This is a genomic window from Sphingomonas melonis (assembly GCF_013409985.1).
Lineage (GTDB): Bacteria > Pseudomonadota > Alphaproteobacteria > Sphingomonadales > Sphingomonadaceae > Sphingomonas > Sphingomonas melonis_A.
The window spans coordinates 1-56,663 of sequence record NZ_JACCBY010000006.1 but is presented as its reverse complement, the minus strand read 5'-3'; the positions used below and the strand labels follow the sequence as shown (position 1 = coordinate 56,663).

Genomic DNA, 56,663 nt, shown 5'->3' with positions numbered 1-56,663 from the left:
CACCGGATCAGCGTTCGGCAAGCCCGACTGAACAAAGCGGTGAGCGAACTCATCATATCGGACCGTGACACCGAGAAGGTCGAGCGACAAACGCGCGTTGCCGGACGACTTATAGGGATTGCCGTCCTCGTCTCGCTCGAACGGTTGCCAAGGCGGCGTCTCCTCAACGATCTTGAGCAGCGCCTCTTTCGAGTTGCCCGCCTCTATCCAGTCAGTGACGTCGCCTTTGGGCGGGAGGTCCGGCAGGCGAATAACCTTGATCGACTTGGCGTATCGCCAGAGCCGGACAGGAAGCAGTTCGCCCCGCTGTTCTCCATTCTTATCGTTGTCGATCAGTAGGACGATGTGGCGGTAGCGTAGATGCTCGCCGTAATCATCGCTCCATTTCTTCCACCCGTCCGGGTTGGTTGTGGCGATGAAGCCCAAAGCGCGAAGCGTATCCACGTCCTTCTCGCCTTCGGGGATGTACACCGGGGCTTCTCGATCCGCTTCGGTATCGCGGACAAGCTCATCCAGCCGATACAGAAGGTCGGCGGTTTCGCCTTTGCCCTTCAAGACGTGCCGCAGCCCTTCCAGATCGAAGAAAGCGCGAGGGTCATCAGCGACGGCCATCGCATACGCGCTGCTGCCGCTCTCGAAAGGGCGACCAGTGGCGAACACCTTCTCTCCGTCAGCACAACGGCCCTTGTATTTAACGAAGGCGATGGTCCCGTTGAGCCGCCGATAGGGATATTCGGCTTCATAGGATGTAGTCGCATCCCACCGTCGCCGGTTCGGATCGTCGGGCGACCACGAACCGCGATCGGCTTTCTTTTGCCGTGCATCGACGGCATCGTGATCGGGCTTCAAAGTAACCTCCGGGGTGGCGCGCGTCGTTTGGTCGGCGCGCGCCGCTTCGTTTTCAGGGTCGAGCATCGCGGCCCTCCGGCAATCGCGCGCGGTCGAGGGCGGCGAGACTCACCGCCAGCCCGACCGTCGCGAACAACATGGCGAGCGCGTTCATTCGTCGGTGCCGACAACGGAGGCCGCTTCCGCGATTGCTCGCGCGACCTTTTCCCGCAGACCCCGCACCTCGATCATCAGCGCCGTCTCGACGCAGCCGCCGGATACGAAGCCGGTGGAGAGGTCGAGGTCGGCGGTCGGGTGGATCGAGGTTGAGCCGTTGGCGAGCGTGACGACGGTGAACTGGTCGGCGGTCGGGTGACCCTGCATCGCCCGATGCAGCCGGGTCGCCAATCGGCCCGCCATTTCGCGCTTGTGGCCCTTATCGCGCTGGCCGAGGTAGAACTCTGCCGCCGCGATCTGGTCGAATGACCAGCGCGGGTAGTCGGCGGTAGGGGCGAAGCCCAGCGCCTTGGTGGACTTGTCATCCTGCGCCTGCTTGCGATCCCAGTCGCGATTCAGAGCGGGAATGATCTTCTTGTGGACGTAAGGGCTGGTGAACTGGGTCTGCATATATACCTCCTCGTTTCGAGGCTTATTTTTCGAGCGCGCTCGTTTCAGTCGAAAGTATTAATTCGACCGATTACTTGAGAGCGGCGTTCCGATTGCCCGTGGCGGGGTTGGCGTCGTCGCGAAAACCGAACCGATGTTCGGCGCAACGGGTCATCGCTTCGCCCCAAGCGGTATTCTTGTCTGCGAACGTGACGCGGCGCTCCCCGTCCGGCATGGGCGGATCGAAGAAAACGGCCCACGTGTCGGCGGCGCGGTCGAGCACGACGACCGGCCCCGGCGGGCCGAAGTCGAAATCATCGTCCATCTTCTGCGCTCAGGCGCAGGGGCGGGCGGGATTGTCGCTGGCGTCGCGCAGAGCAGCGCGGGAGGCTAGGAAAGCCTCCACGTCCTCAACTAGAAATGCCTTGCGGCGAGGACTCAGTAGAATAGGCGCTTTTATTTCGCCACGTTCCACCAAGCCATCCAAGGCGTTGCGAGAAAGGCCGAAGCCCTCGCGTAGATCAGCGTATGAATAGACAAGTCTCTTGCTCATCGTCGTCCCTTCCTTCGGGGGTGCCGAAGCACCAGGAGGGCGCTCTAAAAGCGCCGGGACACGCCAAGAGGAACATACTTATTCCCATAGATAGAGGGAAAATGCGCTCTCACCCCTCAACTCGTCGCATTTACGTAGCTCGGATCGGCACGACCTTGTCGGCCCCCGCACCCCGGCCCGAGCAATACGCAGCCCAATCGGCCATCAGCCGCTTCCGCTTCTCGAACAGGTCGCCACGGCGGTATGCCGCCTCCACCGCGCTGCTGATCGCGTGGGCCAGCGCCATTTCGACCACGGTATCGGGGTATGCGGTCGTCTCCGCCGCCCAATCCCGAAAGGTCGAGCGGAAGCCGTGGGCGGTCAGGTCGGTGCGTTCCATGCGCTTGAGCGTGGCGAGCAGGGCCATGTTGCTGAGTGGCTTGCCCTTCGCCATCGGACTGATGAACACATAGTCGCTGCTTTCATCGCGCGGCATCGAGCGCAGGAGCGCAACCGCCGCGTCGCTTAACGGCACCCGGTGATCGCGGCGGGCCTTCATACGGTCGGCGGGGATCGTCCACACGGCGGCGTCGAGGTCGATTTCGCTCCACGTCGCGCCCAGCGCCTCGTTCGTGCGGGCAGCGGTCAGGATGGCGAACTCAAACGCGCGGGCGGCGACACCCTCCCGCTTCCGCACCTCGGCCATGAAGCTCGACACCTCGGCATAGGGGAGCGCGGAGTGCGACTTTACCCGCTTCACCTTCGACTGCTTCGCTAGCAGGTGATCGAGGTTGCCCTTTAGGCGTGCAGGGTTGTCACCTGTCCGGAGCTTCCGGGCAGTGGCGCGATCCAGCACCTTCTCGATACGGGCGCGCACCCGGCCCGCCGTCTCCGGTTTGGTGGCCCAGATCGGCTCAAGCACCCGATACACTTCGTCGGTGGTGATCGCGGCCACGTCCATATCGCCCATGACGGGATAGGCGTAGGTGGTCAGCGATTGGCGCCACTGGCCTTCGCTCTTGCCATTCGTCCACCCCGGTACGAGCGACGCGATGCAATCCTCAGCGACCTCGCGGAAGGTAACGACAGTCGGCGCTGCCTTCGCGCGCTCCGCTTGCTTCTCGGCCAGCGGATCGACGCCACGGCGGATCATCCGGCGGAGTTCAGCGGCGCGGTCGCGCGCTTCGACAAGTCCAAAGGCGTCATCGAGCGGGCCAAGACCCATCTGACGGTTCTGCCCGGCAATCGTGTAGAGCAACGCCCAAGACTTGCGCCCACCCCGCCCAACACAGAGATACAAGTTGTCCCCGTCTCCGTACCGCCCCTTCTCGGTCAGACCTTTGATCCGCCTAGCGCTGAGCTTTCCCATTGCTGTTCGCCACCCTTGTTCATGCTTTGTTCGACCCCTGTTTTAACCCCTGATTTGGCTCAAAGTCGACAAATATGACGAAGGTTCTCGAAGGCGCTAGAAAGCGGATCGAGTTGGCTAACATTCTGAAATGCTGTGGAAAGCAGCGCGTAGAAGGCGCTTAGGGGCTCTCGAAAAAAGAACGCCTGGCGGAGACGGAGGGATTCGAACTACTTTGGGGAAGCGCACTCATTTTCTGCTGGATACCCCCACCGATACCCCCATCCGGGATCGGCTTAGCCTTTGCTACCGACGTTGGTGGCGGCGGGACCATTCAGCGCCACTGTGATCAGGCGCCCTCGTTCGCTATGATCCAGGTCGAAGGCTTGCGCACATTCAGCGATGAGGGCGGCAACCTGGTCGTTGTCGACCGATGAACGTCCGATCTCACCGCCGGTGAAGATGATGTCCGTGGACGTGACGTCGGTGCGGCTGGGCATCAACTTGTAATCCACCGTATAGGTCAGCCAATCCTCGTTGTCGTCCTCTGGGTCGAAGAGCGCTCGAGCCTGATCGACCTTATCGTCCAAGTCGTAATACGAGGATACGGATCGAGCGACTGGAGCATAGGGTTCGGGGAAGTCGTCAGGGACGGCCGAGTCCTCGATGGCGTGGGCGAGTTCGTAATTGTAGCCGTCCTCATCATCTTGATAGTGGATACCCCGCCGAGCGAGCTCCTCCGACAGCTCCTTGAGGCGCTCACGGAACATCCTCGTCGCGGGGCGAACGGGTTCAGGCGTAGTGCCGGTGTGTAAGTCGAGCCAGCGCATCAATCCATCGGCGAGGACACCGTAGCGAAACTTGGGACGTGCTCGCCGCCAGTCGGCTGCGAGAGCTCTCGCCTGATCTCCACGTCCTGATCCATTGGCGACCGCGAGCGCCTCTAGGTCATCGTCGTCGCGCTCAGCGCGAAACGGCGCAATAAGTAGCGATTCGCCATCCGGATCAAGCATTGCCTGACGCTCGCCTTCCTGAGCAGGCGGATAGACCAACGTGAAGGCCGCATCGCCATGCAGGGGCATTCCGAGGAACAGCTCGCCGGCCCTTGGCAGATCGAGGCTGCGCCACGCGATCGTCAGTTCCGAGCGCGAGAGCGCCGACACGTTCCGCAACGCCGCCCAACAATGCGCCGAGTGCTGCACGCCGATAAACCAGATGCCGTCACTCGGAAGGGACAACTGCTGCCCGAGGAGCGCGGTGGGAAGCGTCAGTATGTTGTCTTCGGGCGCGTCGACGACGTCGTGACCGGCGAGGAGGACGCATTGGTCCGGGCTCAAGCCCCAGACCTCATCTATGTCCTCACCGCTGAGCAGCGCGTCAGCGTCGAGCGCGGTTGCCGCCGGGTTTTCGAGCCGCGCCAGCGCCGGCGGATCAATGCGCCGCCACCGCAAGCGGGTGAACTCGCCGTAGAGGATTGCGCCCATGTGCCGCCACCCTACCCTGATGCCGCGAGGGTGGGGCGGGCGGGTGGGAGGAGGGATTGGAGGGTGAGGCTTTCGGTTATTTGCTGGTCCCCCAGGAGGACATAGTGCCAAGGCTTGCCGTCGCCATCGGCGGCGAAGGCGTTGGCATTGTCGACCCAAGCGCGGGCTGCGCGGGCTTTCTCCTGCACGACGGCATCGGACAGTTCGTTCTGCGCCTTGACCTCGACGATCAGCTTGGCGTCGGTGCATTCGACGACGAAGTCGGGCTCGTAGCGGCGGCCCCGGTCATACTCGATGTCGAACTGGCCCGGCGCCGGGCGCAACCAGCGAACCACGCCCGACCATCGATCGCTGTCGATCGCGGCGGCGAAGCGGCGCTCGGGGTCGCTGTCGAACTTGTGGAACTGATACGGTGACTTCCGCGAGCCGATAAAGACGAAGGACGGTGTCGCTGAGAGCGGGTGCGCCGCTTGCCCGAGCGGCAGCACGCGGGTCGGGTCATAGCCGAACTGTTGTGGCCGGAGCGTCTTGAACGAGCGGACGCGCCGTGCACGATACTCGGCCGGCGTCTCGCGATAGTGGCCGCGCATCTGCGCGAAAACGAGGTCGGCGAGCCGCTTGCCATGCTCCAGCGCTACCGCCTCGACCTGCGCCTCATCGTCGAGGTAGCTGCGCAGGTAGGCAATCACCTGGCCGGCGAGCTTGTAGAGCAGGTCCGCCTGGCTGTCGTAATCGACCTCGGGCAGCGCGAGCAGGTGGCGGACGATGTAGTTCTCCGGCCGTGCCTCCTTCGGCCCCTCGACGCCCCGGGCGAGCTCGCGCTGCGCGTCGGTGCGCAGGTTGCGGACGAGGATGGTGTCGGAGCTGGGCCGGTAGCGGATTGTGTCGAGCCCGGACAGGTCGAAGTCGTCGAACCAGAAGTTGACTTCGCGGCTAGGCAGCACGACGATTTCGGGGATCTCGATCGCATTATTGGCAAGGTCGACCGCGATCTCGGCCACCAGCGCCTCGACGGCGGGCTGCGGCATCACCGCGTCGAAGCTGCCCTGCGCCGCAGCAGTCGCGCGCCGGACGTCGGCGGCGATGGCGGCCTGAACCTCCGGCTTCTTCAGGTCGGCAAGGCCGCCGGGCAGGGTCCGCTCGCGTTCGCGAATAAAGGTGAGCGTCGCGTCGGCGATGGCGACCTGCTCGGGCGTCGGCGGGACGTAGGGCGTGGCCGCCGGCTCGGCGACGCGGCCCGCAAGGTCGGGCAGCGCCGGTTGCCAGCCGATGAACCGCGCCTCGGTCGTGGACGGCACCGACAGCACCTCGCGCGCGGCGGGACGCACGTCGCCATTCTCACCGATCGTCAGCGTCTTCATCGCGACAAGCGAGTCGGGCTTGCGCGCTTCCTGGATCACCGCGTCGAACCGGTCGTGGGCGATGACGGTCAATGTATCGACCATCTCCACGCCCGTGCGCTGGCCATAGGGCAGGCGCAGGCCGCGCCCCAGCGTCTGCTCAGTCAGGATCTCGGAGGCAGAGGCACGCAGGGGCACGATGGTGAAGAGGTTGGTGACGTCCCATCCCTCCTTCAACTTGTTGACGTGGATGACGATGTCGGTTTGCGCGTCGTGCTCCAGCCCGACCAGACGCGCCATCGCCTCGTTCGACTCCTCGCCCGTCTGGTTCGAGTGGACCTCGGCGACGCGGCCGCAATAGGCGCCGCGGAAGAAGTCGTCGCTCTCGATATACGCCCGCAGCTCGGCGGCGTGGCTCGTGTCCTTGGCGACGACGAGCATGAACGGATGGACCACCGGGCGGGCGGACTGCTTGGCGTAGATCTCCAGTTCGACGCGGACCTGCTCGTGATAGGTGACGCCGTCCTCCAGCATGATGCGCTCGAGCTGGGCGCCGTCGTAGTCGGCGCGGCGGAAGTTCTCGCGCGTCGCTACCGCCGGTTCCTTGACGAAGCCATCGGCCATCGCCTGCCCCAGGCCATAGCGATAGATGACGTTGCGGAAGTCCTTGGGACTCGTTCCAACCGTCTTGGGCGTTGCGGTCAGCTCCAGCCCCAGCTTGGGCGCCAGTTCATAGACCGCGTTGGCCGCCGCCTTGGCGCGGTAGCGGTGCGCCTCGTCCATCAGCATGACGAGGTCGTCGAGCCCGGCCAAATAATCGAAGTAGCTTTCGCCCAGCGTCTCGCGGAACGAGCGGATGCGGCCCTTTTCCTTGTTGATCTTGTCGACGTTGAAGATGTTGATGATGGCGTCGCCGATCAGCTGGGTTCCGCGAATGCCGCGTCCCTCGTCCCAGGTGTCGCCGGTAACGATGATCGGTGGCGCCTGGGCGAACTCGGCGATGCCTTTGAACACATATTTGGGCGAGGACTGGCGCGCGAAGTCCTCGACCAGCTTGTCGTAGATGGTGGTGTTGGGAGCGAGCAGGAAGAAGTTCTTCGACCGGCCGGTGAGATACAGATAGGCGATGAACGCGCCCATCAACCGCGTCTTGCCGACCCCGGTCGCCAGCGCGAAGGCGAGACTGGGGAACTCGCGCTCGAAGCTCTCGACCGACGGGTAGGAAGCGCGAATGTCGGTGAGCAGCGCTTTCACGTCGACCGTGCCCGTCCAGTCGATCCGGTCGGCAACGTCAGCAAGGATCGCGAGCGCCGCCTCCTGCGGGGGGCGCAGCGACAGCCGCTGGTTCACCTGGCGGCGGATGCGCTGGTGCGGGGTCAGCATGCCCCGATCGGCGTCAGCCATCGACGTGCTCCCCCGCCGCCGCGAACAGTGGGCCACTATCGGGCGGGTCGTTCGCCGCGGTCGATAGGGCTGCGACGTTGAGCGAATAGTCGTCGCGGCCCCATTCGCATTTAGTCAGGATGGTCGACGGAATCTTGCGGCAGGTGAGGTTCGGAAAGGCGTCGACCGAGCCCGAGAAGGCGCGCGCGCAGATCATCAGCGTGCGGCCCGGCCCGACCTCGTCGGACAGGAGCTTGAGCGCGTCGTGGGTCAGGCTTTGGGTGGTGACGTAGAGGAAGTCGGTCTCACTTGACTGGCCGTGGCGCCAGTATTCAGCCTCGTCCTGGGCTGGCGCATAGGTGAAGCCGAGATGCTTGCACATCGCCTCGGCCAGCATCGCGGCGTTGTATTCGCGCGCGATGACCCAATTGCCCCAGTGGTCACGCTCGAGCAGCGACGGGGCAAGCGTGAAGTATCGAAAGCCGCCACCGCCCTCCCAATCGACCGCCTTCGTCACGCCTCCCGCGTCCTCGCCATCGATCACTTTGGTGAGGCGCGGGACGATGTGCGTGTCGGCATGGTTACCCTTCTCTATGAGGATCCACCGTCGTCGCATCTTGTGCGCCACCGCACCGGTCGTGCCTGACCCCGCGAACGAGTCCAGCACTAGGTCGCCAGGTCGCGTGCACATCGCGATGACCCGCTTGATCAAGGCCTCCGGCTTCTTGCCGTTAGGGAATACTGACCCACCTTCCTGACCCACGCCGCCCGTCGTCTTAATGTCGGTCCAAAAATCGCCTGGATTTCGCATAAGGTTTTCATCCGCGAAGATGACCTGGATACGTGGTTGCTTTGCAGAAGGGTCAAAGTCGGTCTTGTAGAGGTAGATCAATCCACGCGCTGATAAGGCTGCTGCGATCTCCTGCCGCAGTTGTGGCTGCGCCTTCGCCAGCGCAAGAACGCTGGACGACCCGACAGCCTGAATAATCCGCCAAGCATTATCGAACTTGAAACGCTCCTGCTCCTTCTTGTCAGAAATACCTGCTCGCTGAAAATATGATGAAAGGCTTTCCGTCGTGGCACCCTTGAGTATCTCGTTGCAGCGATTAACGCCATCCTGTGATCGAATATCGGCGCTAATTATGCCTTTCAATTCCTCTAGGGCGTCCCTTTCCACGCCGACCATCAGCGTTTTATATTCATCGTTCCACGCGCCGATTGGCACCAAATCAATCGTAAGCTGCGGTGTTGTTTGATTGCGATAGATAAGAAGGTATTCTTTGAGCTTCGGCAGTCGACGTTCGGTATGCGACATCTTTACGCCAGATGCCTCGCTCATCTTGACTGCAACGATGTTCACGCGATTTGCGCGACCGAAGATCTCGTCCATCATTACGCAAAGATATGGCATCTCCTGATCATCGATCTGAACGACAATCAGGCCATCGGTCGCCAGCAGGTGCCTCAAGAGCACGAGCCGTTGATGCATCAGGCTAAGCCACAGCGAGTGCTCCAGTCCATCGTCATAGAAGGGCGTAGCCGCATTGATATTATATGGCGGATCGATGTAGATGCATTTGATCCGCCCCGCGTATTCTGCCTCCAGCGCCTTCAGCGCGAGAAGGTTGTCTCCCTTGATCAGCAGGTTATCGAACAGGTCGCCATGGCAGCGCATAGCGGCGTGGTGCGCGCGATCGGGGTGTTCGATCAGGATGCGCGGCTCCAGCGCGGGCTGTTCGTCCTTGCCCGGCCAAGTCAGTTCGAGCTTCGTCTTCTTCACAAGATTTCCTCATTCGGGTCGCGCGGACCCATCAAGCCGCCAGCTTCCGGCCCCTCGATGGCGAGCTTCGGCGGGGCCGCCTTCACGCGCTTCTCGACCAATTTGATATGCTCGTCGGCGGGAATATCCTCTGGCATCGTCCCACCAATCTTGCCGATAGCGGCGCGAACCTCGCGCCCGACAGTATGGTGAGCGTCGATCGCGCGCTGCTCGCCACGGATGCCCTCGCGCGCCAGCTTGTCGCGCGCCTGGGTCATGCGGAACTGGTTGGCGGCCAGCTCGGTCGAGTTCATCCGGTCCATCAGATTGTCGCGAGCGCCGATGCCCTTCTTAGCCTTGATCGCGTCGACCCCGCGCCCGTCATACATGCCCTTGTAACCAGCGTCGTGGAAGATGCCGAAGCGCCGGTCGGCGACACCCGCGGTCCGAGCGGCCCCGGACAGGTTCTTGAACTCCTCGCTGATCTGCTTGCGCATCTCCAGTCGCTCGACGTCCGCAGCATATTCGTCGGACAGCTCCTGCCGCCGGGTCTGCACAGCGAAATACTTCTGCGCCTGGGCGATGGCCGGCTTTCGGGGGTCGCCATTCTGGGCGATCAGGTAGCAGGCAAAGCGGGACAGGTGGAAATCGTCCACCTCCCGCTCGGCCCCCTTGCCGGTAGGGATCATTTTGCCGGCGCCGGCAAAATGATAATCGCAGGTATTCCCCGACTGCTCGCACGAGGTCATCGCGCGCCGGATGGCATCCTCGAACCGGCGCCACTGGCTGTAGCCAAGCAGCACCTGCAGGTCGCGGGCGCTCCAGTAATCCGCTCCGTATGCGTTGGTGCGGCGAAGCTCCTCGAAGGTCGGCGGGTGAGCTGGAACAGGCGAATCGGTCACGTAATGATCCTGGGCTAAGATGATGCCGAGCAGAACATGCTAGCAACCGCGGCTGATAGCGCAAAGCACATCATCGGTTCGAAGGCAGATCACGGTAGAGAGCCCCTCGGCGTGTCTTGAGTTCGCGCACGCGGTCGCGCTGGTCCCGGATTGCGTTGCGAGCCCCTTCGACAGACCCGGCCCCCACCCGCTTGTTCTGCGCCGCCTTCAAGCGGGTTTGCAGGAATTCCAGTGCGACCTCCGCCGCGCGGAGATCAGCCGATGCCTGATCGTAGCGGGTCTTGCGGTCGGCCACGACCTCCTCGCTCTGAAGGAACTCGGCGTAGCGCCAAGCTGCTCGGGTGGGCGGCTGCGCATAGCCGAAGCCCACTCCGCCGGCGCGTTTCGTCGAAGCCCCCGATGTTGGCGCGGAAGAGGCGCACCACTGGACGCACCAGAGCGGTTCGATCTCAAACAGGATATCGCCCCGTTGCCACAGCATCTCCTCCGCCGCCTCTGCGTCGCGACGCAGGCGAGCGCGCTCGGCGCTCATCGCCGCGACCGCCTCGTCATTCTCCCTTTCGATATCGGCGATCACCGCCAGCAGCGCGGCGCGCGCCTCCGGGCCGGTGTCGGGCAAGCGACGGCGGCGGTTAAGTTCGGCGATCTGCCGCTCGGCTTCGCGGGTCGCCGCCGCCGTCCGCGCCTCAAGCGCCGCGATCCGCGCTGCCGCCCGGTCGGCGAGCCCGGCGAGGTCGGCGTTCATCTCGCGCTGCCAACGTGCGTAGAGCGCGCCCTCCTCCTCGCACAACAGGTCGTCGAGCAGCTCGGGCGGTTGTTCGCGGCAATGCTCCAGCGCCTGCCAGCGGCACTCGGTCAGATGCACCGCCCGCCAAGAGGGGATTGGGTTCTCCTGATCATCGCAGCCGGCGATCAGAATTTGGCGCAGGAGGTCGTGCGCGCTCTGCACCGTGGCGCGGGCGGCCATCAGCCAGCCCGAGCGGCCGCGAAATGCTGCGACGTGCTGCCACGGCCCCTCATAGCTATCGAGGTCGAGCTCGAGGCACAGCGGGGCCTGACCAAACTCGGGGAACATGGAGGTTAGGCGGCCTGAGCCAGACCAGCGCTTAACGCGCCGGTCGATACGGTCCAGCGCACGGTGAACAGCGGCTCCATCCGCGGTTCCTGTCCAAGAAGGGCAGCCATGTCGTCCAGCCGCTCGCCCACCTGCCGGCGGACAGCCTTTTTCTGCTCATGCTGGCTGAACACCAGGTTGTCGCGCTCCGCGTTCAGGTTGCGGACGTCGCGCATGATCTTCAGCTTTTCGTCCATTGACAGGTGCGGCGACAGCTTGGCGCGCTCCAGCTCCTTGATGTCGCTTTCGAGCTCGGCGACGCGGGCCTGCGTCTCGATCTCCATGTCGCGGGCGTAGCGGGACAGCCGCTCCTCCTCCTCGAGCAGCCATTTGTAGTTTTCCTCCTTCACGCGGGTCGTGAAGGCGTCGAACGCGGCTCCCCCGAGCGCGGCGATCTGCGCCTCTGGCACAACATCGGTAGCTCGGCCCGACGAGATCGCGGGCGCCATCAGCAGCCGGTCACCGATCTCAGAGGGGATCAACTCGCCCGCATCGGTTTCAGCGACGACGATGATCTGCTCGCGCGGCGCGTCGGCGACCGGCATGACCGCGCGAAACACACGCATCCAGCCCGACTGGCCGGCGAGGTCGGGAACGCCGCTCAGTTTGCCGGCATAGGGGTAGGCGGCGGGGTCGAAGGTGATCGCCTCAACCGTGTCGGCATGGGGCCGTTCCTTGGCGCGGGCGACGATCTCCTCGCCCAGGCCGTCATTGACCCGCAGGAACTGCCAGTCCTCGGCGTCCGCCTCTTGCCAGCGGGTCGACCAGCGCCTTCCGTCATGATCGAAGACGCGGGCGTCGGGCGTTGGGAAGTGCGCGTCGGCCAGCTCGGCATGCGCCACCATCAATAACCGCCGCTCGAACTCGGGAACGATCTCGGCGATGTCCTGCTGGCGGCGATGGAGCTTGGCGACGACGTCGGAGTCCATGTTTTCCAGCACCTTGCCGCGCGCGACTTCCATGTCGGCGTCGATCGAGTCCTGGATGCGGGCGGTCAGCTCGTCGAACTCGCGGTCGGCCTCGTCGGCGCTGCGGCAGGACTGGACGATGCGCAGCACCTCGCGCTCGAAATCGATACCGTCGGTGAGGATGCCGAGTACGTCGTCGGACGCGCCGAACACGCCGTCGAATAAGTGGAGCTTCTGCTCCAGCAGCTCTTGGATGCGCGCCTCGGCCCGGTTCTTCAAGTTGAGCATGTTAACGACCGTCACGTCGACGAGCTGGCCATAGCGGTGGCAGCGGCCGATGCGCTGCTCCACGCGCTGCGGGTTCCAGGGCAGGTCGTAGTTGATCAGCAGCGAGCAGAACTGGAGGTTGATTCCCTCCGCGCCGCTCTCGGTCGCGAGCAGGATGGTCTTGTCGTCGCTCCGGAAGGCTTCGACGATCGCCGCCTTCATGTCGGCGGTGCGTGACCCGGAGACGCGGTCTGTGCCGGCATGGCGCTGCAGCCAGTCGGCGTAGATCGCGCGGCTCTCCTCGTCGGCATTCTGGCCGTTCATCACGGCGATCCGGCCCTCATAGCCGTGCTCGGACAGGAGCGCGTGCAGATAGCGCTGGGTTCGGCGGCTCTCGGTAAAGATCACCGCCTTGCGCTGCCCGCCTTTGCCCTGGATCTCGTCGAGCACGATCGGCAGGTTCTGGACGAGCTTCTCGCCCTTGGCGTTGATGCCGATCGACAGCGCCAGGTCGCGCATGCCCTCGACCAGCGCGATCTCCGCGGCCAGCCGGGCAGGGTCGACCGGGGGCGTCGCGTCGCCGTCCGACTCGTCGAGCGCCTCCTGCTCGTCGGCGAGGCTGTCCTCTAGGTCGTCGGTCATATCGACCGACGCCGCCTGCTGACGCCGCAGGCGTTCCAATAGGGTGCCGAGATACTGCGCCGCCGCGAAGGTGGAGGAGCCGAGCTGCTTTCTCGCCTGCAGGATAACGAGCGCGTTGTTCCTCCCGCCATAGGCGACGGTGTTGGGGTCCTGCAGATACTCGGACAGCATCTCGTAGAGCCGCGTCTCCTCGTCATATGGCTCGAAGGTGAAGGTGACGGCGTGGCGGCGGCGGAAGTTGATGTGTCCCGCCTCCTGAACCTGCCGGCGCAGCGTGCGATGGCAGATCGGCTGGAGCCGGTCGCGGAGCAGTTGCTGGCTGGCCGGGGTGGCCGAGGCACCGAGATACTGAGCCTTGAACGCGGCTGCACCGCCGAAGTGGGTCTCGTCGATCATCGACACGAGGCCGTAGAGCTCCATCAGCGAGTTCTGGAGCGGGGTCGCGGTCAGCAGAATCTTGAAACGGTCGCCGATGGCATCCTTCAGCGCCTTGGCGCCCTTGGCGGTGTTCTTGGCGTGGACGTTACGCAGGCGATGAGCTTCGTCGAACACGACCAGGTCCCACTTCGCGGCGCGGATCGCGTCGGCCTTGCGGGCAGCGAACTCGTAGGAAGTGATGATGATCTGACCGGGCAGCTCGAATGGCCGCCGCTGCCCAGCCTTGACCAGCTCATTGAACGTCTTCGCCTCCAAGATCCGGCTCCGGAGCGAAAACTTCTCGAACAGCTCCTGCGACCATTGCTTGCGCAGCGAAGCGGGCACGATCAGCAGGATACGCTGGCGCTGCTCGGCCCAGCGTTGCGACATTACCAGCCCGGCTTCGATGGTCTTGCCCAAGCCGACCTCGTCGGCGAGCAGGACCCCTTTTGACAGGGGCGATCCGAGCGCGAATAGTGCGGCATCGACCTGATGCGGGTTCATCTCAACCCGAGCCGACGTCAGCGACCGAGTGAACGCATCCTCGGCGGTGCCCGCCACGGTGAGCCGGTGCGCGTGGTAATGGGCCTGAAGGGGAAGATACGATGCCACCCTGTTTCCTCTCTTATTGTCGGCTTATTCTTCGTTGAACAATTTAAGGCCGCATGAACTATCGACCGCGTAATGGAGCGTCGATTGCCAATCATGCTCAGTCGTCATCATCTCGCCTGTTCTGCTTGAGCGGAATCTCGACATAGCTGGCGGCCCAGCACGATCATCGCTCCGGTGTCGCGCCCGCAATAGGCGCGCAGCGCGGCATCCAGCGCCAGCCGGCGCTCATCCGTGCAGCCAGTGGCGGTCGCTTCGGCATAGGCATCCTGCGCGCTGCCGCCGTCTTTTACCTCCAATCCGGCATAATCCAATTCGGCGGCGATGGTGGGCAGCACGGCCTTGATCGACCAGCTGCCGCGCTGGTCGCGATGATACCAGTTGGCGCGGGTGACCGGCAGCAGATCGACGATGCGCGCGGCCATTGCCGTCAGCGCGTCGGCGAGGTCCGGAAAGGCAGCAGCGAGTTCAAGGATGCGCGCTTTCTCGAAGCTGGCGTTGTAGCCGATGACCGCGCCGGTCGCCGGCACCATCGCGACCAGCGCTTCGGCACAGGCGCGGCGGGGATCGCTCCCGTTCAGGCTCAGGAACTCGCGGTGGGTGATGGCACCGTCTGCTGTCTCGACGTGGGCCGAGAACTGGAACGGCACCTGCTGGTAGGGGCGTGTGCCGATCCAGCGCGGGACGGCGAAGCCGATCGTCTCGAAATCGAGCCAAGTGCGCGGGAATGTCCAGCCGGCCATCGCGGCGCGGGCACCCTCCACATCGTGATAGACCTCGCCTGACACCGTGGCACGATGGACGCGAGCGTGGGTGGCGTTGGTCAGCGCTGCGGAATCGACGGCCAGCAGGTCGACGATGCCCTGCTCGACCCATCGTTTGCCGCCGCCGTGCGGCAGCACCGTCACCGGCCATTCCGGCCCGGCCGGCAAGGCCGCGTGGCAATAGCCGGCAAACTCGCACGGGAATGGCGCATCACAATGGGCGCCCGGCGCGGTGTCCGGTTCGAGACCGGCCAGCGTCGCCCGCGCGACGGCGACGGTTTCGCCACGGCGCGCGATGACCGGCTCGGCCGCTGCCATCAGATCGGTGTCGGCGAACAGGCCGTCGAACTCGCCCTCGCGTTCGAGCACGAAGCTGCTGTCGATATGCCGGATCGCCGCGCTGCTGATCGGCACGCCGGCGCTGCGCGCGACCCAGAGTTGCGTGGCGAGGTCACCGACATGATAATCCTTGGCCTTGGTCGAACTCTTGACCTCAGCCATGTGCCAGCCATTGGCGCCATCCGGCTCCAGCACGTCGATCCGCACGAGAACGCCGTCGTGCTGCAGCGTCGCCTCGAAGATCGGTCGATCGTGATCGCCGTTGAGCAGCGCCTGCGTCGTGGCGAGCGCCACCGCGAGATCCGGCTCGGCCTCAACCATCACGCCATCCGGCAACAGCGCGCAGGCGATCGCGCCGACCTCGTGTCCCGTCGCGAAGCGCGCTTCGGCGCCGTCGTCCTGCTCGGCAAGCTCCCGGCGATGCACGGACAGCCACAGCCGCTTGGGGCATTGCTCGAACATAGTGATCTTCGACTTGGAGAGGCCGTAACGGCGAGGCGACCGCATCAGGCGTTCCCGAGACTGATGTCGCGGATCCGTTTCAGGAACTCACGCAGACCTTCCTGAACGGCGGGCTCGTTGAGCTTGAGCGCCGAAAAAGCAGGGAAGCCGCTCAGCTTGGTTGTGCTCAGCGGACCGACGATGTCGACTAATTGATCATAGAGCGACTGGCGAACCTCTTCAGAAGCGAAGGCCGGCCGGCTCATAAGATAGCTCAGCGAGAACTGAACCATGCCCTTGCCGTTCCTGTTCAGGCCCATTGGAAAGAGAACGTCAGTCGGCAGATCGAGCACGGCGACGATAGAGCCCTGAGCCGTTGTCACCTCTGCATGACCGCCCGCCTCTTCCACGACGCGGACGTAAGCCTCTGCCGCATCCACCGTCGCCGAGCCGAACTTCGCCAGATGCTCCTCTATCCACGCCTCGCGCCCGATCGGCGGGAGCGCGGAGCGCGCGGCCTTCTCGGTCTGGGCGCGCTCGGTTTCGCCGATGATGCGGGGCGTCAACGCCGTCACGCCGCCTTCGCTCTCGAACCAGGACAGCTCGACCGCGCGGACGTCCGCCTTCATCTGCTCGTTGAGGAATTCGACGATCCGGGCGAGTTCGCGCGGGATCGTATCGGCGACGAACACCATCTTGATCCGGCCGGCGGCGAAGTTGGCGTCGACCTGCTCCCAGAACTGCTGCGGGTCGCCTCCCGCGCCGAGAAAGGTCGCCAGCTCGACATCGGCGTCGCGGCCCTGCTCGACCATCGTCGCGGCGAAGCTCTCGGCGATGCGCCCGCCCTGCCAATATGCCGTGCCATTGGCGGCATAGTCGAGCATCTGCCCGATAACCTCGCGGCGCAGGCGTGTATCGACCGCTCGCTTCAACTCCACCAGCACGGGCACGCCGCTGCGCGTGACGAAGAGGTGGTCGAGCGACCATCGCCCGCTGCCGTCCTCGCGATCGGCGATCGGCTGCTCGCGGCGGATCAGAAGGAGCGCGCCGTCCTGGTCGGATATGAGCTCCGGGTGCGCCGCCACCAGCTTCTGCATGAAATCCTCACTCCTGGGTTCGGACGGGCGCATGGCGGTGAGCGTGCCGGCGGCGTCGACGGTATAGATGATGCTGCGGGTCAAGGTGGTCTCCGAATGTTGGACTGATGACGTGTGGTCAGGCGGCGCGATCGAGCACGGCGCGGACCAAAGGCGTCGGATCGGCGGCAGGATTGCGCCAATCGGCTCGACCGGGATGGGTGACCGTGATCACTGCGCGTCCATCCGGCGCAACATGCGCTTCGCTGGTCCACCCACGAGCATTCTGTTCGGAGAAGCGGTCAAGAAGCTGGTTGGCGCCCATGGCCTCTCGAACCCAGCGTCCCGCCGTGCCGCCGAGGCAGAGTATTGTGCGGACACCCAGCTTGCGGATCACGGTTTCATGCACAGGCCAGCATTGCGGGAGTAAAGTCGCCTTCTCAGCCGCGAGCGCGGCTTCATTCGCCGAGCGCACGAAGACCACGTTGCTCGCGGGCACCTCGCGCAGGTCGAGGCCCAGCTGATCAAACATGTGGCGCATGCGCGGCTGCATGCCATGCGTGCCGGGTGATCGGCCCTGCCAGGACTCGTCGAGGTAGGCCGACCACGGCCTATTCAGCTCCTTCCAGTCGGACAGGTCGCGCGCGACTGTCTCATCTGCTTGCACGACCGGCGATCCGCCGGGATTGAGGCCGAGTATATACAGACGGCGATGCCCCTCGAATGCGCTCGGCCCCGAGTAGAAGACAGAGCCCGAGCGCTTGCTGATCTGCGGTGGAAGCTGACCTATGGCCGCTTCGAACAACGGTGGTTGCGGGTTCGACATCGCTGGCTTCCTTTGCTCCGAAATTGAGAGATGCTGCCGGACGACCGGTCTGATTGGGGCGACCACCGATTGCGGCGGTGCCGACTGCGTTGGACAGGGCGGTTTAGCGATCACCACCGCGACCCAGATTGCAGCGGCTGCAATCCCGGCCGCCAGCGACCAAGGCCAAGTCTGATAGACAAGCCAATAGAACCCGAACGCGCCAACAAGCCGCAACATGACGATCGGCCGCAGCACTATGGCTTGAAACGCGCGATCAGCGCATCAGAATGATGACGGGCGGACCCGGGCCAGCCGACCAGCCATTCGCGCCAGGAGCACGCGGCGAAGCGGACCTCCGCGCCAGCGACCGCGATGGCGAAGTCGGCGATCTCGGCGCGATGACGTTGGAGCGCCTCAGGCGAGACAACGACGGATCCACGTCGCTCCGGCTCGGCGTAGAGGTAGAAAAGCACCGGCACCTTCCCGAGCCGGCGCCCCTCGGTCACCAGTCCGAACGCGTGCTTCACGAGTTGCGCCGCATCGAGATGGACGAACGTGGTGGCGCCTGCACGCAGCGTGTCGCGCATGGCGGTGAACGGGGCCATGCGGTCGCCCCACACGTCGCGGTCATAGGCGTTGGACAGGCTGACGGCCTTGACGTCGCGGAACGGCTCGAACCGCTTCGACTCGACGCCGATGACATGCGTCAGCGTCTCAACCGCAGCGTCAAGCCACGGGTGCCGCCCGCCCGACCACGGGAATTGCATCTGGCGCTCGACATCGACGCGGATCGCCGGCCAGTCCAGATCGGTCAACGGCGGAAACGACGGCAGGTCCGCCGGCCGCTTAATGAACCAGCCGAAGGCATTGGCCGCAAGCGCCGCGCTGCTCTCCGGGCTGGCGAGCTTGCCGCTGTCGATCTCGTTGCCGCCGGCCTTGCTCAGGGCGGCGCGGACTAGATCCTCCGGCACGCCGGGCAGGAAGGTGGTTTGGCGAATCGTCATGGCCTACGGTGGCGGGCTACTGCGACAGAAACGGTCGTCGAGTTGATCATGAGTTCAATGCGATCAGATGCCCAACGCGCTCAGGATTGCGTCGCCAATGCCCTTCAATCCTCGTCCCCAGATGCTGCCTTTTCCCGCTCCTGCCGGCCGCTCCTCATAGACATAGCGTCCGCGACCGGTGAACCGATCGTCGAACAGACTGGCCCTGCCAAACAAGTAGGGACGGAACGAGCTCGATCTCGCGGCACCGTAAGCGAGGCCGGCGTCGAAACCGAGGACAAGTCGCTTGTTTGTGGCACGGCCCTCAGCCGCATCCTTGACTCTCACGCCGCGCCTCCCCTGGACAATGAGCGTGCACGGGCCATGAAAAACGATGTAGCGGAACTGGAAGGTGATCCACGAGATCATCCAGCGCAATCGCCACGGCCGTTCAATTGCCAACGTCCGCGCTCTCGGCTTGACCACACCCACGAGGGCGCGCGGCTGCAACACCATCGCGCCACCCTCCGGCACGTCGATCAGGGCCACCTCATAATGTTCATCATCGGTCCCGGTCACGGTGACATGGTCGTGTCGGCTGCTGCGGAACCGCTGGAGGTTGACCAGACCTGCGGCGATGCAAGCCAGGAACATCCGGTTTTTAAAAAACAGCTTGTCATCGACTCGAATGTCGCTCGATCGATCCTGCACGCCGGAGCGCACCAGCAATTCGGTCTCGCGGTCGATCGGCGCGTCCACCGCGACGCCGGACGGACCCGCGAGCAGCGACGGCCCGGGCTCGCGCAGCCGCACCGGCGCTGTCCGGCTCGCCAGCGGCGCGATGATCCAGAACGCGAACGCCTTGTGCAGCACCGGCAGCAACACGCCGCCGATCACGATCCAGAACGCCTGCCAGCCATATCGGCGTAACGCACGCTCTGTCTTATTCCACGCTAGGTTCTCGGCGTAGCTGGAGGACTCCCGCGCCGCATGATCGAGCGCCGCCACCGCTTCGCCGGCAACACGTTGTCCATCCGCAACCGCCTCGCGCTGAAGTCTCAGCGCGCGGATCGCGGCCTTTTCGGCTTTCAGCACGCGCTTCTCCTGATCCAGCGAAGGTCGGTGCTGGTCCAAATCCTTCTTCAGTTCCCTGACCCGGCGCACGCGCGCGCAGACCAGCGGCACAGCAGCTTGTGAACACAGCGGATTGCGCCACTGCATCTTTGCTCGCTGCTGCAACGCGGTGTAGTCCTGCAACCGTCGATTGAAGTCCGCGACCTTACGATTGTGGGCATCGATCCGATCACGGATCGATCTCAGCTGGGTCGCGAGTTTGGCGCGCTCCCGCAGGTTGCTTAAACGCACGCTTATCAGCGCGGCGGCACGATCAAGGAGCAGCAATTCGAGGTATTGCGCGCGATAGCTGGCTACAATCGTATCGGTTTGCCCACGTGCAGCGGCCCAGGCGATCTGGCTCGAATTGAGTATGCGGCCTCGCGCTTCGCTCCGTTGACGCGTGATCTCGCTTTCGGCTCGCTTTAACTCTGCCGCCCCGGCGCTACGCAGCGCGGCAATCTCTCGATCGGCTTTCGAGACTGCGTCTTGCGCCCCCTCTTCAAAGTTTGATCTAGCCGCCGCTAGGCTCATCGCCGTCGCCCGCGCATCGTTTGCTTCGTGCTTCCATGACGAAATGCGACCGGGCAGGTCGTGAAACAACGCCAATGCCGCAACAACGATAATGAAGGAGAGCGTCAGCCACCCAGTCCATCGCAGCAGGACGCGTAGAATTACGGCCATAATTCCTCACCATCCCCATCGATGACAAAGCAGCATTCGTATGGTCATGACCTACCTATTCGCATCCGCAGCGACAGAATCGGTCGCTGGTGATGCGGGCAGCATTGTCTGCGCCGCCGCCAGGCGCTCGCGCATCGTTTCGATGAGCACGTCCGGCCCCTCGATCACCAGCCCGCCTCCCCAGGTGAATAGATGCTCGGCCAGTTCTCGCATGCCGCCCGAGGTGAAGCGAATGCGCAGGCTGCCGTCTGCCAGCTCCTCGATCCGCTGGAGACGATGGAATCGCCAACCCCGTGCCCGCGCGGCGGATGCGGCCGACACGTTCAATAAGACGTCTTGCGGCTCGTCGCGCCAGACCGCGAAGCTCTCCGCGAGCCAGGCGTCGATGTCCCAATCGTTCGGGGGGCAGCCTAGCACCTCGCTCAGCGCCGGCTCGGTCATGCGGTCGAGCCGGTAATAGACCGGCTGATCCTTGCGGCCGGGCATCTTGCCGAGCAGATAGGTGAGCGGCCCGTGGACGAGGCCGTAGGGGATGACGCGCCGCCAGCGCGGCTCCGGCCGCTCCTCCGTCGCGTAGCGGAACTCGACGCAGCATCCGGCGAGTATCGCGCCTTGGACGACGGTGATCGTTTCCGGCACGACGGTGGCGATCGGTCCCGCCGTCACCATCGTCCGCTGCAGCCGGGCGAGCGCGTCGAGGTCCGGGTCGATCCGCCGCTTCTCACGATCGTCGAGCGCGCCCTTCACCTTGGCGAGCAACCCGGCCAGCTGGTCGGCGCGCGCGGTCTGGCCGGCGAGGCGACGTCCGTCGACCTCAGCCTGCAGCGCCGCAACCTCGCTCGCGGTCTGCCGGGTATATACCCGGCGCAGGCTGCCGCGGATCAGGAAGCGCTTACGGCGGTCGTCGGCAACCTCGTCGAGATCGAAATGCCGCGCGATTACGTCGCGCATCCGCTCCGCTGTGCGCCGGTTGACACCGAGCCGCTCCGCCATCTCGTCGAGCGTCAGCCCTTCGGTCGTCTCCGACAGCGCGTGGACAAGCGCCAGCAGTCGGTCGAGCTTCGCCATTCTCTCGGTCATTGCTCCCCCACGTCGACCCTTTAGCCGATCGTGCGTAAACCGCTGGACAATGCAATGCTTATAAGCGCGACCGGATTGGAGGCTGTTAAGCCGCCTCACCCCCCCAGCACGCACGCTAGCCAGTCGGCAGCGCGCCGCTGGTCCCGCTGTCGCTCGGCACTGGAGCGCCACGGCGCAGGCGCGGCGCGCAGTCGCCCCTCTTTGACCCGCAAAGAGGGTCCGTCACCCTCGTCGGAATTGAGCCACAGTGCCCCACTATCGTCCAGCGCAGGCATGGCGGGCACTTGCCAGTCGTTGCCCTTGCGCGTCCACAGCCCGACGGCCAAGCTCGGATTGGTCGCTCCCGGTCCCGTGCTGACGATCAGCGCATCGCTGCGCGCCTCGCGCATCGCGCGCGAAACGATCGGGCGCTGCCATTGGAGCGAGGCGGAGGTCGGCACGAGCAGCAGCTCGGCCGACTCGATATATAAGTAGCCGACGAACGGGAAGCTCAGCACCGGGCCGGCGTGGCGAAGCGACCATCCGGCCTTGTTCGCGATCGCCAGTGCGACGGTGAGCGCGCGTGCTTCGGCGGCCTGTCGGGCGACAGGATCGTAGATCATCCAGTTTTCCTTCAGCTGTAGCGGTCCGCGACCCGCCACGTCCTGATCTTCGGCACCGGCATGGTGCCCGCCGCCCCGCGCAAGGCGCGCAAGGCGCGCAAGCCATCGAGGTCGTCCGGCTGATCGCGCAGCCGTTCGGCGATGCTCACCGCGCCCAGGGTGTCGAGCGGGCGATCGAGCGCGGCGCGGATCGCGACCGGGTCGTGGCCGCAGCGTAGTTCGATCCGGGCGAGAATATTGAGGAGGAGCGCCGCCCGCGTGCGGCGCTCCTCGGTCATGGTCACGGCGAGCGGCTCGCCGGCGACGAGGCGTTGCGCCTCGTCGAGCCCGATGTCGAGCGCACCCGCCGCGAGCGCCGAGTCGACGCCATGCGCCCAGAGCAAACGGCCGACCTCGGCGAGCGTCCAGCTTACACCCGCACCGGTCACGCTGGCCGCCCTGCCCGGAACGCCGCGAAGCCATCGACTATGAGCTGCCGCCCCTTGTCGCTGCACAGCGGCGGCACCCATTCGGCGAGTCCGAGCGTCGATAGGCGGCGCGGCACGTAGAGGCAGTGACAGTGGCTGGGGTTGCTGCTTCCCTGGCGATGCGGCGCGTGCTGGACGAGGAGCACCGGGCAGCCGAGCGCGTGGACTTGGGCCCTGAGGAACCCGCGCACCAGTTCGTATTGCTCGTGCAGCCGCGCGGCCGGGAAGGTGATCGTCACATAGGTGAGCAGCACCGGTTTGTCGGCCGGTCGCTCGGCGTCGACCGCTTCCATCAGCACGCGTGCGTCCGCATACCGGTCATCTGCCCCGGGCGGCAGCAGCACGTCCGCGCGGGCGGCGGTGACCGCCCACGGCTCGCCATCGGGCGTCGGCACCGGGGCGAGCTTCACTTGTGCGAATTGCACGGCGGTGTTGGTCCAGCCGCGATAGCTTGGCCTGAGGACGCCGTAGAGGATGCGTGTGCCCTCGCTGCCGGGTGGGTCACCGATGAGGGGCAGCCAGCTATGCGGGTTGCCCGGCGTCGGATCGCGATCGGCGTTGATGATGACCGGTGTGATGGTCTTCTTGCCCGCCATCACCACGCCTCCAGCGGCGAGAGGAGGCAAGCGCCTTCGCGCTCGGCGCGGTCGATCCCGGCGGCGCGCTTGCCGAACGTATCATAGGGCGGCAGCAGCTCGAGCCAGAAGCCGTCGGGGGTGATCGAGACGGCAGGACCGACCAGCGGCGGGACCAGCCACAGCGCCCCGTCCGCGCCGCGCCACAGCGCGAGGTCGTCCATCGACCATGGCGTTCCCGGTAGCAGTTCGAGCGCGACGTCTGCGGTGACGATCAGACGATCGTGATCGAGAGCAACGCGCAGCAGCACGACGTCGAGGTGCGCCTCGGCCGCGAGCGCCGCAAGCTTATCGCGGAACGCGGGCTCACGCGCCTGCGTCACGCAAAGCACCGCGCCGCGCTCGGCGATGTGGATGCTCGCGCTCGGCAGGCCGGGCAGCGTGAGGTGATCGTAGCAGTCGTTCGCGCCGAGCGCCTCGAGCACGAGGCCGCACGCGACCGAGCCGGCGGTGCAGCCGGCCAGAACCAGATTGGTCATGTAAAGAAGAGCCTTGTTCGTGTCGTCGCGGACCGGTTGGCCCGGACAAGCCCTGTCCGCTTTCATCCTGCTTCCAGGGCTCGCCCGCTCTCCGACCAGCCTTCAGGGTGGGTGCCGGTCCGCTCGCGCCAGCGCTCACCCCCTGCTATCGACCAGGCACCGGGCGCTGGATCCCGCCGGCACCCGGTGATCGAGGTCACGCCGCCTTCGGCAGGCGCGGCCGATAACGCAGCAGCAGCGCCGGGGCGGTCAGCATCCACAGCGGCCGATCGCGCTCGACGTTCGCAGGCACGTCAACGCCAGCGCGCGCGAGCACAGTCTCCGGGATGGGCTGGAGGGTCCGCATCGGCACGGATAGCCGCAGCTCGGTGCAGTGCGGTTCGGGCGTGATGGCGTGGGGATGTGGTTCGATCGCGGTCGCCGCCACGATCTCGTAGCCGGCGAGCGCCCGACCGAGCCGCGTGTCGATAGCGCAGACCTCGCCCATGCGCTTGCCGACCAGGGCCGCAGCGTCGCCGGTGGCGAGCAACGCCGTCGGCAGCGTCAGCGTCGCCCCTTCGGTGCGCTCGTGATAGTCAAGGTCGCCCTCGCGCCACCACAAGTGCAGGCCGGTGCCGTAGCGCGCGACATAGCAGTCGAGCGGCAGCGCGGCGCGCGGATCGCCTTCGCTGTAATCGTCGGCGCGCGTGCAGAAGGAACGCCGGTCGATCCAGCCGTCCTCGTCAATGTTGACGCCCGCGTTCCAGAGCTGCACCGGCCTCACCCGCTTCTTCCGCAAACGCTCGACCAGCACTTCGCTCGCGGTCACCGCCCAGAACGGCAGCTCCTCGCAGGGGCGCCAGCCGCTCAGCCGCATCATGCGCTCCTGCGCCACGCCGACCGCGACCGACGCGAATATCGCGTCGAGTTCGGGCAGGTGCGCCGCGAGCGTGCGGTCCTCGATCCGCAGGTAGCCGGCGTCGGTCTTGATCTCAGTCCGATCCTTGCTGTCGCCGACATAGGCGTCTCGGCGGTCAAGCCCGTGCCGGGCCATCACCGCCAGCACACGGCGACCAAGCTCGGTGCCGGCCCAGCGCTCCATGCAGGTGAACCGCTCGTGGTAGCGCCGCGGTCCCAGGTCGTGGACCATCCAGGCGGCGGGTTGCTCGAAGTTCTTCAGGGTCATTTCACGTCTCCAACAAGTGACGCTTCACCCCATCAATCACCTCACCATATCCGCCCCCGGCGGTTCATTGCCGACGCGGTCCGCCGCTGTCGGCCGGTACCGCGCCGATCAGCGCGCGGGCGTTGCGGGCGAGCATGCGGACCGATCGGTCGCGGGCGAAGCGCTCGCGCAGCAGCCGGCGCGCGCGTCCCGGCAGGTCGGGCAGCATTGCGGGCGCGACCTCCCAGCCGGCCGCCATGCCGGCTATGACCGACGCCAGCACGGCGTCGAAATGCTCGGGCTCGGGTGGCGGCATCGTGACGACCCGAAACCGCGACCGGAGTGCCGCCGGGATCGGATCGAGGTTGTTGGCGCAGGCGATCCAGCTCACCTGCGACAGGTCGCAAGGTGCGAGCAGGCACTGATCATACCAGCTCCCGGCCGACGCCGGCTCCAGCATCGACAGCAGCGCGTGATGCACATGGCCGTGGCGCTCGGACCCGCCCGCCTTGTCGAGTTCGTCGAGCAGCAGCATCGGATTGGCGGTGGCGTTGCCCGCCATCACCACCAACGGTCAGGCCGGCACGGTGTTGGTCCAGCCGCGCGCCGTGCCGCTGAGCAGCCGGTCGTCGCTGGTATTGCCGAGCTCCAACGCGGCGAACTCCACCTGCAGCGTCGCTGCCAACTGGCGGGCGAGCCAGGTCTTGCCGACACCGGGGTCGCCGATCAGCAGCATAGGCTCGAGCTTGACCCAAGGTCGGCCGAGCGCGAGCTGGATGCGAAGCTGGCGGGCGACATCGCCGATCAGCGACTTGCCCCAGGGCATCCCGGCCGCGAGAGCATCGAGCGCCGGGAACGATCCCGCAGCCGATGGCCGCATCGCCGGCGCGCCTGCCAGACGGAGCGGAGTGGTCAGTATCTCCCAGCGGTCGGTCAGCGGCCGGTCGAAGCGAGGTGCGTTGACGACCTCGCGCTCGGGCTCGATCCGCTGGCAGATGCGCCTGTATTCGCTGTTCGGGATTGGCGCTTTCCGAACCGCGTCGCGGATCACCACGACGATCTCATCGGCCGCGTAGCGGTCGTCCTCCATTTCATTCCTCCAGGCAGTTCGCCTGAAGGTGCTCGTCTCGATCACCTACCAAGAGAGCGGCTCTAGACTCCAGATTGAACGCTACCTTACTGACAGGACGCGCAGGGAAACCACTCCTTCTCTTCAACTTCGTCCGCGAAGGTTACGCCATGATCAATAGCAGCAACGGAATGGTGCGTTGCTCCGCCTGCGCGACTGCCAACCGCGTGCTCGTCGCGAGACTCGGCGCAGGCGGCACCTGCGGCCGGTGCGGCGCCCCGCTGTTCACGGGCGAGCCGCTAGACTAGTCCTTACCGCCGCCAACTTTGACGCGCACGCCGCCCGAAGCGATCTGCCGCTGCTCGCGAACTCTGGGCATCATGGTGCGGCCCATGCCGGCAGAGGCGCCCGCTTTCGCCGCCGCTGCGGGCCAGCTCGAACCGGCGATGCGCCTCGGCAAGCTAGATATCGAGGCCGAGCAGTCGATCGTAGCCCGTCACCAGATCCGCTCGATCCCCATGCTAATCCTGTTCGACCACGGCCGCGAGGTGGCCCGGCGGCCCGGCGCGATGCCGACCGCGTCGATCGTCGCCTGGACGCGCGGCGCGCTCAGCGGGTGAGTCAGGAGCGAGGCAGCCCCGTCAACGTCACACTACGATCAGCGCTGCTGCTCTTCCCATTGCGCGACCGCCGACTCTCGCCCGTCACAAGCCATGACGGCCGTTGATGCCGGCCAGGTCGGCATCTTAATGATGTTGCAAAAGCAGCGGAGCTGGTCGTCTCGATACCAGAGCGACGCCGGGCACGAGGCGCAGGCCGCTGCCGGTGCTTCGTATCCCGCACCCATCGAGAACAGGGCGGGACGATAGGCACTGGCGGTTCCTCCGCCCGGCGGCGAAACAGGGGTATGCTGGGGCACTGTTTTCTCCTTGGATCGGTAACGACGTCCTTACCGCGTCCGGTTGCCAGACGATCTGGCGCGGCGTTGCTGTTCGAGGCGGTGAAGTTCGTCATCGGCGGCGGACGCGGCGGACGATCGGCCATGCTCTCGCAGACCCGTGCCTCCGGAGCGCCACTCGCGCGGATCCCAGCTCTGGTCGTGAAACATCCGCGCGAGCATGGCCAGTTGAGCGCGGCTCCGTTCGTCCTTCTGCCGCCGCTGCTGGTCGGCGTGCGGAGCCGTCCGCTGACGCTCGACCCGTTCGAGGGCCACGCGCTCAAGCATCGATTGAAAGTCCGCATCCCCGAACGCGAGAAAAGCGGCGCGTCCCAAGCCGTCAGGGCCTCGCAACGAGTCGACGACCGCTTTCCGGTCGAGCGGAACGTCGAATTGGCGAACATGGTGGCTGATTTCGGCGAGCATTCCGGCCCGCTGTTTCTCGAGAAACGCCTGGATCAGCGGATCCTCGTCGAACAGCGCCGCAGTGGTGAGCTGGGGCTTGGGATCGAACCGATCGGCTTCGACCACGATCTCCAACGGCGCATTCGCACCGACGCGCCCGGAAACCTCGCGGCGTCGCATGGGGATCGCACCCAATCTCGCGAGATCGGCAAGCGCCCGCTCGACGGCGGCCTGGCGCGCCGGGTCGGCCCGGTGATCGGGGCGGGACGGCGCGGCGTCCACCGCTAGCGCGGCCACGGGTTTGATCGGCGCGACCGGGCGCCTGTCGACCAGCGGCTTGTTGTCGCTGTCGACCAGCGCAATCCCGAGTTCGGCCGCGCGCTCAGCGCACCGCTTCCTGAACGTCTCCGACCCGCTAACCCGCACCGTTCCCCAGCGCTCGGCCGCCAGCTTCAGGGCGGTGTCGAGCCCGCCAGCATCGAAGGGACGATGGACGACGATGACGGTGCGATCATCGGTGAACACCAATCTGTCCGCCGCGTCATAGTAGCGCGTCGACCAACGGTGCTGTTCGGCGCGAAGCCCGGCGGGGGGTGTCCAGGTCCCTTCCTGCGCGTGATCCGCAGGAAGCAGCAGCGACGGCGACGCGACCGGCGGCGGATCGGCGGGCGCGCCGGCCGCGCGCCAGCTCTCCGCGGTGACATGGCGTCCTTTTGTGCAGGTCTTGATGGCAGCCGCGAAGGCGCTGTTGAGTTCCTTCTGGGCGGCGTCGCGTTCGGCCCGGATCGCCCGTTCGACGAGGCGGTTCTTCGCCGTTGCGATCGATGCGAGCTGCTCGGCGGCCCATTGATCGAGCGCTGCCTGGGCGGCGGCACGGTCGGCGCGCAACCGCTTGAGCTGGGCCTGATGCGCGGCGCGATAGGCATCGAAGCCCAGAACCTGGTCGCGCGGATGCTGGCTAAACGGTCCCCACCGCGCCTCCAACTGTTTGAGCGCGAGGTCGGGCGCAACCGTCGACGCCTTGGCCGAAGCATCGCCGAGGTGAAGACGCGCGCCGCTGCCCTTGGCGCGATAGGCGATCTGATACACCTCAAGGCGCGCGTGGAAGTCGGTCCAGCTCCTAGCCTCCGCACGTGCCCGCAAGATGTCTGCGCGCGCGTTGGCGATGTCTGTCGGCAGGCCGTTCCAGTCACGATTGGCGATGAAACGCCCCGACGCATCGCGCACCATCACCTCGCTGGCCGGATCGACGGCCTTCTCGCCGCGCGTCCCGGTCCTGAACCGGCGCACGTGGGCGTCGAACACGGCGCCGTTGCTGGCGTAGTAGAGCGCGTTGGGTTCGGCCGCCCAGCGATGCCGCTCCTCCAAAATCGCGATCGCCTGGTGCAGATCCTCAATCAGCCATTCGCTGCCAGCCGCTCTGCCGCTTGCCGGGTCGACGCGCACCGCCGCGATATGGAGATGACGGTGCGCGGTGTTGGTGTGCTCGGCGAACAGCGCCAGGCACTTGGACAGCCCGGTGGTGGCGAGGACGATGTCGACCGTGTCTTCGAGTTGCGCCGGGGTCGGGTTCTCGCCCGCCTGCCAGCTCACGATGATGTGGACCACGGGATATTCGACACGCGGGGCGCTGCTCGCGATCGCAAGCATCTCCACCTGCTGCTCGGGTAGATCGCTGGTCAACAGGTTCCGACCGCCGATATGTCCCGCCTTCTCCCCCGGCTCGATCCCGTGCGCCTTGGCATGGACGAGATACTCGGCAAGCGAGCGTACCTGCTCGCGGTCGGTCATCGCCATCGCCCACGGGTCGGCGTCGGTCACGTAGCGGGTCAGCGCGAAAACGTTATTGCGCAGGCCGTCGAGCCGGCCCTTGTTGCGAGCCATGCGGATGAGCTTGACGATCATCCGTCGACCTCGGCCCTTGCCGCCCTGGTCAGTTCGCGCACGGCCGCAACGATCTCGGCGCGCAGCTCATCATCGAGCAGACGGGCGTGATCGAGCCGGTGATGGATTGCGATCAGCCTCGCCAGGCAGGCGAGAACCGGCGTATCGTCGGTCGCCCGGGCGAGCAGCAGGTCACGCGCGAGATCATGCCGTGTCATCCGCGCCCGCGACGCCGCCGCATCAACCAGCAGCGCTTCATTGGGCTGGAGATGGACTGTCAACGAGATCCTGTTGTCGTTGGACTTGCCGACCTTGCCCTTCATACTTCACCCACTTCAAAGCGAGAAGGTTCCCCGCCGAGCGAACGGGGTCTGGTTACAGGCCCCATCCTGCTCACCCTTTTCCTCCACCAACGCCGGCAGAGCGCCCGCCAGGCCGCTGCCGGCCTACACACCAGAGTTCCGGCATCCTCGTGGTAGCGGTCCGAGTTACTGTCGGCGGCTTCCAGCTGCTGGACGAGGTGCCCGGGCTGCCAAATAGGCGGCAAGAAAGCGCCAAAGGCCCGGCATGTTGCCGTCGCGTATCCCGGCGAAGCGTGCGGCATCTGGCCGGCGTCATGCCGGGATAAGCACCGCCGCATAGCGAGCAAGCTCGGTGGTTAAACCGGGTCCAACCACCCGAAGGAGACAGCACTTGTCCGTCGGCGGGCAAGTCGACCGAGAACGGCTTCTCTCGCAGGGCCGCCGAGAAGACGCGGTGACCGCCACATGGGCTCTCGTCACCCCTCGCAAGGTTCGGCTTTGCATTGGGCGAAAAGATGAAGATCCGCAACGAGCGCACCGCGTCGGCGAAGCCGCATAGATGGTGCGCCGGGGATCGCGCATCGTCGGCCACAATGAAGCCGTGAACGCTCCACTCGTGCGGCCGCTCTGGCACCCCGGCCCAGGTCAGGGGACAGGCCGATGGAGCGGCAACGATCAGTCCCGCCCCGGTCAGGCCGCCGTTCAGCACGGACTCGCGCGCAGCGCCGCCATCGAAAATTCGGCAGAGGGCGCCAGCCGGACAATCGCGCAACACGTCGCTGGGCAAGTGCCCGCCGGTTGGAGAGGTCGCTTCTGCCCGGTTAGGCTCGGTGTAGCCGCCAGTTTCCCGCCAGATCGCCTCCAACAGTTCAACGCCGGTGGGGGCCGACATCGTCGGCGTCGGTAGAGGCGGGATACTGGCCATGCGATGGGCGTCTCGCGACACCGCCACGCCGTCAACGATGCCGATCGTCAAATTGTGTCAGGCGTAACTAGCGGAACTCAGGCGCTTTCAACGGCGCGTCCGCGTCTTTCCCACGCCTGCGCGCCCGGTTTAATCGCGATGGTCCAGGAGGCACGACGATGAAGGATGTAGACAAATGGCGGCGTGAGGCGGATCGGCGACTCGCGGCTTCTGTCGCGCGCAAGCGCTCCATCACCACGACGACCGGCAAGGTCGAGGACCGCTTCGACGGCATCTTGGATGCCCGACGCCGGGGCATGAACTGGGCGATGATCGCCGACGCGCTTGAGCCGGATGGTTCGCTCAAGACGGAAGCGGTGGAAAGCGCCTTCAAGCGCCTGTGCATAGAGCGCGGGGTCGCCCCACCGAGCCGGTCCCGATCCATCGATAAGTCGAAGGCAGCCAGGCCGCGTGCAGAAGTCTCGGCCGTGCCGACCGGCAAGACGCTGTCGACGTCTCAAGGCGGCCTGTTCCCCGACCAGCACCGCTGGGTCGACGAGGGCGACGACTAACCCTTTCGTATAGGAGATCAAAATGGCGAACTCGCCTCACGCCAGCCGCGTCGTCCTGGTCACGATGACGCTGAAAGGCGGTGCCGGAAAGACCGAAACCGCTGATGTCGCGGAAGCGGCTTTCACCATGGGCGGACACCGCTGCGTGCTGATCGACGCCGACGACGGCAACCGTGGCCTCGGTCGTCGGCTCGGTCTCGATAACGTCATCAAGCTGTCTTGGGCGAGCGGTGCCGAGGACGCGCCCGATTGGTTGGCGCGGCATGCCGGCAAGGGCGATCGCCTGATCTTCGATCTGGGCGCGGGCATCGGCAGCGCCGACCTGCCCATTATGGCGTTTCTCGGCTCCGTCTGGCGCATGCTTCAACAGGGTGGTGCCAGGATCATCTTCCTCTGCATCGTATCGACAAACGCTCCGACCGCGACGACTTTCATCGAGCGTGTCTTTTCGCTGTATGGCCGGATCGGCGAGGTAATCATCCTCTGCAACGACCAGGATGGGTCGGGGACATTCCTCAACGGCATTGCCGAGCGTCCGGAGCCCAAGGTTCGGCTCGGTAATCTCGCAGCCGGGATCCAGGCGGTCCGCCTTCTGAGGAAGGAGCCGCTCAGCGCGATCATCGCAGCTCCTACTCCTGACTATGCGTCGGCGACCGCGATTATGGCATCGCGGGTCCACGCCTTCGCGAGCCAAGCCATCTTTGCCACGCTGGTCGATTCGTCGGCGCTGGCGCGGCTCAGGGAGGCTTCCGGCAACGTTCCCAAGCTCCTCTACACGGTGGCGACTGCGGCGAACGCGACCGATGCGCGAATCACGCTGAATGCCAGGCTCGCCGCTGCGCAGCGGCTTCTGCTGACACCCGAACTGGACGATGCTTCGATCTTGGCGGCAGCAAAGGCGTTGCGACGAGCCCACGCCGAATGGAGGAATACGGGAGCAGGTCGCAACCCGTGATTAAGCCGGCCTAAGCTATGGTGTTAGGCAGATCACAGAAGCCAAGAAGGGCAGAATGCCTTCAGTTAACCCGATCCACGGCACCACCGCTTACGAGAAGCGACTCGGCTCGATCGACGTTCGGGCCGCGATGTCAATTTTTGACCATTCGTTCGCGCTTGACGCATTTGAACAGGGCCTTGCTGCAAAGCGCGGCAAGAATGGCGCGCCCAAATTGGACGGGGCGGCGCTGGAGCGGATCAACCACGGTGGGCATGCCGACCTCGCCCGTGCGTGTTTGAGCCTCTTTCTTTCGAACGAAGGCTTTGACAAACGGCCCGAAAGACGAGCGTATCTGTATCTGATATGCCAGATCCGTGATGGTGCGCAAAAGATTGCGGCTGCTGCTGATACGCTGGCCGAGCAAGCGAGAACGCATTGGCAGGAGACGGGTGCGCCAGATATTGTCAGGGAAAAGGCGCTGCAGGATCTCGCTCTCGCGCTTTACGGCAACCTCCTTCCGACCGCCGGTCACAAAGGAGCGCGGCAGCACATTTCGCTGCAACCAATAGACAACCCGTTCGCAGGTAACCGGGTTATCCACGGACTGACGAACTGCGCAGCCCTCTTCAATGAGGCTGAGATGATCCGCGAGCGACACCGTCGGAACACCAAGACGCTCAAGGCGCACGGAGTGAGCGCGTCACGGGCAAGCCCAGGCAACAAAGCTGATCACGAACGTGATGCCTTTGTCTGGGATCTTGCAAGAATTTATAGGCAGGTCTTGTGCATCACGCCGGCGGCACCGAGCAACACCAATCGCACGCCCCCGTTCATGAGATTCGTCCAGCGCGTATTCCGCGAGTTCAGGGAGCAGGCAGTTAGCCCGGTCGAGCCGCATTCGTATACGCCGCCATCCCTCGCTACGGTGCGGGCTATTCTCAACCAATGGAAAACGTCGGCTCACGCTCTGGAATCGTTTTTGCCGGGTCAATGACCCCGAAAACCCTGACACTTGGGAATCCTCACAAGAACGGGGAACACCAATGTCGTATCAGGGACCGAGGTTCGTCTGCCTCAAGCAGATCGCCGCGATGGCCGATTTCAGCATCAGCAGCGCCGGCCGCTATTCCAATCTGCCGGGCTTTCCCGACCCCTTCTATTTCGGCGGCAAGAAGATGTGGTTGGGAGAGGAGGTCTGGGCGTGGCTGATGAGCTGCCGCCGCCCGCGCAAGCCGTAGGGTGATCAGGTCTTGCGCCGTCGGCGCCCTTCAACGAGGGCATCGACGGCGCATGCGCCTTCCAGCAAAATGCCGGACCAGATCGACGCCAGCTTGCGGCGTCGATCGATGAATTGCGCGCGGTTGTAACGCAGTTCGCTCGAAGAGATGCCGGTGGGCGTATGGGCTAGCATCAGGTCGATGATCATCGGATCGCGGGGTCCGCCATTCTCGACGACCCACTCGTTCATGATGGTCGAGAAACTTGAACGCCAGCCATGCGGCACGTGCCGACCACGCAGACCTTCGCGCAAATAGAGATAGCTGAGCGCGTTCTCACTCATCGGCTTGTGCACCGAATGGCCGCCCGGGAAGACGTATTCGCCTCCAGCACTAAACAACCATGCCTGCCGGAGAACCTCGACGGCGGATTGGGTCAGCGGCACCGGATGATCGAAAGCCTCGTCCTCACGCAACGTGATTTCCTGCTTCATCTTGGCGGCAGGCACCATCCAGATCGCCTCCGCGGTAGTTCCCTCAACGTCGGGATCAAACCCCCGCAGTTCATCCCAGCGCATCCATCGCACCATGCCCGGTCGCTGCGCCGTAAGCGCGAGAAAGCGGGATGCCAGCTTGACAGTAGGTGTCGCCTCCGCCGCATCCGAGATGGCCAGCACCTCGCGCGCCTTCCCGATGGCCGTCGCGGCGGGCCAACGCCGGGTCCGCGGCTTGGGCTTGAGCACCTTACCGAGCGAAGCCGCGGGATCGATAACCGCGCGCCCCTTGGCGATACCGTAGCCGAAGATCGCGGAGAGGCGCTGACGCAGCCGATGCGCCGTCTCGATCGCGCCCCGCTTCTCAACCTTTTGCAGCGCCGCGAGCACAAGAGTTGCATCAATCTGCGTAACCGGCAGTGAGCCTAGATCACCAAAGATGTCCCGCTCGAGGCTCTCAATGACGTCGGCAGCGTGAACCGGCTTCCAGCGCGGCGTTTGCTTTCCGTGCCACTCTCGAGCGAGCGCCTCAAACGTATCGGTGGAGGCAAGGCGGTTAGTGAGAGCGGCCCGCTTTGCCTCAACAATGGGATCCTTACCTTCGCTCAGCAGGCGCTTGTCGCTGTCGCGCAGATTACGGGCGTCTTTAAGCGTCATGTCCGGGTATGTGCCCAGCGTGCGCAGCTTTTCCTTTCCACCGAACCGGTATTTGTGCCGCCACGATCGACACCCCGTCGTGGATACATGAAGGTGGAGCCCCTTCTCGTCTGCAATCTTATAGGACTTGCTCTGTGCCTTTGCACCCTTACACTGCGTATCTGTCAACATTTAACTGATTTTTCCTTTAAGCCCATTCTTCACAAGCCTAGAATCAGCTAAACTAACTTCCTATTTGCGTTCAATCTAGGTGAGGGCCGCAGGATTAACTTGACTGCCGATGGTAGGAATTGACCGCTGCGTTACCTTATGCGCTCGCGCCGATACCCCCGATTGACTGATGCGATACCCCCAAGGCTACCCCCCGGAGGACGACATTGACCGCAATCGGTTTACTGCGTTTGACAGCCGAAAATCCAAAAATCCGCAGATTCGTGCGGCTTATGACTTCGTTTGATACTGTTGGGGCGCGGCGGCTGGCGGAGACGGAGGGATTCGAACCCTCGGTACGGTTTCCCGTACGACGCTTTAGCAAAGCGTTGGTTTCAGCCACTCACCCACGTCTCCGGATGCGGCAGAGTTGGCGCTATAGCGGCGGTGTGCGGGCGGATCAACCGGCCTCGGTCGCACGATCGGACGGAATTTCGCGCCGACCTGCCTTTCGTTCATTGCCGGGCAAGCGCGACGATGGTTAACCTCGCGCGCGTCGGGTTGTCCGAGGGGGTAGGCATGCGTGTGTTCGGTTTTTCCATGGCGGCGACGAGCCTGCTGGCGGCGAGTGCGCCGGCGCAGGTGACGACGATCGATCCCAATCGGGCGATCGACGGCGATCTTGCCACGTCGGCACCGGCCAAGACGCGTACGCCCGCCCCCGCGCCGTCCGCGCCGCGCCCCGCCGATCCCCCGCTCGAGCAGACCGAGACCGCCCAGCCCGGCTCCACCCAGGCGAACGTCCAGCCACCGTCCGTGTCCGAGCAGACCCGCGCCGAGGCGGTCAACCGCGCCGCCGAAACCTATCATCGCGACGATCTGCTCGCCGCGGGCGAGGGCGTGTTCGGCAAGGGTGCGGCGGGACTCGCCGGCCTGCTGGAGAAGGTGCTCAAGGAACAGGGCGAACCCAACGCCTATATCGCCGGGCGCGAGGCGGCGGGCGCGTTCATCGTCGGGCTGCGCTATGGCTCGGGCATCATGAGCCACAAGGTCGAAGGGCAGCAGCCGGTCTATTGGACCGGCCCGTCGATCGGCTTCGACGCCGGCGGTGACGCCAACAAGGTGTTCGTGCTGGTCTACAACCTCTACGACACCGCCGACCTGTTCCATCGCTTCCCGGCGGCGGAAGGACGGCTGTATTTCGTCGGTGGCTTTGCCGCGACCTATCTGCGCCGCGGCAATATCGTGCTGATCCCGATCCGCCTCGGCGTCGGCTATCGCGCCGGCGTCAACGTCGGATATATGAAGATCACCCGCAAGGCGCGGTGGATGCCCTTCTGACGCAGCCGCGGCGGCGGCGGGTGGCTCAATCCACCAGCCGCCAGCCGAGCGTCTCGCCCGCCAGGAACGGCACGACCGCGGTGTCGCCGCTGCCGATCCGGTCGGGCACGGTGACCGGTGCGCGTTCCAGCGTCACCGTCCCCGTGTTGAGCGGCAATCCGTAGAATCGCGCGCCATGGTCCGAGGCGAAGCCCTCGAACCGGTCGAGCGCGCCCTCCTCGTCGAACACGCGGAGATAGGCCTCGAGCGCGAACGGCGCGTTGAAGATGCCGGCGCAGCCGCAGCCCGATTCCTTGGCGCCGACGACATGCGGCGCGCTGTCCGTCCCCAGGAAGAAGCGCGGGCTGCCCGACACCGCCGCGCGCCGCACCGCCAGCCGGTGCGATTCGCGCTTGGCGACCGGCAGGCAATAGGCGTGCGGGCGCAGGCCGCCGTCGAAGATCGCGTTGCGGTTGATCAGCAGATGCTGCGGCGTGATCGTCGCGGCGATGGGATGCGCGGCCTCGGCGACGAACGCCGCCGCCTCGGCCGTGGTGATATGTTCGAGCACGATCTTGAGCGCCGGATAGTCGCGGGTCAGCGGCGTCAGCACGCGCTCGACGAACACCGCCTCGCGATCGAAGATGTCGATGCTGCGGTCGGTCACCTCGCCATGGATGAGCAATGGCATGCCGATCCGCTGCAGCGTCTCGAGCACGCCGGTGAGCTGGCGGATATCGGTGACGCCGTGCGCGGAATTGGTCGTCGCATGCGCGGGGTACAATTTACACGCCGCAAACAACCCGGCGGCATAGCCCTCCGCGATCATGCCGGCATCGGCGTGATCGGTCAGATAGCAGGTCATCAGCGGCGTGAAGTCGACGCCGTCGCCCAGCGCCGCCATGATCCGCGCGCGATAGCCTTCCGCCGCGGCAAGGTCGGTTACCGGCGGGGTCAGATTGGGCATGATGATCGCGCGGGCGAACTGACGGGCGGTATGGTGCGCGACCGCCGCGAGCATCGCGCCATCACGCAGATGCACATGCCAGTCGTCGGGGCGGCGGATCGTCAAACGGTCGGTCATCCGCCCTCCCTATCGGCGGCGGGGCCGCCCCGCCAGCTTGATGACGCGCGTCCGCGCACTAGGTAGGGTCGATGCAGACCACCCTTACCGATCGCGCGCTCGTCCGGCTCAGCGGCGATGATGTCCGCGGCTTCCTCCAGGGGCTGGTGACCAACGACGTCACCGGGGCGCTGCCGGTCTGGGCGGCGCTGCTCACACCGCAGGGCAAGGCGCTGTTCGACTTCATCGTCTGGCCCGACGGCGACGATCTGCTGCTCGATGCGGAGGACGCCCAGGCCGATGCGCTGATCCGCCGCCTCGGCCTCTATCGCCTGCGCCGCGCGATCACCATCGCGCGCGACGATCGGCTCGCGGTCCATTGGTCGCGCGAAGCGGGAACGGGCGTCCCCGATCCGCGCCTGCGGGCCCTCGGGCATCGCTGGATCGCGGCTCAGACGCAGCCCGCGGAGGGCTGGCGCGCGCATCGCCTGTCGCTCGGCGTCGTCGAGGGCGTCGGCGAGCTCGGCAATGGCGAGACGCTGTGGCTCGAATGCAACGCCCGCGAGCTGAACGGCGTCAGCTTCACCAAGGGCTGCTATATCGGCCAGGAGAATACCGCGCGCATGCATCATCGCGCCAAGGTCAACCGCCGCCTGGTCGTCGCGCCTCTGGGCGAAGCGGGCGACCGCACCCGCGCCTGCTATCCCGAGCTCGGCCTGATGGTCGAACATCGCCGGGTCGAGGCGTTGGGCGATGCGCTGCGGCCGGACTGGCTGGCCGCAGCGCTCGCCGAGGATCAGCGCCCGACGGCGGTATAGGCGAAGCCCGCGCCCTCGACATCGTCGCGACGATAGACGTTGCGCAAATCGACGAGCACCGGCGCGGCCATGATCGACGCCAGCTTGGGCAGGTCGAGCGCGCGGAACGCATCCCATTCGGTGACGATCACGACCGCGTCGGCGCCGGTCGCCGCCTCATAGGCGTCCTTGCAATAGACGAGGTCGGGCATCATCCGCCGCGCCGGCTCGATCCCTTCGGGATCATAGGCCCGCACGGTGACGCCGGCATCGCTCAGCGCCTGCGCGATGGCGATCGACGGCGCATCGCGCATGTCGTCGGTATTGGGCTTGAAGGTCAGACCGAGCAGCGCGACCGTCTTGCCTTTGGGCGTATCGCCCAGCGCGTGCAGCACCTTGCGGCCCATCGCGCGCTTGCGGCTGTCGTTCACCTTGACCACCGCCTCGACGATGTGGACGGGGCTCTCGAAATCCTCGGCGGTCTTGAGCAGCGCCAGCGTGTCCTTCGGGAAGCAGGACCCGCCATAGCCGGGGCCGGCATGGAGGAACTTGGCGCCGATACGATTGTCGAGGCCGATGCCGCGGCTGACGTCCTGCACGTTCGCCCCCACGGCTTCGCACAGGTCGGCGATCTCGTTGATGAAGGTGATCTTGGTCGCGAGGAAGGCATTGGCCGCATATTTGATCAGTTCCGAGGTGCGGCGGCCGGTGAACAGGATCGGCGATTCATTGAGGTAGAGCGGCCGGTAGACGCCGCGCATCACCTTGCGCGCCGCCTCGTCGTCGGTGCCGATCACAATGCGGTCGGGCCGCTTGAAGTCGCCTATCGCCGCGCCTTCGCGCAGGAATTCGGGGTTGGAGACGACCGCGACCGCCACATCGGGCCGCTTCTCGCGCAGGATGGCCTCGACCTTGTCGCCGGTGCCGACCGGCACGGTCGATTTGGTGACGACGACGGTCGGGCCGGTCACCGCCGCGGCGATCTCCTCGGTCGCGGCAAAGACATAGCTGAGATCCGCATGGCCGTCGCCGCGCCGCGACGGCGTCCCCACCGCGATGAAGATCGCATCGGCGCCCGCCACCGAGGCCGCCAGATCGGTGGTGAAGGTCAGCCGCCCGGCAGCGACGTTGGTCGCCACGAGCGATTCCAGTCCGGGCTCGTAGATCGGCATGCGCCCGGCCCTGAGCGCCGCGATCTTGCCCTCGTCCTTGTCGACGCAGATCACGTCATGGCCGAAGTCGGCGAAACAGGCCCCGGACACCAGGCCGACATAACCCGAACCGATCATCGTGATGCGCATCGATACCCTCTTGCCAGATGGGAGGAACCCCGGCGTTCTCTAGCCGAACGCACGGCGATTGCCAGTCTTCCCCGTGTTGCGACCAGTCGCAGGCTGATCACGCGGCACTGCGCCGATGATGCCGCATAACAGCGGCAAACAAAAAGGGAGGCCGGCTTGCGCCGACCTCCCGATTTGCATTCCAACGGTAGGAGCTGGTCTTACTGACCGGCGCCGGGACCGTAGGTGACTTCCACGCGACGGTTCTGCACTTCGCGCACACCGTCGGCGGTGTCGACGCGCGGACGGCTCTCACCGAACGCTTCCGTCGAGATGACACCGGCGGGGATGGCATGCGACGTGAGATACGCCTTCACCGAGTCCGCGCGGCGCTGCGACAGGCCGACGTTGTACTTGGCCGAACCCGACTTATCGGCGTGGCCGGCCAGCATGACCTGCGCGTTACCGCAGCTCTGGTACTGGCTGACGGCGTTGTCGAGGATCGACGCGGCCTCAGGCGTGACGTCCGACTTGTCCCATTCGAAGAACACGATGAACGGACCAGGCGAGCAGACCGGAGCCTCTGCAACCGGCGCCGGAGCAGGCGGGGGCGGCGGGGGCGGCGGGGGCGGCGGCGGCGGCGGCGGCGGGGTCGGCGAACCGAAGTTGTAGGTCACGCCACCCAGGATGCTGTGCGAACGGAAGCGACCGTCGAACTGACGGTTCGTCGCGTCGACCAGCTTGACGTTGTCGGCATTGAAGAAGCGATACTTCAGCGTCGCGTCGATGTGGTCGGTCAGCGGAGCGCGAACGCCGGCGAGACCCTGCCATGCGAACACGGTGTCGGAATCGTCGACGAAGTTGCCACGGGTGTTGAGCGCGTAATTCGCCTTGACGCGAGCCACGCCGACACCGCCGCCGACGAAGCCCTGGATGCCGTCGTCTTCACCGAAGTCGAGCAGGCCGTTCAGCATGAAGCTGAGCGCCGAGGTCTTGCCACCGGCATAGTCGTAGGTGCCGGCCGGAACCGAGACGAGCGCACCGGCGGTGTTGTACGCCGGGGTGGTCAGGGTCGAGCTATAGCCGTCGACAGTCGCCGAACGGTAGCCGACTTCGGTCTCGACGCGGAAGCCGCCGAAATCGTAGCCGATGACGCCATCGACGTCGTAGCCATAGTTGTGGTCGACCGTGGCCGCCTTGGAGGTGTTGGCGATATCATAATCGATGTCTTCGACGATCATCGCGCCGCCTTCGACGCCAACGTACCACGACTTGTCGCGGGCGAGGGCGGGAGTGGCGAGCGCGGTGGATGCCAGTGCCAGTACGACGGCAAGCTTCCGCATAGGAGTCCCCTTTCTTGAGTGTCACTACGGACAGGGCAAACTCACTATCCGAGGGTTGGTTTCCACGCAAGAATGCAAAAGGTCGGACCTGTTGCAAGGATGACACACCCAATTTCAGCCCGCGATCAGACCATGCTGGCGCAAAGCACTGAGAATCCTCGCCAATGTCTGGCGTGCCGCGGTGTCGACGACAGTGCCACCCTCGGGCTCGGCGATCGCTCCGCCACGCGGGCCGACCACGGGAACACCGCCGATGATCAGCCGCCCGGCGACCACCTCGCCGTCGCGCCAACGCCCGTCGCGATAGGCAAGCGGCTGACTCGCCGACATGTTCCAGACGACAAGGCCGTCGGCGGCACCGGCGAACCGCCAGCCGCCTGTGGTCCAGCATGCCAGCGCGTCGCCGTGCCCGGCCCAGGCATCGGTCGGCGCGGGTCCGACGATCCAGCATTGACCCGGCCGTGGGTCGGCGGGCGGCGTGTTGCCGCCAAGCCCCACCACCGCCGGCTGCACCAGCATGTCGAGCCGCATCAGCGCCTCGTTATGCGTCACTTCCTTGCCCGCCTGTCCGGCGGCGAGCAGCGGTAGCGCCAGCCGCGCGCTGATCTGATCGGTCATCGTCATGCTCCATGCTCAAGCCAAAGACGGATCGGCAGCGACGCAGCGAGCGTGCCCTGCTGGACGATCGTGATCGTGGTGCCGGCCGGCGGTCGCGCCGCCGCAGACAGGGTGAGGCTCGCCGTCGCCGTCTCGATCACGCGCTGCGATCCGTCCGCGGCGGCGATGGTCACCCGATACGCCTCCGCCTCCTCGCCCAGCGGCGCATCGACCCCGTCCGGCCACGACCAGCCCGCCCGGCTGCGCCGCGTCCAGCGGATCGCCAGCCCGCCGTCGCCTGAGGCTTCGGCGACCACATGGACCGGCGCGGGCGGCGCCACCGACGCACCGGTGATCGCCTCCGCCGCCTCCGCCGGCGCCGCGCTATCCCCCACCCCGCTGGCGAGCAGCCGCAGCCGCCGCCCGATCGCCGCGACCGGCAGATCGATCGTCGCGACCGCATCCGCCTCGATCAGCGCGAACCGGTCGCCGATCGCCTGCGTGGCGATCGCCGCCTCGGTGCCGCGCAGCCCGCGATACAGGCCGGACAGTGCCCAGCGTCCGCCGCCGAGCGGATCCGCCCGCGTGAACTGGAGCAGTTCGTCGCCCAGCAGCGCCAGATTGCCGCCCTGCGCCAGCTGTGTCGCATCGGCATCGCCGAGCATCATGTCCGGCCGCGCCAGCCGCACCACCGCCCGGCTGCGCCGATCGGCGAGCAGCGCCGAGGCCGCGGCCGGCAGCGCCTCGATCCGCCCGATCACGCCTGGCGCCGCGGTCGGCCCCGCCGCGGTCCAGCTCGCGCCGTCGTCGAGGCTGTAGAGCAGCGCCGCCTGCCGCCACCCGGTGCCCTCCCCAGTCGCGATCACGCACACCCGCGGCGCCGCCAGCGGCACCTCGCCCAGGCCGGGCAGCTCCGCCGCGACCAGCAGCGTCCGGCCGACGACGCGATCCGCCGCCGCGACGACCCGTCCGCTGCTCGCGGCCGTCACCACCGGCGCCGCGCCGAGCGGCACCAGCGTCAGCGTCGTCAGCACGTTCGACACGCTGCTCGCCGCTACCCGCCACCGCCCCGGCTCGCCGGCGAGCGACACGATCGCGCCCGGTGCGATGCCCAGTCCCTCGACCCCCAGCGTCACCTGCCGCCGCGTCCGCTCGACCTCGCCGCGCGCCACCAGCGCCGCCGCGACGCCCTTCGCGGCCGCGGCGCCCAGCACCGCGGGCAGCTCGACCCGATCGATCCGCTCGCCCGGTCCCGGCCGTCGCACGCGCTGCACGCCGATCTGATAGTCGCGTGCGGGATCGTGATGCGCCACCGCCACCTCGCGCGGCACGCTGGCGAGCGCGGCTACCGTCCGCCGCCGCCGCGCCGCCCGCCCGCTCGCCGCCATGCCGGCATCGGCCACCACGACCGCCGCGCCTGTATCGGTCTGCCGGACCAGCCGCGCCCCCTCGGCCCGCCACCAGCCGCCGTCGAGCATCGCCAGCGTGTCGAGCACGCCGCGCACGCTCCCCGCCGCCGCGAAGCCGCCGAGCGCCAGCCCGCCCGCCGCCGCCACGTCCGGCGCCAGCGCCGCGGCGATGTCGCCGCAGCTCACCACCCCGTCGTCCGCCACGACTTCGAAGGTCAGCGACGGGATGCGATTGCCATACTCCGCCAGCTGCATCCCCTCGAACACCGCATAGGCCAGTCCCCGATAGGCCGGCACTGTCCCCATCGCCGCCGCGATCAGCGGATCGACCGCCTGGTCCTCGCCGCCCAGGTGCAGCCGGAACCCGGTCTCGCTCTTCCAGTCGCCCGCCGCGCCGCGCAGCAACTTGCCCTCCGCCCAGATCCGCCCGACCGCCAGGATCGGCCGCGCCGACAGCGCCACCGCAAAGCTCGCCGCATAGCTGTAGGTGGTGATCCCCGGCTGCCCCTTGCCGCCGCGATGGCGCGCGCGCGTCTCGACCAGGTCGGTCGACCAGATCACCGTGCCCGCCACCCGCATCGTGCCGAACAGCTTGGGCAGCGGCGTGCCATAGCTCGACGTCTGCACCGCCAGCTCGGTCAGCCGCGGCCCCTCGCGCGCCGCATGGCGGAACAGCCGCGCGTCGAGCGCCTGCCCGACGAGCGCGCCGACCGCACCCCCGATCGGTCCGCCGATCACCTGTCCGACCGTGCTCAGCACCAAGGTCGCCATCAGCCCCTCCCCTCATAGCGCCAGGCGCCGAGCAGCGGCCAGTCCGCCGCCCCCGGCCGCTCGACCACCCGCCGCAACCCCGCGTCCGCATGCACGATCCCGCGCCCCGCCCGCACCGCGCCATGCAACTGCCCCGGCCCGACGCGGAACAGCAGCACGTCGCCCGCCGCATCGCCGCCGCCGCGCGCCAGCACGGCATCGAACCGCGCGATCACCGTCGCGGGATCGCCGCCGCGCAGCGCGTAGCCGCTCGGCACCGCGCCAGCCCAACCCGCCGCGCGCAACGCTGCCACGATGACCCCGATGCAATCGAGCCCGCTCGCCGGCTCGCGGCCGTGCAGCCGGAACGGTGCCCCGACCAGCGCCAGCGCCGCTGCGGCGACCGCCGCTCCCTCAGCCACCGGGATAGCGCGTCAGCAGGTCGATCCCCGGCAGATGCGGCTCACCGCGGAAGTTCGCGGCATTGCCGAACCGCGCCGCGCAGGTCGCGAAACTCTTGTCGCATCCCTCGCTCACTTCGACCAACGCGCCCGCCGCCACCGCAAAGGCCGGCGGGCTCCGCACCGTCACGCTCGCCCCCGCCGAGGCGTCGATCGCCTGCACCAGCCCGGCGTTCGCCCCGCCGAACCAGCGCAGCACCCCGCCGGCATAGGCGCCGGCCACCGGCTCGGCGGCATCCAGCGTCACCACCCGGTCGGCGACCGTCACCACCCGCGCGAACCGCCGCCGCCCCGCCATCGCCACCCGGCAGCGCCGGTCGCCCAGCTCGGCGCGGCATTCCGCCGACGTCTCCTCCACCACCGGCCGGTCGAGCGCCGCGCTCGTTCCGGCCAGCTCGGCGGTGAAGCCGTCCTCGCCCAGCTCGACCGCGCCGATCCGCCCCTCGCCGAGGTCGGCAAGCGCCGCCCCCGTCTCCCAGTCCACCGCGAACACGCGCACCCGCGCCCCGTCCCAGCGCCCGGCGAGCAGGTCCGCCTCGCCGATCGCCGCGCTGGTCAGCGCGCCGCGCACGTCCATCGTATCCGCGTCCAGCCCCGCCGTGCGCTCGATCGCCGATGGCACCATGCCCGGCGCCGCGCGATGCACCAGCCCGTCGATCGTCAGGTCGCGGTCATGCGTGGTCAGCCCGATCGCCACCCCGTCGCGCCGCTCGATCCGCCAGCAGAAGGCGACACAGGACAGCGCCTGCGCACCCGCCGCGCCCCCGTCGGCGCTCATGGCCGCACCTCGATCAGCGGCACCGACACCGCCTCGCCGGCAAGGAAGGTCGTGCGGCTCACCCGCAGCTGATCCTCGGCGAAGCGCACCACCACGTCGAAGGCGAAGCTCGCGCGCACCGTCGCGCCCGCCGCCGGCGCCGCATCGAGCAGCAGCACGCCGTCCGCCTCGACCGCAAAGCCCTGCGTCGCCACCCCGTCCACCGCGACGCGGACGCTGCCCGCCACCGGCCGCACGATCCGCCGCACGGCGGCGTCATAATGTTTGACCAGCGCGAACCGTCGCCGCGCGCCGTCGCCCGTGCCCAGCAGCTCGTCGCTGCCGTCCGCATCGAACGGATCGCGCATCCGGAACGCGCGCGCCGGCCCCATCCGCGCACGGAAGAACGCCAGCAAGGTCGCGATATCCGCCTCGCTGCGCACCCCCGGCCCGACATCGTACCGGGTCCGCGCCTCCGCCCAGCCGGCGTTGCGCTGCTCGGCGCCCCCCGCCGCGGTCAGGATCGTCGTCGCGAAGCCGGGGATCACCGCCGCCTCCCGCCCCAGCGCGATCGGGAACAGCACGTCGTCATAGTCCTGCACGTCATCCTCCCCCTCGAAATGGACGAAGCCGTCGCGCATCACCTGCGGCAGCGCCCACAGCACCACCGCCGCGACGCCGCGCGCCCGCGCCGCCTGCCCCGCCGCCTCGATCCGCGGCCAGTGCGCCGCCGCCTGGTCGCCGCGCAGCACGAAGCCCGACAGATACTGTTGCCGCGCCGGCGGATAGCCGAGCCGCGCCTGCGCCGCCGCGGCGCCGCGCACGCTCGATCCGCTGTCCCCCGCGGTCACCCAGTCGTAATCCTCCAGCTGCAGCACGTCGAACGCCGGCGCTGCCCAGCCGAGCGGCATGTTGGCGCGCTTCAGCTCGGGCGCCGCCGCATCGAGCACAATGGGCAGATAGGTGAGCAGATGGCTGCGGCAGGCGGGAAACGCCGCCTTCACCGCCCCGACCAGCGCCGCGGTCGAGGCGGCCAGCGCCGCCCCCGCCCGGTCCAGCGTCGCCCGCTGCGCCGCGTCCAGCGGCCCGCGCACGCTGGGGATGGCGACTGGCGCGAACGCCGCCACCGCCGCCGTATCGTAAAGGCACGGGCGCCCGTCCGCCATCGTCCACCACCACGGCTCGCCGACCTGGAACAGCGGCGCCAGCCCCGCCGCCACGCCGATTCCGACGAACGCCGCCGCGATCTGCCGCAGATAGGCCATCGCCCCCTCGTGCGACGGCGACAGCAAGGTCGACGGCGGCGCCCACGCGGTCAGCGCCGGCGATCCGTCGGCGGCGCGCTGCTTCCAGTCGTTCCAGCAATGCGCGTCGAACAGCTCGTAGCTCAGCGACCAGATGATGGCATAGCCGAGCGACTTCGCCCGTGCCGCGAAGTCGCGATGCCAGGCGGCGCAGGCGGCGTTGAGCACGCCGCCGCTCAGCCCGACGTAGAAGCCGCCGCCGAGCGGATCGAGCCGGAAATAATGGCTCATCCCGACGTAATGCGTGATCGCCCCGCGATAGCCGAGGTGCAGCGCGTTGCGCAGCAACCGCGCGGGCGTGAGGTTGTAGCTGTCGTCATAGCCGCTGGCGATCGTGAAGCCGTGCTCCGGCACCACCGCGTCGCCCAGCGCCAGCACCGCGCCCGGCCCGTCGCAGGCGATGCCGGTCAGCTCCGCCCACCCCTCGCTCGCGCCGGCCAGCGCCGTCGCGCTGCCGTCATAGGCGGGCGCGACCAGCGACACGAACATCCGGTCGACATCGCCCGCCCATACCGGCTGCGCGTCGTCGGGCAGCCGGAACCCGCCGTCGAGCCGCGCGAAGTCGAGCGTGACCAGCGCATCCTCGGGCGTACCCGCCGCATAATTCCACAGCCGCACGTACCAGGCCCGCGCCACGCCCGCGGCGTCGCGCCCCTCGATCGTCAGCGTCGGCCCGTTGACCGCGTCGAGCGGCTTGATCCCCGCCGACCGCCAGCGGAACCGCAGGCGACAGCCACGGAAATCGCGATCCGTCGCATAGCGCAGCAGCGGATGATCGATCCGGTCTTCCGCTTCCCAGATCAGCCCGGCCAGATCGGCGCGCGTATAGAAGACCGCGTCGACACGCAGCGCATCGGCGGCCGGGTTGGTCACCGCCGCCATCATCGGCCGCGGGAAATTGACCGTCCAGAACCGCGGATCGAACCGTGCGACGAACCCCGCCGCCTGCTGCTCGCGCCGCGAGCACAGCCAATGCGCCATATCCAATCTCCTGAAAGGCCGCACGGATCGCACATCCGGCGGACGCGGCGGTTGGGATGCGGGAGGCAGGCGACAGCGCCTGCGTCATCCATCATCGTCCATCGACCGCCCGCGGTCACGGACAAGCATCGCTACAATTGCCGGACCCGTTCCGCCCGCACCGCCTTCACCAAACGCAACATTACTCGCCTGTCACCATGAAAAGGCATCTACAAGGAAGGGCCCAGACATGATCCGCCTATTCGGCCATCCTCGCGGCACTGCAACTCTCGGTGATCAGCTCGCCGTACGATCCAAAGAACGACCTTGAAGGCGCAGCGAGGATACAGAAAACCCGCGAGGACATCCTGCAAGGCCGCGACGTCATGGCCAGCGCCTCCTCACCGACGCATCCGGTTGTCGTTGACGACAAGGAGGTTTCGGCGTCCGGTCACGGCCTAGGCCCGATCGACATTCGGCCCAATTCCTTCCCCTTGGGGGGGAGGACTACCGCCTATGGCTCCGGTGACGAGGTTCGGACGGCGTCCTCCTCGCATCCGTCACCCCGGAACAGGTCCGGGGTGACGGGGTGGGAGGCGGCGGACTAAAGCGAACGTCCACACGATAGCCTTGCCCTGCCGGGGCCGGCGTTATCTCCAAAGCCTGAATGTCGATCCGGCCTACGGCTGCACCGTCACATCATGCCGATGGTGTGCAGCCATTGCGCGACCTGCGCCGGCCATTCCCGTGTGATCGGATCGGCGGTCGGCCGCATGCCGAAGGCGTGCCCTCCCCTCGCGTAGAGACGCATATCGACCGGCACCCCGGCGTCGTTGAGCGCCAGCGCATAGGTCATCGGCTGTCGGACATCGTCGGTAGGGTCGTTCATCGCGTGGATGATGAGCGTCGGCGGTGCCTTCGGGTTTATCGTCACCCACGGGGCGGGTTCCAGGTCATTCCTGCCCTTGCTGACGTCCCGGATACGGGCCGTATAGGCGATGATCGCGAAGTCGGGCCGTGGCGATACCCGATCCGCCGCATCGCGAACCGGATAGGTTCTCGCATAGTCGTTGCTCATATTCGCCGCGAGGTACGCGCCGGCCGAAAAGCCGATGACGCCGATCTTATGAGGATCGATGCCATAAGTGGCGGCGCGGTGACGCAGCAAACCCATCGCGCGGTGCGCGTCTTCCAGACCCAGTAAAACCGCCGGCCGCCTCTGGAGTCCCTTCACCTTCGGCCAGACCTGTGGAGTCCGGTATTTCAGGATGACGCATGTCATGCCCCTTGCGACGACCCAGTCGCAGATTTCGGTGCCTTCCAGATCGGTTGCCACCGCATAGAACCCGCCGCCGGGCAGCACCACCATCGTCGCGCCGGTGTTCCGTCCCTTCGGCTTGTAGATGGTCATGGTCGGCCGGGTGACGTAGCTCGCCCAATGCCATTTCCTCCCGCCGACCAGCGGCGAGCCGTTCCCCGTACCTTCGGCCTCGTCGCCCGTGTCCGGCTTCGCAAGGGGTACGTCCGCCGGCCATAGGGGGATCTGCGTTCCGCCGGGGTTGGGTTGCCACACGCCCTTTCGCTCGACCTTCGGCACTTCGATCCTGCCCGGCGGCGTGCTGGTCCTGTTCGTCTGAGCGCACACGGCTCCAGCCAGACCGAGTGCAAGGAGCAACGGCACGACAAACCCGAAGCGCGACACAAGATGTCTCCAACGTTGAGGGCGCGATCCCCGGATGCGAATCGCCCGAGCGGCATCGAAGGAGGGTAGAGGCGCGCCCCGAACCTGCAAGCTGCTGGCCCCACCACGGGCGTTCCCCTGAGTCCGCAATGTGCCAGGCCCACCCGTCATCCCGGGCTTCATTGGGAAAGCGCAGGACCAACACGAACGCGCGCACTTTGTCCCGCCGGTGCCGTGCGGCCCCTTTTCCTCATCCCTCCAGCGCCGCCCGCACCGCGCGCGCGATCTGGCGGCTCGACCGTTCCATCGCCGCCGGCGCCTCCCCCGCGCCGGCCTGCACATGGATCGTCACGCGCACGTCGCGCGCACCCGCCGCCGGCACCGCGGTCTCGACGCGTCCGCTCGCCGTCGGCACGAACAGTTCCGGCCCGCGCTCGCCGACGACATAGCCGCGCCCCGCCACCACCGGCCCGCCGGTCGCACGCCCCGGCAGGCCCAGCCCGGCCAGCAGATCGGCCAGCGCCGACCGCTCTCCCGCACCGTCGCCGCCCCCGCCACCGCCGCCGCGGCCGCCGCCGCCACCCAGCACCGCGCCGACGCCGGCGTGCAGCGCCGCCTTGGCGATCTGCGCCATCGCCGCGAGCGCCACGCCCTTCAGCTCCTCGAAGCCGAACTTGCCGCTGCGCACCGCGTGCAGCAGCGCGCTCTCGATCGACCGGCCCGCCCGCTCCGCCCCGGCGCCGAGCGCGCCTTCCAGCGTCCCCCGCATCGCCTCGACCTCGCGCGCGAAGCCGGCCGTGTCGGCGCGCACGCCGACCACCATCCGCTCCACCTCATCCATCCGGAAACGCCTCCCGCATCGCCGCCAGCGTCGCGGCATCGGGCGGCGTCACCGCCGCCCCGCCGCCGCGCGCCGCCGTCACCACCGCCGCCAGCTCGGCCGGCGTCGCCCGCCAGAAGGCGTCGGGGCTCCACCCCAACACCGCCCCGGCCGCCCCCGCCAGCCGCACCGCCGCTTCGGCAAAGCCGCTCATCGCCCCGCCAGGATCTGGTGGAGCAGGTCGCGCAGCACCGGCGCCAGCTTCGCCAGCCCGACCCCGATCAGCGCCTCGCCCAGCCGCTCGCGCGTCATCCCCTCGGGCAGTTCGCGCAGGCAATGCCAGAACAGCGCGGCCAGCTCGCCGATGCCGAGCTTGCCCTCCGCCGCGCGCGCGACGAGGTCGAACAGCGAGCCCAGCTCCTGCTCCGCCGCCACCAGCGCCTGGAATGACGGCCGCAGCACCAGCTCGCACCCGTCGACGCGCAGCGCGCATTCACCGCGCGCCGGGTTCGCACCCGCGCCGCTCACGACGCCACCACCGGCCCGGAACTCTCCAGGCTCACCGTATAGGATCGCTCGCCGTTGAAATCGCCGGCATAGTCGAGCTTGGTGACCAGGAACCGCCCGGTCATGCTGTCGCCGCTCTCGAAGCTCAGCCGATAGTCGTCGATCGTGCCGGCGAGCGCATGGCCCTTGATCCGCGCCTCGGCGGCGGAGCCGGTGAACACGCCGGCGCCCGACACGCTGACGCTGCGCACGCCCGCGCCCGACAGCAACTGCCGCCAGCCGCCCGAATCCTTGTTGGTCACCACCACCGCCTCGCCGTTGACGCTCATCTGCGTCGTGCGCAGCCCCGCCACCGTCGCGAACGCCGGCACCTGCGCGCCGTCGCCGATCTTGAGCAGGAACGCACTGCCCCGTTCCACCGCCATCATCTGTCTCCTCAGTTGATCCGAAACATCCGCACCGCGAACGCGCTGGTGCCGGTCCAATGCTCGGCCTTGCCGCGCACCAGCCGGCTGCGCGCCAGCCGCAGCCCGGCGAGCCGCCACCCCTCGGCGCCGAGGTCGACGGGCATGGTCGCCATCGCCGTCTCGACCGCGGCGATCAGCGCGCGCAGCCGGTCGGGCTGCTCGCCGATGTCGTCATAGGTCACGGCGATCGTCCCGATGCGGCCGGTGACGCCGCTCGCATCCGCCGCGGCCAGCACCGGGTCGTCGAGCACCACCCGCGGCATCGCCGCGCGCAGCGGCGGCGCGGCGAACACCCGCGTCTGCCGCCGCAGATGCGCGAGCACCGCCGCATACAGCACCGCCCCCGCGCTCACCGCCGCGCCTCCGCGGACAGCCGCATCCGCCGATACGGCCGCCACAGCGCCGCCACCGCGGCGGGCGGTGCGACCCGCCCGTCGCGATGCTCGAACAGATGCGCGGCGAGCAGCACCACCCCCTGTTGCAGCGGCGCGCCGAGCGTGTCCCAGCCCGCCGCCAGCCCGGCGGAATAGGCCATCGTCACCGCCGCCCCGGTCCGCACCCAGCCGATGCCCTGCGCATCGATGTCGACCGCCACGCCCGCCGCCGGTGCGGTGATCGCCCGCACCGGCAGTTCCGCCAGCCGCTGCCAGCCGGGCGCGGCGACGAGCGGCTGCTCGAACCCGCGCACGATCAGCCGCTGCCCGCAGAACGCCTCCGCCAGCGCCAGCGCCGCCGCCGCCGCCCGGCCGAGCACCGCATCCGCCTCCCCCATCCGCAGATAGTCCGCCGCGGCCGCCGCCGCGGCGCGTATCGCCCCCTCCATCCGTGCCTCCTGTCCCCCGAACCGATCGCGCGCCGCGGTCAGGCGGTGGCGAACTTCATCAGCTTGATCGCCTCGCTGTCGGCGACGCAGCCGCCGACCCGCCGCGTCGCGTAGAAGCTGACGAACGGCTTGTTGGTGTAGGGATCGCGCAGGATCGCGGTCTCGGCGCGCTCGGCGATCAGATAGCCCGCGGCGAAATTGCCGAAGGCGATGGCGAGCGCGTTGGCGGCGATGTCGGGCATGTCCTCCGCCTCGACGACGGGATAGCCGAGCAGCCGCGCCGGCTGCCCCTCGGCAAGGCCCGGCTGCCACAGCGGATGGCCGTCATTCCCCTTCAGCTTGCGGATGCGCGCCAGCGTATTGGCGTTCATCACCCAGCTCGCCCCCTGGCGATAGGGCGCGCGCAGGCTCTGCATCAGGTCGATGAGCCGCTCGTCGGGCGCGCCGCCGAAATCGCTCGCCGCACCCGAGGGGAGATATTGCAGCGTCCCCAGCGACCGCACCCCGTCGCCCGCGGTCGAGACCGGCTGGCTGAGGAAGCCGCGCGGCCGGTTGACGCCGTTGCCGGCAACGAACGCCGCGCCTTCCGCCTTGGCGAATTCGACGGCGATCTCGTCCGCCAGCCATTGCTCGACATCGAAAGCCGCATCGTCGAGCATCGCCTGGCTCGCCGACGGATTGGCGTACAGCTCGCCCATCGGCGGCGCCAGTTCGGTGAACACCGGCGTCGCGGTCTCCGGCCGCGGCCCGGTCTCGCTCGCCCAGCCCGACGGCGTGCCGCCGGTGGTGATCAGCTTGCGATAGCCCGCCGAGCCGACCTGCACGACATTGGCGATGGCGCGGATCGGCGAGGCGCCGGTCAGCACCCGCGCGATCTGCGCATCGATCTCGCGCGGCACCGCATAGCCGCCCGCATCGCCGCTCACCCCGGTGAACGCCTTCATCTCCAGCGTCGCGCCCTGCCGCACGAAGCCCTCGAAGGCCCCGTCCGCCTGCGCCACGCGCGCGCCGTCCCCCCGCGTCATGCGCGCACCGTCCCCCCGCGCCATGCGCGCGCCGTCCAACGCCGGCCGATCGACCACGTCCATCTTCATTCTCCTCGTTGAAAACCCTGCGGGCCGGATCAGTCGACCCGGTCGATCCGCGCCCCCGGCTGCATCGGCACCGGCACGAGGCTCACCTCGACCAGCGCCACGCGCAGCAGTTCGCGCCGCGCGCCCTGCGCGACGCGCAGCGGCCGGTAGCCGACCGACAGTCCGTCGATCGCACCCCGGAGTACCAGCGCCGCGACACCGGGCTCCTCGACCTCGCCCGCGACGCGCAGCCCGCGCGCGTCCTCGCCGATGGCGACGATCCGGCCGACCGGGCGCCCGCAATGCTGCCACAGCAGCGGCACCGCGCCGGCATCGGCGAAGGCGCCCGCGCGCATCACGTCGCCGGCCCGGTCGGCGCGGTCGAACAGCGCCGCATAGCCGCCGAACCGCACCGCCGCGCTCACGCCAGCCACGCCCGGAACCCGAGCTTCACCGCCAGCCCGGCAAGCAGCAGCGCACCGGCGATCCGCATCATCCAGCCCGCCACCGCCTTCCAGGCCGACCGTTTGGCATCGCGCCACGCGCCGAGCAGCTCGCGCAGCGCGGCGAGATCGTCGCGCGCCTCCTCGTCGCCCAGCCCGAGCCGCTTGAGCGCGCGCATCGCCGACAGTTCGCCCGCCTCCTCGGCGATCGCGCGCATCGTCGCGATGTTGCTGCCCTCGCGCGCCGCCTGCGCCATCAGTTGCGCCAGAACCTCGCTCATCATCCTACTCCCACCATGGTCCGTTTCTCGTCGTCCGACAGGAAGTCGGCGGCGGCGACGCTCGCCCACAACCGCTCGCGATCCTCGCTCAGCGCCGGCACGCGATCGGGGTCGACCGCCAGCGTCGCCCCTGCGAACCAGCCGCCCAGGCCCTGCGCCAGCCCGGCTAGGATCGTCGCGGCGAGCGGCAGCACCGTCAGCCGCCACAGCGCGCGATTGGCCTCGCGATAATTGGCGTAGGTCGCATCGCCGGGCAGCCCGAGCAGCATCGGCGGCACGCCGAAGGCAAGCGCGATCTCGCGCGCCGCCGCCGCCTTCAGCCCGACGAAGTCCATGTCGGCGGGGCTCAGCGACAGCGGCTGCCAGCGCAGCCCGCCCTCCAGCAGCATCGGCCGCCCGGCATTGCCGGCGCCGGCGAAGCCCGCCTCCATCTCCGCCTTCAGCCGCTCGAACTGTTCGGGCGCCAGCGCCGCGCCGTCGCCGGAGTCGTAGACCAGCGCGCCCGATGGCCGCGCCGCATTGTCGAGCAGCGCCTTGTTCCAGCGTGCCGCGGCATTGTGGACCGCGACCGCCCCCGCCGCCGCGCCGAGGCAGCCGATGCCATAATGGTCGTCGGTCGGATTGAAGCTGCGGACGTGCACCACATCGGGCCGCGGCCCCTCGGCATCGAGCCGCGTCCGCCGCTCGCCGACGCGATAGACATAGGCGGTCGGCCAGCCGCTCGCGTCGAGTTCGGCGGTGACCCGCTCGGGTCGCAGCGCATAGAGCGCCGCCACCCCGCCCTCGCCGTCGCGCAGCAATTGCACATAGGCATTGCCGTGCAGCAGCAGTTGCGCCGCCGCGCTCTCCAGCAGCACCTGGCCACCCGATCGCGCCGCGACCAAAGCGGCGAGCGCCGGCTCGCTCGCCGCGATCGGCGCCGCCGCGACGCTTTCCGCGACCAGCTTCACCGCACGCTGCGCGACGGCGTTGCCGCCAAAGGCGTCGCGCACCTGCGCCTCGTAGGAGCGCGGCCACTCGCCCAGCGCCACGCCCGTTCCCGTGCGCGACAAGGCCGGCCGCCCGCCCTCGCGCGCCGGCCTGCGTCCGAACAACCGCATGATGATCTCCCCTGATATGTCGAGGCGCCCTCGTCGTCGCCGCACGCGCCCGCCGATGCGCCCCCGTCGGTCTTCGCGTCTTCGCGATTACCGCGACCGCGCCGCCGCGCGTGCTACAGGCCGCGCACGCCCGCCGTGGCGCGGCGCCCGAGCATCAACTCGCTCAGCGCCCATACCAGCGCGTCGGCGCGGTCCGGCGAGCGCCCCGGCCCGTGATAGCCGCCACCGGCGAGCAGCCCGCACATCTCGTCCTCCAGCGCGGCGAACCGCCCGCAATGCCGCACCCGATCGCGCTCGTAGAGCGTCGCCACCGGCTCGGCCCGCGCCACCTTGCCGCGGCTCGCCCGCACCAGCGTCACCGGCAGCGCGACATCCGCCGCCAGCAGCACCGATCGCACCATCGTGCCGCCCTGATTGGCCTCCGCCACCACCCGGTCGGCATGGTGACGCGTCGCGCAATCCGCCACCGCGCGCGCCCAGCCCTCCGGCGACGCCGCCGCGACGCTCGCATCCTCCAGCACATAGGCGATGCCGTCCCCGTCGCGTCCGACCGCGACGATGCCGCAGGCGTCGCCCGCCGCGCCGTCGATCGTCCCCGCCGGCGGATCGACGCCGACGACGACGCGCACCAGTGCGACCGGCGCGACGGCGCGGCTCGCCTCGATCCGCGCCCGCGTCCACAGGGCGCCGGCCAGATCCTCGACCATCTCGCCCTCCAGCTCCTGCCGGCCGAGCGCGGTGCCGCCATAGGCCTCCTCGACATGATCGACGAAGACCTCGGGCAGGAAGGGGTTGTCGCGCGTCGCGCCGCGCGTCTCGACCAGCCCGCGCGTGCGCAGCACCCGCTTCATCAGCGCGGTCGGCCGCGGCGTCGTCGTCACCAGGATGCGCGGCTGCGCACCGCGCCGCATCCCCATCATCAGATTGTCCCAGGCGGCATCGCCGCGCCGCCATTTCGCCAGCTCGTCGCACCAGGCGGCGCTATGCTCGGGGCCGCGCAGCTGGTCCGGCGCATCCGCCGAATAGACGCGGGCCACCGCCCCGTTGGGCCAGCGCACCTCGCCCCGGGTGATCGTATAGCGCGGCATATGGCCGGTCTTGGCGACCGCGCGCAGTCCGCTCGGGCCGTCGATCATCACCCGGCGCACGTCCGCCGCGGTCGCCCCGACCAGCGCGATCTGCGCGTCGCCGTCGACCTGCGCCAGCGCGGTGACCCATTCCGCCCCCGCCCGCGTCTTGCCGAAGCCGCGGCCGGCGCGGATCAGCCAGATCCGCCAGTCGCCCGCGGCCGGCGGCACCTGCCCGGCCTGCGCCCAGCCGCCCTGCCAGCGTTCGGCCAGTTCGCGCCGCACCGGGACCGGCAGCGACCGGATCAGCGGCCCGCGCTCCGCCACGGGCAGCGCCGCGAGCCGGGCGATCACATCGGCGGGCGCCTCGCTCATGCCGCCGCCTCCCGCTGCTTCCGGCTGGCGAGTGCGGCCAGCCGTTGCAGGATCACCGTATCGCTCTCCTCACGCGTCGCGACCTGTCGCGCCGGTCCGCCGCGGCTGCCCCGCCCGGCCCGCGGCTGCTCGTGCAGCGTCAGCAGCCGCATGGCGTTGGCCCAGTCGAAGCCGCGGCCGGCGCCGGTGTCGGTCGCCTCGGGATCGCCGCCCGACAGGATATGCGCGATCATCTGCGCCTTGATCGTCAGGCAGCCCGCATCGAGCGCCGCGCGCCAGGCCGCGGCGAAGGCGGGGTTGGTCCGCTGCCGGTAATAGACCTGCGCGTGATCGACCCCGATATGCGCCGCCGCCGCGCGGATGTTCCCGGTGCGCGCCAGATGATCCAGGAATGCACCGGTCAGCGCCGCCGTCCACCGCACGCGTCGGCCGCGCTCGGGAAGCATGATACCCCTGCGCGCGACGCCCGCGCCCGCGTCATCATTCCCCTGTGCCGCGATCCTCTCCGTCATCGCCGTCCCCCCCATAGACCCCGGAACGCGATCGGGCCGGCAGCGGCGGGGCTTCACCCCATCGCTCCGGCCCGACCCGCAATTCCTCATCGTTCCTGTTCTGTACCCAATCAGCGTGACGATGTCAAGCGCTTTGTACCAGATAGGATAACGATTGCTTTCACGGGCGCGATCCGTTTTGCACTGGCTCAAACAGACTGTCTAACGTGCGATAATCCCACGCAATCGCGCATCGACCTGTCCGACAGATTGTGTCACAAACGGGTCTATCGTAGCTCGTAATGCGAGCCGCTGCCGACGATGGGCGCCAGCCTTCAGCGGACCGGACCAGGATCGGGGACACACCGCCTAACCATGACGAATGATGACAACCCCCTGACAGACAGCGATTTATCATGAGGATGGCGCTCGGCCCGGCGGCGCATGGCCTGATCGCCCGCGACCTTACCGTGATCGAGATCGATTCGGCCTATGAAACGATCCTCGGCCTGCCGCGCGAGGCGATCGTCGGGCGCAACGTGCTCGCGACGCTCGCCGACGCCGATCGCAGCGCCGCCGAACGCCAGTTGCGGCGCATCCTCGACACCGGCGAGCCGCGCTTCTTCACACAACGCCACCTCCGCCCCGACGCCCAGGCCCTGTGGGTCAATCTCCACGTTTCGCGGATCGGGGTCGGCGACGATCTGCGGCTCGCGGTGACCTGCCAGCCGCTGCGCGAACAGACCACCTCGCCCTCGAGCGTCGAGGCGCAATGGCGGATGGCGCGGCTGCTGCTCAGCGCGATCCGCAGCGGCAAACAGTCTTTCGGTTCGGCATTGATCGGCAATCCTGCAACCGAAATCCTGCTCAGCGCCTATGTTGCCGAGGCGGAGGCCAAGGCGATTCAGGGGCGCGAGATCGCCGACCGCATCGCGGTCGACTGGCTGCTCGCCCGCCGCTGGCTGCTGGCGCTCGGCAATGCCGGGTTCGTCGAGCTCGAACGCCCCGGCCCGATCATGGAAGACACGCCGATCCGGCTCAGCCCGCAGGCGCTGACCATGTTGGAGGCGATCTTCGGCTCGCTCGTCGCAGTCGCCCAGGGCGCGCCCGTCGACGCCTAGGCGCTGTCTGCATTCATAGGATTCCGTTTGAGTTGAAGATCTGATTCAAGGCTGGGCAAGGGAGCCAGGCTTTGAGCAGACGAACATTGAC

55 protein-coding genes, 1 tRNA gene and 1 pseudogene (1 of these 57 running past the window's edge) are annotated in these 56,663 nt (G+C 67.5%); 9 read left to right on the top strand and 48 right to left on the bottom strand.

Annotated elements, in window-relative coordinates; all coding sequences use genetic code 11:
- The 23 genes and pseudogenes from HD841_RS16800 to HD841_RS16690 form a co-directional block, all read right to left on the bottom strand.
- On the bottom strand, positions 1-915 hold the start of the coding sequence (locus tag HD841_RS16800; RefSeq protein ID WP_179510049.1) for a virulence-associated E family protein. It extends 1,071 nt beyond the left edge of the window; only the first 915 of its 1,986 coding nucleotides appear in the window; the start codon lies at positions 913-915; its stop codon lies beyond the left edge, outside the window.
- A gap of 84 nt (positions 916-999) precedes the next feature.
- Positions 1,000-1,455 carry a hypothetical protein gene (locus HD841_RS16795; protein ID WP_179510048.1) on the bottom strand — a complete coding sequence of 152 codons (456 nt, stop codon included), beginning with the start codon at positions 1,453-1,455 and terminating at the stop codon, positions 1,000-1,002.
- Positions 1,456-1,525: 70 nt separating this feature from the next.
- Positions 1,526-1,759, bottom strand: a complete 234-nt coding sequence (locus HD841_RS16790) for a hypothetical protein (RefSeq protein ID WP_179510047.1) — start codon at positions 1,757-1,759, stop codon at positions 1,526-1,528.
- A gap of 9 nt (positions 1,760-1,768) precedes the next feature.
- Entirely contained in the window at positions 1,769-1,987 is a 219-nt protein-coding gene (locus HD841_RS16785; RefSeq protein WP_179510046.1) for a helix-turn-helix transcriptional regulator, read from the bottom strand.
- Positions 1,988-2,117: 130 nt separating this feature from the next.
- Positions 2,118-3,335, bottom strand: coding sequence for a tyrosine-type recombinase/integrase (locus tag HD841_RS16780; RefSeq protein ID WP_179510045.1), 1,218 nt, complete (start codon positions 3,333-3,335; stop codon positions 2,118-2,120).
- A gap of 275 nt (positions 3,336-3,610) precedes the next feature.
- Entirely contained in the window at positions 3,611-4,798 is a 1,188-nt protein-coding gene (locus tag HD841_RS16775) for a hypothetical protein (protein ID WP_179510044.1), read from the bottom strand.
- An 11-nt stretch (positions 4,799-4,809) separates the two neighbouring features.
- Positions 4,810-7,542, bottom strand: coding sequence for a DEAD/DEAH box helicase family protein (locus HD841_RS16770; protein ID WP_257015696.1), 2,733 nt, complete (start codon positions 7,540-7,542; stop codon positions 4,810-4,812).
- Positions 7,535-9,301 (bottom strand): site-specific DNA-methyltransferase, encoded by a 1,767-nt coding sequence (locus tag HD841_RS16765; RefSeq protein ID WP_179510043.1) that lies wholly within the window; start codon positions 9,299-9,301, stop codon positions 7,535-7,537. Before HD841_RS16765 ends, HD841_RS16770 begins: the two co-directional genes overlap by 8 nt.
- The gene (gene dinD, locus HD841_RS16760) at positions 9,298-10,182 is read right to left on the bottom strand and encodes a DNA damage-inducible protein D (RefSeq protein WP_179510042.1); all 885 of its coding nucleotides are present in this window, start codon (positions 10,180-10,182) and stop codon (positions 9,298-9,300) included. Before dinD ends, HD841_RS16765 begins: the two co-directional genes overlap by 4 nt.
- 70 nt (positions 10,183-10,252) lie before the next feature.
- A complete protein-coding gene (locus tag HD841_RS16755; protein WP_179510041.1) occupies positions 10,253-11,257 on the bottom strand; it encodes a hypothetical protein in 1,005 nt (334 codons plus the stop codon).
- A gap of 5 nt (positions 11,258-11,262) precedes the next feature.
- On the bottom strand, positions 11,263-14,142 hold the full coding sequence (locus tag HD841_RS16750) for an SNF2-related protein (RefSeq protein WP_373563054.1): 2,880 nt from the start codon (positions 14,140-14,142) through the stop codon (positions 11,263-11,265).
- Positions 14,143-14,249: 107 nt separating this feature from the next.
- On the bottom strand, positions 14,250-15,749 hold the full coding sequence (locus HD841_RS16745) for a DUF2779 domain-containing protein (protein WP_257015692.1): 1,500 nt from the start codon (positions 15,747-15,749) through the stop codon (positions 14,250-14,252).
- Complete coding sequence (locus HD841_RS16740; protein ID WP_179510040.1) at positions 15,749-16,864, bottom strand: hypothetical protein; 1,116 nt, start codon at positions 16,862-16,864, stop codon at positions 15,749-15,751. Before HD841_RS16740 ends, HD841_RS16745 begins: the two co-directional genes overlap by 1 nt.
- 34 nt (positions 16,865-16,898) lie before the next feature.
- On the bottom strand, positions 16,899-17,822 hold the full coding sequence (locus tag HD841_RS16735; protein ID WP_179510039.1) for a hypothetical protein: 924 nt from the start codon (positions 17,820-17,822) through the stop codon (positions 16,899-16,901).
- A complete protein-coding gene (locus HD841_RS16730; RefSeq protein ID WP_179510038.1) occupies positions 17,822-18,571 on the bottom strand; it encodes a PGN_0703 family putative restriction endonuclease in 750 nt (249 codons plus the stop codon). The genes HD841_RS16735 and HD841_RS16730 overlap by 1 nt, the downstream gene beginning before the upstream one ends.
- Positions 18,572-18,634: 63 nt before the next feature.
- Entirely contained in the window at positions 18,635-20,347 is a 1,713-nt protein-coding gene (locus HD841_RS16725; RefSeq protein WP_179510037.1) for a hypothetical protein, read from the bottom strand.
- 51 nt (positions 20,348-20,398) lie between these two features.
- Positions 20,399-21,427 carry a helix-turn-helix transcriptional regulator gene (locus HD841_RS16720; RefSeq protein ID WP_179510036.1) on the bottom strand — a complete coding sequence of 343 codons (1,029 nt, stop codon included), beginning with the start codon at positions 21,425-21,427 and terminating at the stop codon, positions 20,399-20,401.
- Positions 21,428-21,522: 95 nt separating this feature from the next.
- On the bottom strand, positions 21,523-22,029 hold the full coding sequence (locus HD841_RS16715) for a hypothetical protein (protein ID WP_179510035.1): 507 nt from the start codon (positions 22,027-22,029) through the stop codon (positions 21,523-21,525).
- Positions 22,030-22,040: 11 nt separating this feature from the next.
- Positions 22,041-22,457 carry a hypothetical protein gene (locus tag HD841_RS16710; RefSeq protein WP_179510034.1) on the bottom strand — a complete coding sequence of 139 codons (417 nt, stop codon included), beginning with the start codon at positions 22,455-22,457 and terminating at the stop codon, positions 22,041-22,043.
- Positions 22,454-23,092, bottom strand: coding sequence for a hypothetical protein (locus tag HD841_RS16705; RefSeq protein WP_179510033.1), 639 nt, complete (start codon positions 23,090-23,092; stop codon positions 22,454-22,456). Before HD841_RS16705 ends, HD841_RS16710 begins: the two co-directional genes overlap by 4 nt.
- Positions 23,092-23,610: a hypothetical protein gene (locus tag HD841_RS16700; protein WP_179510032.1), complete on the bottom strand. Its 519-nt coding sequence runs from the start codon at positions 23,608-23,610 to the stop codon at positions 23,092-23,094. Before HD841_RS16700 ends, HD841_RS16705 begins: the two co-directional genes overlap by 1 nt.
- Positions 23,611-23,806: 196 nt before the next feature.
- Entirely contained in the window at positions 23,807-24,775 is a 969-nt protein-coding gene (locus tag HD841_RS16695; RefSeq protein WP_179510031.1) for a hypothetical protein, read from the bottom strand.
- A gap of 64 nt (positions 24,776-24,839) precedes the next feature.
- Positions 24,840-25,634 (bottom strand): annotated as a pseudogene (locus HD841_RS16690) (AAA family ATPase).
- Positions 25,635-25,993: 359 nt separating this feature from the next.
- Here HD841_RS16690 and HD841_RS21070 point away from each other — a divergent pair.
- Together HD841_RS21070 and HD841_RS21065 are read left to right on the top strand one after the other, a co-directional pair.
- On the top strand, positions 25,994-26,131 hold the full coding sequence (locus tag HD841_RS21070; protein WP_445013695.1) for a hypothetical protein: 138 nt from the start codon (positions 25,994-25,996) through the stop codon (positions 26,129-26,131).
- 84 nt (positions 26,132-26,215) lie between these two features.
- The gene (locus tag HD841_RS21065) at positions 26,216-26,443 is read left to right on the top strand and encodes a thioredoxin family protein (RefSeq protein WP_445013694.1); all 228 of its coding nucleotides are present in this window, start codon (positions 26,216-26,218) and stop codon (positions 26,441-26,443) included.
- A gap of 329 nt (positions 26,444-26,772) precedes the next feature.
- On the opposite strand, the gene HD841_RS16675 is transcribed toward HD841_RS21065, so the two are convergent.
- Together HD841_RS16675 and HD841_RS16670 are read right to left on the bottom strand one after the other, a co-directional pair.
- Positions 26,773-29,070: a relaxase/mobilization nuclease domain-containing protein gene (locus HD841_RS16675; RefSeq protein ID WP_179510028.1), complete on the bottom strand. Its 2,298-nt coding sequence runs from the start codon at positions 29,068-29,070 to the stop codon at positions 26,773-26,775.
- Complete coding sequence (locus HD841_RS16670) at positions 29,067-29,372, bottom strand: hypothetical protein (protein ID WP_179510027.1); 306 nt, start codon at positions 29,370-29,372, stop codon at positions 29,067-29,069. Before HD841_RS16670 ends, HD841_RS16675 begins: the two co-directional genes overlap by 4 nt.
- Before the next feature lie 1,062 nt (positions 29,373-30,434).
- Between HD841_RS16670 and HD841_RS16665 the strand changes: the two genes are divergently transcribed.
- The 4 genes from HD841_RS16665 to HD841_RS16650 are packed head-to-tail and all read left to right on the top strand — an operon-like array spanning position 30,435 to position 33,002.
- Positions 30,435-30,827 (top strand): hypothetical protein, encoded by a 393-nt coding sequence (locus HD841_RS16665; protein ID WP_179510026.1) that lies wholly within the window; start codon positions 30,435-30,437, stop codon positions 30,825-30,827.
- Between the two features lie 22 nt (positions 30,828-30,849).
- Positions 30,850-31,782, top strand: coding sequence for a hypothetical protein (locus HD841_RS16660; protein WP_179510025.1), 933 nt, complete (start codon positions 30,850-30,852; stop codon positions 31,780-31,782).
- Positions 31,783-31,837: 55 nt separating this feature from the next.
- The gene (locus tag HD841_RS16655; RefSeq protein ID WP_179510024.1) at positions 31,838-32,758 is read left to right on the top strand and encodes a hypothetical protein; all 921 of its coding nucleotides are present in this window, start codon (positions 31,838-31,840) and stop codon (positions 32,756-32,758) included.
- 49 nt (positions 32,759-32,807) lie between these two features.
- A complete protein-coding gene (locus HD841_RS16650) occupies positions 32,808-33,002 on the top strand; it encodes a hypothetical protein (protein WP_179510023.1) in 195 nt (64 codons plus the stop codon).
- A 5-nt stretch (positions 33,003-33,007) separates the two neighbouring features.
- Here HD841_RS16650 and HD841_RS16645 read toward each other — a convergent pair whose 3' ends face one another.
- Both HD841_RS16645 and HD841_RS16640 read right to left on the bottom strand, forming a co-directional pair.
- Positions 33,008-34,303 (bottom strand): tyrosine-type recombinase/integrase, encoded by a 1,296-nt coding sequence (locus HD841_RS16645; RefSeq protein WP_179510022.1) that lies wholly within the window; start codon positions 34,301-34,303, stop codon positions 33,008-33,010.
- Between the two features lie 306 nt (positions 34,304-34,609).
- Positions 34,610-34,699 (bottom strand) — tRNA-Ser (locus HD841_RS16640).
- A 162-nt stretch (positions 34,700-34,861) separates the two neighbouring features.
- Here HD841_RS16640 and HD841_RS16635 point away from each other — a divergent pair.
- Positions 34,862-35,623 carry a DUF1134 domain-containing protein gene (locus tag HD841_RS16635; protein ID WP_179510021.1) on the top strand — a complete coding sequence of 254 codons (762 nt, stop codon included), beginning with the start codon at positions 34,862-34,864 and terminating at the stop codon, positions 35,621-35,623.
- 25 nt (positions 35,624-35,648) lie between these two features.
- Here HD841_RS16635 and pyrC read toward each other — a convergent pair whose 3' ends face one another.
- On the bottom strand, positions 35,649-36,686 hold the full coding sequence (gene pyrC, locus HD841_RS16630) for a dihydroorotase (protein ID WP_179510020.1): 1,038 nt from the start codon (positions 36,684-36,686) through the stop codon (positions 35,649-35,651).
- 71 nt (positions 36,687-36,757) lie between these two features.
- On the opposite strand from pyrC, the gene ygfZ reads away from it, so the two are divergent.
- A complete protein-coding gene (gene ygfZ, locus HD841_RS16625; protein ID WP_179510019.1) occupies positions 36,758-37,483 on the top strand; it encodes a CAF17-like 4Fe-4S cluster assembly/insertion protein YgfZ in 726 nt (241 codons plus the stop codon).
- Here ygfZ and HD841_RS16620 read toward each other — a convergent pair.
- The 20 genes from HD841_RS16620 to HD841_RS16525 form a co-directional block, all read right to left on the bottom strand.
- Positions 37,462-38,763, bottom strand: coding sequence for a UDP-glucose dehydrogenase family protein (locus tag HD841_RS16620; protein WP_179510018.1), 1,302 nt, complete (start codon positions 38,761-38,763; stop codon positions 37,462-37,464). The two genes, ygfZ and HD841_RS16620, sit on opposite strands and share 22 nt — an antisense overlap.
- A gap of 200 nt (positions 38,764-38,963) precedes the next feature.
- The gene (locus HD841_RS16615) at positions 38,964-40,085 is read right to left on the bottom strand and encodes an OmpA family protein (RefSeq protein WP_179510017.1); all 1,122 of its coding nucleotides are present in this window, start codon (positions 40,083-40,085) and stop codon (positions 38,964-38,966) included.
- 114 nt (positions 40,086-40,199) lie between these two features.
- Positions 40,200-40,703, bottom strand: coding sequence for a DUF2793 domain-containing protein (locus HD841_RS16610; RefSeq protein ID WP_179510016.1), 504 nt, complete (start codon positions 40,701-40,703; stop codon positions 40,200-40,202).
- 2 nt (positions 40,704-40,705) lie between these two features.
- Entirely contained in the window at positions 40,706-42,862 is a 2,157-nt protein-coding gene (locus tag HD841_RS16605; RefSeq protein WP_179510015.1) for a GTA baseplate fiber-binding domain-containing protein, read from the bottom strand.
- Positions 42,862-43,263: a peptidoglycan endopeptidase gene (locus tag HD841_RS16600; RefSeq protein ID WP_373563053.1), complete on the bottom strand. Its 402-nt coding sequence runs from the start codon at positions 43,261-43,263 to the stop codon at positions 42,862-42,864. The genes HD841_RS16605 and HD841_RS16600 overlap by 1 nt, the downstream gene beginning before the upstream one ends.
- A complete protein-coding gene (locus HD841_RS16595) occupies positions 43,256-44,080 on the bottom strand; it encodes a DUF2163 domain-containing protein (RefSeq protein ID WP_179510014.1) in 825 nt (274 codons plus the stop codon). Before HD841_RS16595 ends, HD841_RS16600 begins: the two co-directional genes overlap by 8 nt.
- Entirely contained in the window at positions 44,077-46,344 is a 2,268-nt protein-coding gene (locus HD841_RS16590; protein WP_179510013.1) for a DUF2460 domain-containing protein, read from the bottom strand. The genes HD841_RS16595 and HD841_RS16590 overlap by 4 nt, the downstream gene beginning before the upstream one ends.
- Positions 46,345-47,017: 673 nt before the next feature.
- The gene (locus tag HD841_RS16585) at positions 47,018-48,025 is read right to left on the bottom strand and encodes an alpha/beta hydrolase (RefSeq protein WP_373563052.1); all 1,008 of its coding nucleotides are present in this window, start codon (positions 48,023-48,025) and stop codon (positions 47,018-47,020) included.
- Between the two features lie 229 nt (positions 48,026-48,254).
- Positions 48,255-48,845, bottom strand: coding sequence for a tail tape measure protein (locus HD841_RS16580; RefSeq protein ID WP_179510011.1), 591 nt, complete (start codon positions 48,843-48,845; stop codon positions 48,255-48,257).
- On the bottom strand, positions 48,838-49,038 hold the full coding sequence (locus tag HD841_RS16575) for a phage tail assembly chaperone (RefSeq protein ID WP_179510010.1): 201 nt from the start codon (positions 49,036-49,038) through the stop codon (positions 48,838-48,840). Before HD841_RS16575 ends, HD841_RS16580 begins: the two co-directional genes overlap by 8 nt.
- Positions 49,035-49,352 (bottom strand): gene transfer agent family protein, encoded by a 318-nt coding sequence (locus HD841_RS16570; protein ID WP_179510009.1) that lies wholly within the window; start codon positions 49,350-49,352, stop codon positions 49,035-49,037. The genes HD841_RS16575 and HD841_RS16570 overlap by 4 nt, the downstream gene beginning before the upstream one ends.
- Positions 49,349-49,756, bottom strand: coding sequence for a phage major tail protein, TP901-1 family (locus tag HD841_RS16565; RefSeq protein WP_179510008.1), 408 nt, complete (start codon positions 49,754-49,756; stop codon positions 49,349-49,351). Before HD841_RS16565 ends, HD841_RS16570 begins: the two co-directional genes overlap by 4 nt.
- An 11-nt stretch (positions 49,757-49,767) precedes the next feature.
- On the bottom strand, positions 49,768-50,151 hold the full coding sequence (gene gp17 / locus HD841_RS16560; protein WP_179510007.1) for a tail completion protein gp17: 384 nt from the start codon (positions 50,149-50,151) through the stop codon (positions 49,768-49,770).
- A complete protein-coding gene (locus tag HD841_RS16555) occupies positions 50,148-50,621 on the bottom strand; it encodes a hypothetical protein (protein WP_179510006.1) in 474 nt (157 codons plus the stop codon). Before HD841_RS16555 ends, gp17 begins: the two co-directional genes overlap by 4 nt.
- A gap of 38 nt (positions 50,622-50,659) precedes the next feature.
- The gene (locus HD841_RS16550) at positions 50,660-51,709 is read right to left on the bottom strand and encodes a phage major capsid protein (RefSeq protein WP_373563051.1); all 1,050 of its coding nucleotides are present in this window, start codon (positions 51,707-51,709) and stop codon (positions 50,660-50,662) included.
- 35 nt (positions 51,710-51,744) lie between these two features.
- Entirely contained in the window at positions 51,745-52,119 is a 375-nt protein-coding gene (locus tag HD841_RS16545; RefSeq protein WP_373563058.1) for an HK97 family phage prohead protease, read from the bottom strand.
- Positions 52,116-52,421: a DUF6127 family protein gene (locus HD841_RS16540; RefSeq protein ID WP_179510005.1), complete on the bottom strand. Its 306-nt coding sequence runs from the start codon at positions 52,419-52,421 to the stop codon at positions 52,116-52,118. Before HD841_RS16540 ends, HD841_RS16545 begins: the two co-directional genes overlap by 4 nt.
- Positions 52,418-53,518 carry a phage portal protein gene (locus HD841_RS16535; protein ID WP_179510004.1) on the bottom strand — a complete coding sequence of 367 codons (1,101 nt, stop codon included), beginning with the start codon at positions 53,516-53,518 and terminating at the stop codon, positions 52,418-52,420. Before HD841_RS16535 ends, HD841_RS16540 begins: the two co-directional genes overlap by 4 nt.
- Positions 53,519-53,631: 113 nt before the next feature.
- Positions 53,632-54,960 carry a DNA-packaging protein gene (locus HD841_RS16530; protein WP_179510003.1) on the bottom strand — a complete coding sequence of 443 codons (1,329 nt, stop codon included), beginning with the start codon at positions 54,958-54,960 and terminating at the stop codon, positions 53,632-53,634.
- Positions 54,957-55,472, bottom strand: coding sequence for a hypothetical protein (locus tag HD841_RS16525; protein ID WP_257015690.1), 516 nt, complete (start codon positions 55,470-55,472; stop codon positions 54,957-54,959). The genes HD841_RS16530 and HD841_RS16525 overlap by 4 nt, the downstream gene beginning before the upstream one ends.
- A gap of 395 nt (positions 55,473-55,867) precedes the next feature.
- Between HD841_RS16525 and HD841_RS16520 the strand changes: the two genes are divergently transcribed.
- Positions 55,868-56,572 carry a PAS domain-containing protein gene (locus tag HD841_RS16520; protein ID WP_179510002.1) on the top strand — a complete coding sequence of 235 codons (705 nt, stop codon included), beginning with the start codon at positions 55,868-55,870 and terminating at the stop codon, positions 56,570-56,572.
- The last annotated feature ends 91 nt before the right edge of the window (positions 56,573-56,663 follow it).

Excerpts from the sequence above, each read along its gene's own strand:
- HD841_RS16795 (WP_179510048.1), bottom strand. The coding sequence starts at position 1,455 with ATGCAGACCCAGTTCACCAGCCCTTACGTCCACAAGAAGATCATTCCC.
- HD841_RS16790 (WP_179510047.1), bottom strand. The coding sequence starts at position 1,759 with ATGGACGATGATTTCGACTTCGGCCCGCCGGGGCCGGTCGTCGTGCTC.
- HD841_RS16785 (WP_179510046.1), bottom strand. The coding sequence starts at position 1,987 with ATGAGCAAGAGACTTGTCTATTCATACGCTGATCTACGCGAGGGCTTC.
- HD841_RS16780 (WP_179510045.1), bottom strand. The coding sequence starts at position 3,335 with ATGGGAAAGCTCAGCGCTAGGCGGATCAAAGGTCTGACCGAGAAGGGG.
- HD841_RS16775 (WP_179510044.1), bottom strand. The coding sequence starts at position 4,798 with ATGGGCGCAATCCTCTACGGCGAGTTCACCCGCTTGCGGTGGCGGCGC.
- HD841_RS16770 (WP_257015696.1), bottom strand. The coding sequence starts at position 7,542 with ATGGCTGACGCCGATCGGGGCATGCTGACCCCGCACCAGCGCATCCGC.
- HD841_RS16755 (WP_179510041.1), bottom strand. The coding sequence starts at position 11,257 with ATGTTCCCCGAGTTTGGTCAGGCCCCGCTGTGCCTCGAGCTCGACCTC.
- HD841_RS16745 (WP_257015692.1), bottom strand. The coding sequence starts at position 15,749 with ATGCGGTCGCCTCGCCGTTACGGCCTCTCCAAGTCGAAGATCACTATG.
- HD841_RS16730 (WP_179510038.1), bottom strand. The coding sequence starts at position 18,571 with ATGACGATTCGCCAAACCACCTTCCTGCCCGGCGTGCCGGAGGATCTA.
- HD841_RS16725 (WP_179510037.1), bottom strand. The coding sequence starts at position 20,347 with ATGGCCGTAATTCTACGCGTCCTGCTGCGATGGACTGGGTGGCTGACG.
- HD841_RS16720 (WP_179510036.1), bottom strand. The coding sequence starts at position 21,427 with ATGACCGAGAGAATGGCGAAGCTCGACCGACTGCTGGCGCTTGTCCAC.
- HD841_RS16715 (WP_179510035.1), bottom strand. The coding sequence starts at position 22,029 with ATGATCTACGATCCTGTCGCCCGACAGGCCGCCGAAGCACGCGCGCTC.
- HD841_RS16705 (WP_179510033.1), bottom strand. The coding sequence starts at position 23,092 with ATGGCGGGCAAGAAGACCATCACACCGGTCATCATCAACGCCGATCGC.
- HD841_RS16700 (WP_179510032.1), bottom strand. The coding sequence starts at position 23,610 with ATGACCAATCTGGTTCTGGCCGGCTGCACCGCCGGCTCGGTCGCGTGC.
- HD841_RS16695 (WP_179510031.1), bottom strand. The coding sequence starts at position 24,775 with ATGACCCTGAAGAACTTCGAGCAACCCGCCGCCTGGATGGTCCACGAC.
- HD841_RS21070 (WP_445013695.1), top strand. The coding sequence starts at position 25,994 with ATGATCAATAGCAGCAACGGAATGGTGCGTTGCTCCGCCTGCGCGACT.
- HD841_RS21065 (WP_445013694.1), top strand. The coding sequence starts at position 26,216 with ATGCCGGCAGAGGCGCCCGCTTTCGCCGCCGCTGCGGGCCAGCTCGAA.
- HD841_RS16675 (WP_179510028.1), bottom strand. The coding sequence starts at position 29,070 with ATGATCGTCAAGCTCATCCGCATGGCTCGCAACAAGGGCCGGCTCGAC.
- HD841_RS16670 (WP_179510027.1), bottom strand. The coding sequence starts at position 29,372 with ATGAAGGGCAAGGTCGGCAAGTCCAACGACAACAGGATCTCGTTGACA.
- HD841_RS16665 (WP_179510026.1), top strand. The coding sequence starts at position 30,435 with ATGAAGGATGTAGACAAATGGCGGCGTGAGGCGGATCGGCGACTCGCG.
- HD841_RS16660 (WP_179510025.1), top strand. The coding sequence starts at position 30,850 with ATGGCGAACTCGCCTCACGCCAGCCGCGTCGTCCTGGTCACGATGACG.
- HD841_RS16655 (WP_179510024.1), top strand. The coding sequence starts at position 31,838 with ATGCCTTCAGTTAACCCGATCCACGGCACCACCGCTTACGAGAAGCGA.
- HD841_RS16650 (WP_179510023.1), top strand. The coding sequence starts at position 32,808 with ATGTCGTATCAGGGACCGAGGTTCGTCTGCCTCAAGCAGATCGCCGCG.
- HD841_RS16645 (WP_179510022.1), bottom strand. The coding sequence starts at position 34,303 with ATGTTGACAGATACGCAGTGTAAGGGTGCAAAGGCACAGAGCAAGTCC.
- HD841_RS16635 (WP_179510021.1), top strand. The coding sequence starts at position 34,862 with ATGCGTGTGTTCGGTTTTTCCATGGCGGCGACGAGCCTGCTGGCGGCG.
- pyrC (WP_179510020.1), bottom strand. The coding sequence starts at position 36,686 with ATGACCGACCGTTTGACGATCCGCCGCCCCGACGACTGGCATGTGCAT.
- ygfZ (WP_179510019.1), top strand. The coding sequence starts at position 36,758 with ATGCAGACCACCCTTACCGATCGCGCGCTCGTCCGGCTCAGCGGCGAT.
- HD841_RS16620 (WP_179510018.1), bottom strand. The coding sequence starts at position 38,763 with ATGCGCATCACGATGATCGGTTCGGGTTATGTCGGCCTGGTGTCCGGG.
- HD841_RS16615 (WP_179510017.1), bottom strand. The coding sequence starts at position 40,085 with ATGCGGAAGCTTGCCGTCGTACTGGCACTGGCATCCACCGCGCTCGCC.
- HD841_RS16610 (WP_179510016.1), bottom strand. The coding sequence starts at position 40,703 with ATGACCGATCAGATCAGCGCGCGGCTGGCGCTACCGCTGCTCGCCGCC.
- HD841_RS16605 (WP_179510015.1), bottom strand. The coding sequence starts at position 42,862 with ATGGCGACCTTGGTGCTGAGCACGGTCGGACAGGTGATCGGCGGACCG.
- HD841_RS16595 (WP_179510014.1), bottom strand. The coding sequence starts at position 44,080 with ATGAGCGCCGACGGGGGCGCGGCGGGTGCGCAGGCGCTGTCCTGTGTC.
- HD841_RS16590 (WP_179510013.1), bottom strand. The coding sequence starts at position 46,344 with ATGGCGCATTGGCTGTGCTCGCGGCGCGAGCAGCAGGCGGCGGGGTTC.
- HD841_RS16580 (WP_179510011.1), bottom strand. The coding sequence starts at position 48,845 with ATGGATGAGGTGGAGCGGATGGTGGTCGGCGTGCGCGCCGACACGGCC.
- HD841_RS16575 (WP_179510010.1), bottom strand. The coding sequence starts at position 49,038 with ATGAGCGGCTTTGCCGAAGCGGCGGTGCGGCTGGCGGGGGCGGCCGGG.
- HD841_RS16565 (WP_179510008.1), bottom strand. The coding sequence starts at position 49,756 with ATGGCGGTGGAACGGGGCAGTGCGTTCCTGCTCAAGATCGGCGACGGC.
- HD841_RS16555 (WP_179510006.1), bottom strand. The coding sequence starts at position 50,621 with ATGGAGGGGGCGATACGCGCCGCGGCGGCGGCCGCGGCGGACTATCTG.
- HD841_RS16550 (WP_373563051.1), bottom strand. The coding sequence starts at position 51,709 with ATGGACGTGGTCGATCGGCCGGCGTTGGACGGCGCGCGCATGGCGCGG.
- HD841_RS16540 (WP_179510005.1), bottom strand. The coding sequence starts at position 52,421 with ATGATGAGCGAGGTTCTGGCGCAACTGATGGCGCAGGCGGCGCGCGAG.
- HD841_RS16535 (WP_179510004.1), bottom strand. The coding sequence starts at position 53,518 with ATGCGGTTGTTCGGACGCAGGCCGGCGCGCGAGGGCGGGCGGCCGGCC.
- HD841_RS16530 (WP_179510003.1), bottom strand. The coding sequence starts at position 54,960 with ATGAGCGAGGCGCCCGCCGATGTGATCGCCCGGCTCGCGGCGCTGCCC.
- HD841_RS16525 (WP_257015690.1), bottom strand. The coding sequence starts at position 55,472 with ATGACGGAGAGGATCGCGGCACAGGGGAATGATGACGCGGGCGCGGGC.
- HD841_RS16520 (WP_179510002.1), top strand. The coding sequence starts at position 55,868 with ATGAGGATGGCGCTCGGCCCGGCGGCGCATGGCCTGATCGCCCGCGAC.